The organism is Actinomycetota bacterium (assembly GCA_030019255.1).
Lineage (GTDB): Bacteria > Actinomycetota > Geothermincolia > Geothermincolales > RBG-13-55-18 > Solincola_A.
Window position 1 is genome coordinate 1 of record JASEFK010000004.1, and the last position, 56,476, is coordinate 56,476.

The window sequence follows — 56,476 nt, forward strand, 5'->3', positions numbered from 1 at the left end:
CCCCAACCTACGGATCCGTAGTCCGTCGCTCTATCCAGTTGAGCTACGGGCGCACGTCCCGCGCCGCTGCCTGAACGGCGCCACCAACTAATATATTTTAACCTTAATGTCCCCCCAAGCCAAGATCACAGGCCCAGCTCCCCATCACTCAGCTGGGAATCGGAGAAGTCCTCGAGGCTCACGGATTCCATGGCCTGGTCCAGGCTCTCGAGAAGGCCATCCACGTCCGAACGGTCGGCCACCTCCACCTGGACCTCCTCGCTCTGCGAGGGCGCCGGGCCCTTTCCTCCCTCTTCCTTGGAGCAGGAAGAGGCCACGAGTGACAAAGCCAGGAGAGCCAGGGAGGCCAGTCCCAAGCTTAGCGCCTTGCGGATCTTTTTACTCTCCATTTCCACACCCCCCACGGCAACCGGAAGCCGGTCAGGCCGACTCCGGGAGCTGACCGCGCAGCTCCTGGATGTCGGCGCGTATGGTCTGCTGGTAGAAGAGGCGGATATCCATGGCGTCCTGGCGCACCACCCGGAGGAGCTGGCGCGCCTCGTGAAGCAGGGAGTAGAAGTTGCCCTGCGCCTGCTCGGGAGAGAGGGCGGCGATCTCCTCGAGCTTCTGGATGAAAGCCTGGTAATCCTGGGCGAACTCTTCGAACATGCCCTTCCAGGTGGCCAGGTCCTGCTCCAGCTTGGAGACGTCGGAGCCCTTGGTCTTCATTTTCTCCAGGAACTCGCCCACCGTGGACTTGACCCGCTCGTACACCTCGCGGTGCCTCTGCTGGTTGTTGTTGAAGCGGGTGATGATCAGCTCTATGCGCTGCTGGATGAACTTCCACCGCTCCTGGAGCCTTTCCTGCAGGCGCCCCTCCCCGCCGGATTGACCTTCCTGGCCCAGGGCGGGCACCACCGAGCAGGCCATCACCAGGGCCACCATTCCTATCAGGACGAAAGCTCTCTTCATCCTTCATCCCTCCCTTCCTAAAACGCTCATCCTCTCCACGGGCGCTTTCCGCGCCGGAGCCGCTCCGGCCTGAGGAGCGCTCTCCCCCGCCTTTCCTCCCATCGGTGCCCCGCCGGGCTCCCGGGGCCGGCGCCCGAAGCGTCCTCCTTATCCCATTCTCAGGCGAAATTGTTAACAAGATGTTAAGCAGCATTTAACTTTTTAACTTTCTCCTTCGCGGTGAACCTTTTGTTTTCCGTTTCTAGGGGAGCGCGAAACCCGAAACCCCCCGGTTATCGAACCCCGCGGACACGCCTTCCGGCACTCCAGGCACCTTATACAATCCGCCGAGTTGGGGTCCTCGAAGATGTTGATGTCTACCGGGCATACCTCAAGGCATTTCCCGCATTCGCTGCATGAGGAAACGTCCACCTCCATGCGGTACAGGCTGATTCGATTGCTCAAGCCGAGCAAGGCCCCCAGGGGACACACGGAACGACAGAAGGGGCGCCGGGAGAACATGAACCACAGGAAGAAAGCGGCCAAGATGCCTATTTTCAACCAGAAGAACCATCCCGTGGGGGGCAGGGGATCCCTAGGAGGGACCGCCTTGAGGAAAATGCCTCCCTCCAGGGCACCCATGGGACAGAGGCGGGAAAACCAGCTCTCCGCGGTGAGCAGCGGCACTACCACCACCAGCCCCAGGAGGAAGGCGTATCTTCCCCACCTCGCCCCGCGGGGTAGGCGAAGCTTGGGCACCGGCGCCTTGTACACTAGTTCCTGGAGGAAGCCGAAGGGGCAGATCCAACCGCAGGGCATCCTGCCCACCACCGCCCCCACCAGCCCTACCGACCCCAGGACGTAGAGCAGGACGCCGAACCCCTGGGCCAGGTAGCCCTTCACCTTCCCGGAGAGAAGGGAGAAGGAGTGCTGGAGGCTGCCGATGGGGCAGGCGAAAACGGTCAGAGGACACGCGTAGCAGTTCAGGCCGGGTACGCAGACGCCTTTCAGGCCCCCCTTGTAGACGGAGCGGGAGGAGAAATAAAGGAAATAGGGGTTGAGGACTAAAAGCGCCGCCAGCTGGGAGATTCTCCTGCCGCGCATCTTGCCCACCCGGTGTCATATCAGTCCGATGCAGTCCAGGCAGATGACCACCGCGTGGACGTAAACCGCCCGCGGCCCCTCCCAGATGAGGGAAAGGCCGACGGCCAGGGCGAAGACGGCCAGGAACAACCAAGCCACCCAGGTCCTGCGTTTTTTTCTTCGTCCCTTTTTCATGTCCCCCCCTCCCCGGGCTACCTCGCCGGACGTTATCCCGGACAAGACCGATGACCGTCGACCCCAGTTTTACCCATTCCGCGAAACATGTCGAGTGCCTCGACGCCCAAGCGGCGGCTCGAGGCGTACGTTCTTCATGTCGCTTCTATCCGGAATGCGATATGGGCGGAAGGGGAGGGACTCGAACCCTCGAGGCGGCTTTCGCCACCCTACCTTGATTCCCCAGTCGGGCGATCCTCCCACGGGGTTTATCGTGAATTGCCTCTTTTTCTGGCGGAAGGGGAGGGATTCGAACCCTCGAGGCGGCTTTCGCCACCCACACGATTTCCAGTCGTGCTCCTTAGGCCAGACTCGGACACCCTTCCGTCTCGGACCTGCTTCGCGCTGCAAGCTCCTCGCAGCGGCAGAATCGCGGCAGAATCTATTATAGATAGGAGTCCCACCGCTTTCCAGCGGAGTCGGTTACCCCCTTCGTCCCTTCCTCCATCTTCCACCGCAGAGGTAGACCCGCTTCCCGGCGGCAAAGGCAACCTGCCAGGACCCGTGCGGTCCCAAAGCGGCTCGTTCGCCGACCGCTCGGCACCTTCCGGCGAATAAAGCGGGGCTCGGTTCATCCCGCGTGGAGCGATTCACGCCTAACCCGCTACCCGGTGGCTGTAGGGTGGCGGCCAGATTTGTTGTCCCGGCCGCGGGATGATATAAAGGGATTGTTTCCCCGTTATGAGGATGTCGGCGGGTATTGCACGGATGTTTGGTAAAAGATGGGAGGTGTACCTTGGCGGTTTTGGGCGTGGACCTCGGCGGGACCAAGACGGCGGGCATCCTGTACCACCAGGGCGAGATAGTGGAAAGGTACCGGAGCACCACGGACATCACCTCCTCGGAGACGGTTATCCAAGGCATCGTATCCGCCTGTTCCCGACTTCTCGAATCGGCCCGCTCCCGAGGAATCACGGTGGATTCCATCGGCCTGGGGATCGCGGGCTTCATCGATTTCGAACGCGGCGTGGTCACCGAGGCCCCCAACCACCCCCTCCATGAAACGCCGGTAAAGGATATCCTCCAGGAAGCCTTCGACCTCCCGGTGGTGGTGGACAACGACGCCAACGTCGCCGCCCTTGCTGAGGCCAGGCTGGGGGCCGGCAGGGGCTCGCGCTACCTGGTGCATCTCACCCTGGGGACGGGCATCGGCGGGGGCATCGTGATAGACGGAGAGGTCTACCGGGGGGCGCAGGGCGCTGCCGCTGAGTTGGGGCACATGATCATCGACGAGAACGGCCCCATCTGCAACTGCGGCGCCCGCGGCTGCCTGGAGGCCCTGGCCTCCGGGGTGGCCATCTACAAGCGGGTGGAGGAGCTTTCCTGGACCAAGAAGAGGTCGCCCATGCTGGACGAGTTCCGCGCCGACCCCCTTTCCTTCCGCGCCGAAGCCGTGGGGCGCCATGCCTCGGAGGGAGACGAGCTGGCCCTCTCCATCCTGAGGGACGCCGGGAAGCACCTGGGGGTGGGCATTACTTCCATCATCAACATCTTCAATCCCGATACGGTCACCCTGAGCGGCGGCCTCCTGGGTTGCTTCGGGTACATGGAGGAAGAGATGCGCCTCACCGTTGACGGGATGGCCATACCCATAAGCCGAAAGCACGCGAGAATCCTCACCAGCACCCTGGGGGATGACGGCGGAACCCTGGGCGCCGCCCTCCTGGCCCTCTCCCTCACAGGTTGAGGAGGAAGATAGGCAATATCCCTGGCGGGCTCCCCGCGGCCCCAGACAAGGAACCGCGTATTACGAAAGATACAACGCTCGCTACATCGTTGGGGGCCCTTCTCCCACCGGCCGGAGACTGCGTTAATACCGAGGAGGCCGTGTACCGGCTTAGGGCGTGGTTGATCGGCGGCAGGTTTGAGGGGAAATCGGATCCGGCCATTATGAATTTTCCCGCGGTGGGGCCCAGGCTGGAAGCTCCAGGAACCGGACGCGGCGCCGCTCAATCTTGATCCGCTTCTCCACCCTCGACCCCCTCGGCCGAGGTCGGAAGGGCTTCCGTTTTTGCCTCCCCTCCGGAGCGGTAAAGGGCCTCCGCCGCCAGCCCCATTGGGATGACCAAAGCCACGGTGAGGACCAGGCGCAGGAATGTGAACTTCCACCCCAGGAACTGGAGCTCCATGAGCTCCAGGGGTAGCTTTATGCATGCCCATGCGGAAAGAAAGACCATCACGTTGGCCACCCGGGCCCCCTTCTTGAGAAGCATGGCCGCCAGGGGGAAGGCCACGTAGAGCGGTCCCGTAGGCAGGGTGCCCAGGAAGATGGAAAGCAGGAGCCCGCCCAGCCCCGACTCCCGGCCCATGTATTTCACCACCACCTCCTGCCTGACCCAAACCGCGAAAAGACCCATCAGGATCATGACCGCCGGGAGGATAAAAACCAGTTCCTGGAAATACTCCCACGAGACCCGCAGGGCCCTGGACCCCTTGTCCCGGTAAAGCAGAGAGAGGCAGGCGAAGCCGGCGACCGACGCCGCCAGGAGGACCAGGTCCCATCTCACCCTCTTCCTCCAAGGTATCCTGTCCTCCGCCGGCCTCCCCGGACCGCCCGACCCTCCGGGCGGATTGCCCCGCTTCGCTCGCGGTCCCGCGTTTCCTTCCGGGACGACCCGGCTCACGTCCCTTCCGTCAGCCATAAACCCTTCCTTCGTGCGTCCGGCCCACACCCCCCTACGGGGCGCCCGACTGCAAATTCGTGGAGCCTACCCCGTCAAGCCTTTCCTCGTCCATCCCCACCCGTCTCCCGCCCCGAACGGGAGGGTGGGCGGATGCAAAGTCTTCCGTGTCTTCCGCGACGGCCCACCATGTCCCATCCCTTTCCGGCCTTCATTCGGCACATTACGGCTCCTTCGCCACCCGGACCTCCCATCCGCCTAGCCATCCACTTGCGTTCTTGCCCGCAGCAGTAAACCCACAACCGGAACCCGCTTGAAGCCCATCCCGACCTGCATAATGGTTCCTCCGGCGGTCATAGGATGAGTCCCATCAGGACGGCTATGGCCAGGGCCACCAGGAGGCTCAATCCGTTGCGCAGGAGGGCGAAGCGCCTGTCGAGTTCCCTTATCTCCAGGGGAAGGAAGACGAACCCGATCATGGTCAGGGTGGTGATGAAGGCGGCCATGGACATCACCCCCGCGCCCATGTCCAGGAGGGACCTGGCCAGCGGGAAAGCGATGAGGGCGGGGATGAAGAGCACCGAGCCCAGGGCGGCGGCGATGAGCAGCCCCAGGGCCCCCCTCTCGCCTCCGATGGTGGAGGCTATCCATCGGGCAGGGATGAAGCCCACGATCAGGCCTATCACGGCGATGACGGCCAGGACGCTCGGGCCCATGCGCTTGACCGCGTTCCAGGCGATGCGCAAGGCCGTCCTGGTCTTTCCCCTGTCTTTGAGCAGGGAGACCACGAGGCAGATCGCCACCAGGGAATCTATGACCATGGCCGTGACGGACATCGCTTCTTCATCTCCTCGCGGTCATTTGCCTACCCTTGCGGTCCCCCGCGGGTCGCGCCGGAGCCCGCCGATAAGCCTTTTTTGCATAATTATCTATGTCTGTTACATCTATATGTTAATAGCATATAAATTAATTGTCAAGACGATAGACTGTCCCTCCATGGTTGACAGGTATCAACCGCAACAGGGGCGGGAAGCGTTCAATATACCCGCTTCATGCGTACCAGTTATATGGATTCGGATACCATGAACAGCGAAGTCGCGATGGGCCGTCGTGGTTCGTCCATGCGTCAGTCGAGGCGGTCCAGGCGGCGTGAGGCCACCATGTCTGCGCCGGTGCCCAGGATGTCCCTATAGATCACCTGGCCATCTCGCACCGGCGCCTCCACCTCGACATCCGCAAGGGCCCTCACGGCTTCCCGGACCAGGGACTTGGGGATGGGCGCGGTGGAGACCACCGGAAGCAGTGGGAGTATCCCGTTTCGCACCCTGACCGTGGTGGTCACCATGCGGCGGGGATCCCGGAACTCCTCCTCGGCGTAGCGCCGCCCCGCCTCGCACTCCTGGCCGGTGACCTCGAGTATCTCCCCGTCCTCCTCCACCAGCTCCAGGGAACAGCTGAGCGGGCAGTTGATGCAGGTGTAGTAGTGCTTTTTCCTCATCCTTGACGCTCCGGCCCCTCGTCCTCCGGCACCACTTCCACCGTCAGGTCTCCCCTCGAGAGGGCCTCGACCAGCCTCTCCGGGTCCGCCCTCAGTCTTACCATCTCGGGTGGACGAACCATCCTGGCCCTTTTGGCTGCCAGGGGAATGCCGCCCGTTACCAGCCGGGCCCGCACCGCCCGTTCCGGCCGGCTTACCCGGAAGTAGAAGGAGACCTCCCCGCCGTACCCCCGCAGGAGCTGGGGCACCACGAACCTCACGTTCCTTCCCGGTCGCACGCGAAGGGCCTCGGGCTTTCGCGCGACGCCCCTCAGGACGTACTCCGCCGCCGCGCGCCCGGCCACCTCCGCGGTGTGGGTAACGTAGTCCACCAGGTCGAAGACGTTCATCACGTTCCCGCAGGCGAAAATGCCCTCCACTGAGGTCTCCATGCGCTCGTCCACCACCGGCCCGCCGGTGGCCGGGTCGAGCACCACCCCCGCCCTCCTGGAGAGTTCGTTCTCGGGGATGAGCCCCACGGAAAGAACTAGGGTGTCGCAGGGCACCAGCCTCTCCGTCCCCGGCATGGGCTTCAGGTTCCCGTCCACCCGGGAGACGGTCACCGCCTCCACCCTCTTCCTGCCGTGGATGAAAGTCACGGTGTGGGAAAGGTGGAGGGGTATGTCGTAATCGTGCAGGCACTGCACCAGGTTGCGGGTCAGGCCGCCGGGGTGGTCCATGATCTCGTACACGCCTTCCACCTCCGCTCCCTCCAGGGTGAAGCGCCGGGCCATGATCAGCCCGATATCCCCGGAACCTAGGATGACCACCCGGCGGCCTGGCATGAGGCCCTCGATGTTGATGTCCCTCTGGGCGGCCCCGGCGCAGATCACCCCCGCGGGACGGTAGCCGGGGATGAGTACCTGGTGGCGCGTCCTCTCCCGGCAGCCCATGGCCAGGACCACCGCCCTGGGTTTTATTTCCAGGATCCCGTCCCGGGAATTTACGGCCGTCAGGCTGCGGTCCGGGCGCAGGTCCAGGACCATGGTGTTCAGTTTGATGTCCATGTCCGCCTTCTCCACCCGGTCAATGAAACGCTGCGCGTACTGGGGGCCGGTGAGGGTCTCGCCGAAGACGATGGACCCGAAGCCGTCGTGGATGCACTGGGGGAGGATGCCCCCCAGCTCCACGTCGCGCTCGATGAGCATCACGTCCCGGAGGCCGGCTTCCCGCGCGGCCAGGGCTGCTCCCAGGCCCGCCGGCCCAGCCCCTATGACCACCAGGTCCGGCTTCCTGACCTTAGCCATGGCCCACCCTCTCCGAGCACAGGAAATCCTTGGTCTCCCCCAGGTAGAGGGGCGAAGGCCCACCGCTCTTTGTGACTTCGGTTATGGGTATGCCAAGCTCCCGGGCCAGGATGGCCGCCACCCGGTGCCCGCAGAATCCGCCCTGGCAGCGCCCCATCCCGGTCCTGGTGCGCCTTTTCACGCCGTCCATGTCCGTGGCGGGAATGAGGGAATGGATGGCCGCCAGGACTTCCGCCTCGGTCACGTACTCGCACCGGCAGACGATGTTGCCCCACCGCGGATCCTTCCTTATCAGGGCGTCCCTTTCCCGGTCGTCAAGCTCGGCGAAGCGGGGGGTGGCCGGTCGTACCGGGTCGAAGTCCGGCCGGGGCTCGCGGGGTATGCCGAGCTCGTGGAGGAAGCCCATGACCATCTCCACGATGGCCGGGGCGGAGGCCAGTCCCGGGGACTGGATGCCGGCCACGTTCACAAAGCCGCGCACCTTATCCGAGGCCTCGATGACGAAGTCCTCCTCGTAGGTGGGAGCGCGGACGCCGCTGAAGGCGGAGATCACCGCCTCCCTGGGAAAGGAGGGCAGAAGGTAGTGGAAGCGCTCGAAGATCTCCTCTATCTCCTCCGCGGAGATGGAGGTGTCGTTCTTGTCCTCCACCTCCACCGCCGTGGGGCCCAGCTGCAGGTTGCCCTCCACGGTGGGCATGGCCCCGCCCCCCTTGGAACGTTCCTTCTTCATGCCCGGCATCCGGAAGAGGGCCACGCTGGAGCGCACGTACTCGCTGGTCACCTGGCGGTCGAAGAGGAGGGTGGCTCCCTTGCGCGGGTGGATGCGGAAGCCTCCCGCCCCGGCCATCTCCGCCACCTCGTCAGCGAAGACCCCGGCGGCGTTGATCACCAGGGGAGCGGCTATTTCACCCCGGTTAGTGATCACGCCTTTCACCTCGCCGTCCTCCACCCGGATGCCGGTGACCTCGGTGTTGAGAAAGACCCGGGCCCCGTTGATCACCGCGTGCTCGGCCAGGGCGATGGTCAGCTTGTAGGGGCACACCAAGCCGTAGTTAGGATCGAAGACGCCGGAAACCGCTTCCGGGGTCACGTTGGGTTCCCGTCGCAGCACTTCCTCGCGGGACAATACCCGTAACCCCTTGATGCCCGCGGCTTCCCCGTAGGCCACGATGCCCTCCGGTATTCTCACCCGCAGGAGCTCATCCAGCTGCTCCGGGCTCATTTTCTCCGCAACTTCCGGTGGCACGGAACGGGGGGTGACCACGATGAGCAGGCCCTGCCGCTTGAAGTCCACCCCCAGGCCGGCGACGAACTCGTCGTACATGTAGTTGCCTCGGACGTTGAGTTTCTGCTTCAGGGTCCCCACTTCCTCGCCTATGCCGGAATGCACCTCCGCGTTGTTGGCCTTACTGGCCCCGCAGGCCACGTCGTTCTCCTTTTCCAGGACCACCACGTCCGGGGTGTAGCGGGTTATCTCGCGGGCGATGGCGCAGCCGATGACCCCCGCCCCGACCACCACCACGCGCGCCGAGGCCGGCAGCTCCGGGTTCAGTTTTTCCCGCAAGTGACCTTGGGCCCTGTCTTTCAATAAAAATCCTCCGTTGCCGTGTAACCGGTTTCCCTGCGCCTCCAGGCCGTTCAGGACCTGCGCCTTCATGCCCGGGGCGCGCCTCCATCCTCCCGGTGCGCCTCGATTCTGCACCTCGTACCGCTTGTCATCACGCGCCGTTCCGGCTTGAGGCCAAATTATTTTATATGCGCCGCCACAAAACCGGCAATCCCGGAGGAATCGACATCGGCATTTATTCGTCGAGGTTCATATGGAAGGCTCATAATGGACAAGCTTCTCGCCGCGGCACCATGGTGTTGGCCCGGTGGGGGCAGAACCTCACGCACAGTCCGCAGCCCTGGCAGTCGGCGACCCTCGCTCTGCCCTCCACCAGGGAGCGCTCCCGAAAGGCGCACACCTCCACGCATGTCCCGCAGCCCTGGCACCTCTCCGGGTCAACCGTCGAGCGGTACCTGGATGGAATATAATGGTAGCCATCCTGCTTGAAGACGCGGTAGCCTATGATGGGGAGGCAGGAACAGGCGCAGCAGTTGCAGATCACGAAGTAGTTGGCGCTTCCGCGGAAGTACATGTGGCGGTCGAGCATCTGCACCAGGCCCTTCTCGTTGCTTTCCCGCACGATGCGCAGGGCCTCTTCCTTGTCGATGACCCGGTAGTCCCGGGGAAAGAGCTCCAGCCAGATGGGGGCGCCGGTGAGGATGACGATGTCCGTCTCCAGGGGGTGGTCGCAGGCCCCGGTGGCCAGCCGGCAGCGGCAGGGCCCCACGGCGATGCGGCCGTCGTCGGGAAGCTCCCGGATGAATTCCTCCATCTCCCCCAGGGTCATCACCTGGCTCACGATGGCCCTCTCAGCCATGAACTTGGCCAGGGCATAATAGAAGAACTTTCTCACCCACGGATTGGACATGAAGTCCCGGCCGAGGAGCCAGTAAAAGAAGGCCAGCAGCTGCACCTCGAAGCGGGCGTAGAGCTTCAGCATGCGCTGGCGGACCCGGCTCTCCTCGGCGATGAACACGTCGCCCCAGTGCGCCGGAGCAGCCAGCCAGGCCACCCGGAACGCGCTCGCCAGCAATTTCGCCGCCAATCCGTTCTTCCTGATCCTCACGACCGATGCCTCCCTTCTCCCGGGGCTGCCCCTTGCGCTGGATCCCATCTCAGCCCACGTCCACTGTGTCCGCGCTTTCTTCCGCCGAGGCAGGCCCGTCTCTCGTTTTTCCGGGTGTACAGGAAAAGGAGTCCGACTCTCATATGCCATACCAAGGCTCACGACAACTAAGCATATCACCTGGAGCCGGGAAACGGTGGACCCGGATCTCCGCGCCGGCTGCGGCGGGCCGGTGAAGGATCTTCCCGGCTAATCCGTCGACGAAAGTCGTTCCCCGCAAACCGGGCCTGGGGAGCCCTGGCCCCTGCTTGCCGACCGCCCGTGACGGCCTTCAAGCGTCGCGGGGTACCGGGAAGGCGGTAACCGAAGCGCAAGTTCTTGCCTCGGCGTAAAGGCCCTTTCGCGACGGGACGGTTGTCTCCACACTCCCCGGGTTTTTCGCGGCCCGGGGAAGTTGACCAAAGGCCTTTCGGCGATCAAGCCACCCGGTTACCCTTAGGTGAAGGCTTTGCGAAGGCGAATCGCCCCGGCGCCCGAGGCGCACGAGTGGAGGAGGAGAACGATGGCCTGGAGAAAGCTCACGAGGGAAGAGGAGAGGATTATCGTGCACGGGGGCACGGAGCCGCCCTTCAGCGGGGAATACACCGATCATTTCGAGCCAGGCACCTATACCTGCCGCCGGTGCGGGGCGCCCCTTTACCGCTCCGAGGACAAGTTCCACTCCGGGTGCGGCTGGCCGGCCTTCGACGACGAGATCCCCGGCGCCGTGAAGCGCCGCCCTGATCCAGACGGCAGGAGGACGGAGATCACCTGTGCCTCCTGCGGTGCCCACCTGGGCCACGTGTTCGAAGGCGAGGGGTTCACACCCAAGAACGTGCGCCACTGCGTCAATTCCCTGTCCCTGCTTTTCGTTCCCGCGGTGGAAAGGATAATTCTCGGCGGAGGGTGCTTCTGGTGCACGGAGGCCGTCTTCCGCCGCCTTCCCGGCGTCGTATCCGTGACGCCAGGATACGCGGGCGGCAACGTTCCCAATCCCACCTACCGCCAGGTCTGTTCCGGCAAGACCGGCCACGCGGAGGTGGTCTTGGTGGAATACGATCCCCGGCGCATCTCCCTGCGCGAGATCCTGGAGGTCTTCTTCGCCTGCCACGACCCTACCTCCCGCGACCGGCAGGGCGCGGACGTGGGGACGCAGTACCGGTCCGTCGTGCTCTATACCACCGAGGAACAGGGGCGCGAGGTAAGAGACTTTATCCGCCAGGCGGCCACCCGCTACCCACGCCCGGTGGTCACTGAGGTCGGTAGGCTGGAAGCCTTCTACCCTGCAGAGGATGAGCATCTTCGGTACTACGAGAGAAACCAGGAGGCGCCCTACTGCCAAGCGGTGATCAGGCCTAAGCTGGAAAAATTAGCCAGGTTCATCGGTATTTCCGGAGAGGAAGAGTCGACCCCCTGAGCGGCCGCCGCCTCCCCGACGATCCCCTCCCCTTCCTCCCGGTTTCTCCCGGCCACGTGATCGTGGGGAGGCCTGGTTGTCCACGTGCGCCAGGCCCACCGGCCCGCGCCGTCTACGCCTCGAACACCCCACCGCCGCATTCCCCGACGTTTTCGGCGTGGAGCCTAGGCACCCCCTCTTCCCGGACCTCACTGCCCCCCGGGCGAGGCGATGCCCCCGTACACGGCGGGCTCCCACGCTGGGCCGGCCCCTGCTTTCCCTGGCACGTCCCACCCCCTTTTCCCGCCGCACGGGGACGGCATTGAAAGGAGGGGCGTGACGCTATAGATTAGAGGAGCGGCGAAGGGGCGCGGGCGGCAAGCTAGACCCGGATGTGCTGATGGAGGAGAGGCGACATGGAGCAGCGCTGGGTGGCCTGGCTCAAGCTGTTTTTGGCCATTTTCTTCATCGCCTTCGCGGTTTCCTTCGTTGCCCTCACGGTAAGGGGGGCGAGGCGGGCCGGGGCAGCGCCGGCCGGACAGGCATCCGGGCCGCAGCCGGGCCCTCTCTCCCCTCCCCGGAACGTCTTTACGGAACTTTTCCGTGAGCTGGCACGCCTGGAGGTTCTCCGCCTGCGGCCGTCCTGGGAGCTGGAGGTGGGAAAAGGCCAGGTAAGGCTTTTCCCAGACGGGGAGAGGCTCTACGCAGCCTCCTCAACGGACTCCGCGGGCGGAACGCTTTTCTGCGTGGATGCACGCTCAGGAAACGTGCTCTGGAGCCGCGTCCTGGATGCCTGGATATCCTGCTCCCCAAGCGCCTGGGAAGGCATCGTTTACGTGGGAACGACCTCTCACGTCCTGTACGCCCTGGACGCGGAAAGCGGTGCCATGCTTTGGTCCTTCACCGCCCAGGGCGAGATACTCACCTCCCCAATCGTGGATGGTGGTTTACTCTTCTTCTTCGCTGACAACGACGCCGTCTTCGGCCTCTCCAACCGCCTTTATGCGCTGGATTCCGGCAGCGGGACCCTGCTGTGGTCCTACGACACCGCCAGCTGGACGCCCTCGCCTCCCGCCACCGGGCATGGACTGGTCTTCACCGCCGGCTCCACGTCCACCGTTCTGGCCCTGGACATGAGCACGGGGCGGGAAGCCTGGGCGCGCCCGGTGGACAGCGTGGTCTTCGCCTCTCCCCTGCTGGACGGCGACCGCGTCTACGTGGCCACGGTCAACGGGCGCCTCTATTCCCTGGACGCCCTTAACGGCGCGCAGTTGTGGGAGGTGAGTATGTACCATTTCACCCCTTCCCTTCCATGCCTCGCGGGGAAGAATATCCTGTTGGACCGCTGCCCGGACCGCCTGCTGGCCCTGTCGATAGAGGACGGAAGGGCCCAATGGGCCCTGGGCGGAAACGCCCTGCTGGCGGTGGAGCCTTCATCTGCCGGGACGGTTTATGCCTACTACCCGGAGGGCCGGCTTCTGGAGCTGGACGTGAATACGGGAAGGTGCCTTCGCATATATGTGGCCGGGTTCGAGTTCGCCCAGCGCCCTTACGTGAGCGACGGCTGGGTCTATTGCGCCTCCCCGGACGGGAAGGTCCGCGCCTGCCTCCTGTCCGGAGGCTCCCCTGCGGATTAAGAGGCAGGCGGACCGGAGCGGGCCATGGCGGCGAGGGAGGCGGAAAAGGGCGTCGACGGGCCGAGGGGTTTCCCACCAAGGGTCCTGAGGTCCGAGCTGGCCTACCTGGGGATGCTGTGTCTCACCTTCTTCCTCTACATGGCCCTCGCACTTTCCTCGCTGGCGCCCAATGGGGCCATCGGCAAGATGTCCACCATCCACATGGCCGCACAGAGGAATGCCTTTTTGCGAAACCTCCTGGAGGTATGCGGCTTCCAGAACGCCGGTCCCTTGAGGCTGCGCCTCTTTCTATACGTCGTTCTGCTGCTCCTGGTGCTCTGCTACCTGTGGGCGATCCACATCTTCCGCCACCGCCCCAGGGGGCTTCCCTCCATCCTCTCCGTGTGGCTCTTTCTTAACCTCATCCTGCTGTTCATTCCACCTTTGCTCAGCCGGGACGTGTTCTCCTACATGTTCTATGGGAAAATCGCCACCGCTTACGGCCATAACCCGTACCTGGTCACTCCCCAGCGCTTCGCCGCCGACCCCCTCTTCCCGTTGACCAGCCTTTATTGGAAAAACACTCCCGTGGTCTACGGCCCCCTGTTCACCCTGCTCTCCATGCTCCTCACCCGCATGGCTGGAAACCAGATCACCCAGGGGATCTATCTCTTCAAATCGACCGCCGCCTTCTTCAACCTCGCCTGCATCCTCCTCATCTGGTATATCCTGGGAAAACATGCCCCGCGCCGACAGGCCTTCGGGACCGTACTTTATGCCTGGAACCCCCTGATACTCATCCACTCGACGGGCGGCGCGCACAACGACGTCATCATGGCCGCCCTGGCCCTTGCCGCGCTGGCCCTGCTCCTCAGGGGGAGGAGGTACTCTGGGTTTCTCCTCCTCTGCTTTTCCTTCATGGTCAAGTACATCACCCTGATCCTCATGGCCTCCTACATCCTCTACCTGTTCCGGAAGCGGGAAGACCTCCGGAGCTGGCTCAAGGAGACGCTTTTGCTGGGCCTCATCTTCCTGGTCGTCTTCTTTGCCTTTTACGCTCCTTTCTGGGAGGGGATCAGGACCCTCTCCCCACTCCTGGAAAACCTGAAGCTCCGTAATTACAACCTTCCCGCCGGGTGGCTTCTGGCCGCCCTAGGAGGACTGCTGCACCTGATCCTCCGACTGGAGCTGCGGACTGCCTTTTTCGTGGCTTCCGTCCTATGCTCCCTGGCCTTCAACCTGATCTTCCTGGCGGCCCTGGCACACTTCTCCCTGCGATGCCGGTCGGAGCGCGATTTCCCGGAGTGCTGGTTCCTCGTCGCCCTGGTCTTCCTCCTCACACGCTCCTACTTTCTCTCCTGGTATCTCTTCTGGGTATTTCCCTTCCTCTGCCTGCGACGATGGGACGGACTATCCCGCTTCACGCTCACCGCCGGCACCCTGACCCTCTACTTCGCCGACCTCATGCCCTACTCGGCGGGGATCTGAGACCCTGGATAGCTGCGATCCCGAAGGGTTGATGCTCATGCCTCGCCAGGGGGCATCTTGCTTCTTACGGAGGTGGCTTCAGCGAAGACGCAAACGGCGGAGCGTCTCGCGTCCTGTGTCATCGTCTATCAAGGACGGGAAGGGCTCAATTGAACCTCTGTAGGGCGATTTCGACACTCCCAGGCGGGGAACCTACTTTCAGTAATAACAAAAGAAGGCACTAAAGCCTTCCTTTCTGGTGGGCCTAACTGGATTCGAACCAGTGACCTCACCCTTATCAGGGGTGCGCTCTAACCTGCTGAGCTATAGGCCCTCGCGCCTCTAAATTATAACCACCTCACGCCCGTTGCACAAGAAAAGTCCTTTTCCACATTTTCAACAACATGTTGTGTAAATCTGGGTCAAATACAACAACATGTAGTGTTTTATTCCTCGAGGGCCAGGCCCTCCGGAACGCGGAAGTTATCCTCCGAGACCTCTCCCACCCGGCGGTATTCCCACTCCAGCCTCTTTATCGTACCTCCTGGGCTCACCGCCTCCCACAGGGAAGGGAGATGTCCCGGACCGTCCAGCCGGGCGACGATGGAGCGCCCGTCCTGCGTATGCATGTGGAACTCACCGCCGTTCCAGAAGGAAGGCAGATCGAAACAGGGCTTCATCACCTGGCTGGGCAGAAAGCCCGCCCTCTTGGTCGTTTCCTCCAGGTCCATTTCCCGGTAGGTCCTGCGCTGCAGGTTGACCATCCAGCCTCGCCCCTCCTCCCGGTTGTAGATCACCACGCGGGGCACTCCCTCCATGACGATCCGGAATGAGCCCCCGCAGTATATTCCCACTCCCAGGACCTTGTCGCCCTCCGTGGCCTTGACCTGATAGCTCCCCTCCAGGGTGTTACGCATCCCCTCCTCGTAGGGTCCTATCCCCGCGGTCTCCCCGCGACAACCCCACGTCGTGGCGGCGAGCAGAAAGGACAGCGCCAGGGCCGCCACCGTCCACGCGCTACAAGACCTCAAGACCACAGGCCCTCCTCTTAACCACAGGGTTACCGTCCTATGGGCTCCCGCCGCCAAGCGCCAGTGGGCTTGCACTTCCGGCCCTCGGACGCGGGCCACGTACGATCCCTCCCGGCGCCCGCTTGCAATGAGCCCGCTCTTCCTCTATCCCTTCATCACCGCCACCGGCCTCATGCGGGCCACGCGGCGGGAAATACCCGCTCCCTCGCATATCTCCACCACCGCGCGCACGTCCTTGTAGGCCTCGGGGGCTTCCTCCGCTAGGCCGGAGAGCTGGGCCGCACGCACCATGATGCCCATTCTCTCCAGCCTCCTTTTGAGTTCCTCGCCCCTGACCTGTTTCTTGGCTGCCTTCCTACTCATGGTCCTGCCCGCTCCGTGACAGGTGGAGCCGAAGCTCTTCTCCAGGGCCTCCCGGGTTCCCACCAGCACGTAGGAGTGGCTTCCCATGTCCCCGGGGATGATCACCGGCTGGCCGGTGTCGGCATATTTAGCGGGCACCTCCGGGCGCGAACCCGGAAAGGCGCGGGTGGCTCCCTTGCGATGGACCATGAGGGTGAGGCGCTTGCCGTCCACCACGTGTTCCTCCATCTTGGCCAGATTGTGGGATATGTCGTAAAGCACGTGCATCCCCAGGTTCCGGGCCCCCGCCCGGAAGACCTTTTCGAAGCACTCCCTTATCCAGTGGGTGATGGCCTCCCGGTTGCACATGGCGAAGTTGGCGGCGCAGGCCATGGCCGCCAGGTAGTCGCGGCCCTCGCGGGATTCCACGGGTGCGCACACCAATTGGCGGTCGGGGAGGGAATATCCGTACTTCTTGAGGGAAGCCCCCATCACCTCGATGTAATCGGTACATATCTGGTGACCCAGGCCCCTGGAGCCGGAGTGCACCATAACTACCAGCTGGCCCTCGAAGAGCCCCAGCTTGTCCGCTGGGGGCCTGGTCTCCTCCACTACCTGGATTTCCAGGAAATGGTTTCCGGACCCCAGGGTCCCCACCTGGTCCTTGCCCCTGGCAAAAGCCCGCTCGCTCACCTTGGAGGGGTCGGCTCCTGGATAGCACCCTTGCTCTTCCATGGCCTCCAGGTCCTCTTCCCATCCAATACCCCGGGCCACCAACTCGGGAGCCCCCTTGGACATCAGCCTCTCCACCTCGCCGCGCTCCAGGTGGAGCCTTCCTTTGGTGCCCAGACCCTTGGGGACGGAGGTGTTGAGCAGGTCCAGAAGCTCCGGTAGCTTCTCCTTCGCCTCCTCCCAGGTCAGGGAGGTAAGAACCAGCCTCACCCCGCAGGAGATGTCATAGCCCACACCGCCCGGCGAGACGACCCCACCCTCCACCAGGGTGGCGGCCACCCCTCCGATGGGAAAGCCGTATCCCCAGTGGATGTCCGGCATGGCCAAGGAGGCCTTGACGATCCCCGGCAGGCAGGCCACGTTGGCCACCTGCTGCAGGGCGTTGTCCCCGTCGGCTTTTTCCAGTATTTCCCTGTCAGCGAAGACGATGCCCGGGACCCTCATACCCTCCTGGGCCTCGGCAGGTATCTCCCACATGTATTCGTCCACCTGCCTGACCTTGTCGAGAAAACCCACTGACCTCACCCCCTTCCGGCGCATTGCACCTCTTCTGCGCGAAATTCAGGGTTTGCGGCGTATCTCCCCCGGGCGGTAGGACATGCCTTCCCGCCTGAGGGGCCTTGCTCGATGGCGCGGGGGCCGGAACCCCCGCCGTTCGGAACCGACCCTTAAATCATCCCCCGCCTTTTTCCTTTACGGCACCGGGGTGGCAGGGGGCGCGGGCAACATGGCCCACAGCCGTATTAGACGTCGAATATCACCTGGGCGACCCAGGTGCCGTTCTCCTCACTCAGCTGCAGCATGTGGTAGGTGGGGGCCTTTATCTCGCCGGAGACCTTGTGTCTGGCCGGGTCCAGGGGCTCCCCCAACCCCCAGCCCTCGACCCGATCCCCGGTCACCTCGCGAACCTCGAAATCACCGAACGCCCAGCCCTCCACCTCCACCAGGAAGAGGATCTCCGAGAGCCATCTCACCAGCAGCTCCTCGGGCCCGGAGGCTCGGGCCCGGATGTCCTTCCTCTCCCTGGGCTCCACGCTCCCCACGTCCAGGATAAGGGACATCATCCCCAGGGCGCAGCTGGCGAAAGCCTCCTCTCTCGACCTCCCGTAGGCCCTTATTCCCACGTCCGCAGTGTGCTCGATAACTTCGAACCTCTTCAGCTCTCCTCCCCCTCTTCCTCTTTTTCCTCCGACCACCCCTCGCGGGAGGCGAGGTGGGCGATGGAGGCCACCCGGTCCTCCTCCCGTAGGCTCATGACTCTGACCCCCTGGGTGGCTCGTCCCATGCGGGAGATGTCCTCCGCCGGCACCCTGATGACCACTCCCTCCACGGATATGGCCATCAGTTCCTGGTTGTCCCTGACCACCCTGGCGCCCACTATCTTTCCCCTGGTCCCGCCTGCGGCGATGGTGCGCACCCCCTTGCCTCCGCGGTGGTGCCTGGGGTACTTGGATATGGCCGTTCGCTTCCCGTATCCCTGCTCGGTGATCACGAAAAGGTCGGCGTCCTCGGTGGCGATGCCCATGGCGATGACCTCGTCCCCCGGGGAGAGGCTTATCCCCCGCACGCCGCGGGTGTTCCTTCCCATGGGCCGGCAGTCCGTCTCCGGGAAGCGGAGGGCCTGTCCCTCCCGGGTCACCAGCATGAGATCGCTGTGCCCGTCGGTGAGCCGGGTGTCGATGACCTCGTCCCCCTCCTGCAAGTCTATGGCTATGAGCCCGTCCCGGCGCGGAGAATCGTAATACTTGAACGGGGTCTTCTTGATCATGCCCTTCCTGGTGGCCATGACCAGGTAGCTTTCCTCCGGGTACTCCCGGGTGGCAATCACCGAGCATATCTTCTCGTCCGGTCCGAGGGGTAGCAGGTTCACCAGTGCCTGTCCCCTCGAGGTGCGTGAACCCTCGGGAAGTTCATAAACTTTCAGTCGGTAAGACTTGCCGCGATTGGAAAAGAAGTGGATGTAATGGTGGGTGGAGGCCACGAAGAGGTGTTCCACGAAATCGCCCTCCTTGAGGTTCATGCCCGTCACCCCCTTACCCCCCCTCCTCTGGGTCCGGTAGGTAGCGATGGGAAGCCTCTTCACGTAACCGGAATGGGTGATGGTCACCACCACCTCCTCCTCTGCGATCAGGTCCTCGATCTCCAGGTCCTCGTAGTCGGGAACTATCTCCGTGCGGCGGGGGTCGGCGTATCTCTTCTTTATCTCCGTGAGCTCCTCCACGATCAGGGCACGCACCTTCTTCTCGTCAGCCAGGATCTCCCGGAGGCGCGCTATCTCCTTCTTGAGCTCCTTGTGCTCCTCGCGGACCTTCTCCCTCTCCAGCCCGGTCAGGCGCTGGAGCCTCATGTCCAGTATGGCCTGGGCCTGTTCCTCGCTCAGTTTGAAGCGCATCATCAACCCGTCCCTGGCGTCCTGAACGGTGCGCGACTTCTTTATCAGATCGATCACCGCGTCCAGGTTGGCCAGGGCCACCAGCAGGCCTTCCAGGATGTGTGCCCTCCTCTCCGCCCTGTCCAGCTCGAAACGGGTCCTTCTGGTAATAACTTCCACTTGGTGCGCTACGTAGGCCGCCAGTGCCTCCTTCAGAGATAGGATGCGCGGTACCCCGTCTACCAGGGCCAGCATGATGATGCCGAAGGACTCCTGGAGCTGGGTGTGCTTGTACAGCTGGTTGAGGACCACCTGGGGGGCCGCTTCCTTGCGCAGCTCCACCACCAGCCTCATGCCGGTGCGATCACTCTCGTCCCTGAGATCGGCTATTCCCTCCAGCTTCTTGCTTCTTACCAGCTCGGCTATGCGCTCCGTGAGACGCGCCTTGTTTACCTGGAAGGGGATCTCGGTTATAACGATGCGGCTCCTTCCCGACTTGGTCTGCTCGATGTGCGCCCTCCCGCGCACCTTTATGACTCCCCTTCCCGTCTCGTATGCCTCCCTCAAGCCCTCCAGGCCCATAACCACGCCGCCGGTGGGAAAGTCGGGCCCCTTGATGTAGCGCATCAGCTCCCGCGAGTCGAGTTCCGGGTTTTCGATGAGGGCCACGGTTGCGTCTATGACCTCTCCCAGGTTGTGCGGGGGTATGTTGGTGGACATACCCACTGCTATGCCCGACGAGCCGTTCGCCAGCAGGTTGGGGAACCGCGAGGGGAGAACGGTGGGCTCCTGGAGGGAGCCATCGTAGTTGGGCGTGAAGTCCACGGTGTCCTTGTCGATGTCCCGTAAAAGCTCCATGCTGATGGGGGAAAGCCTGGCCTCCGTGTAGCGCATGGCCGCCGGGCTGTCCCCGTCCACGGAACCGAAGTTCCCGTGTCCGTCCACCAGCTCGTAGCGGCTGGAAAAGTCCTGGGCCATGCGTACCAGGGTGTCATATATGGCGGCATCCCCGTGTGGGTGATACTTCCCCATGACATCTCCCACCACCCTGGCCGACTTGCGGTAAGGGCGGTTAGGGGTCAGGTTCTGCTCGAACATGCCGTAGAGGATGCGGCGGTGAACGGGCTTCAGCCCGTCCCGCACATCAGGCAGCGCTCTCCCCACGATTACGCTCATGGCGTAATCGATATAGGAGCGGCGCATCTCCTCCTCTATCTCCACGGTCTTCACTTTTCCAGACAATGCCTGCACCATTTCCGCATCCTCCCGTTAGCGAGGCCCGTGCGGGTTCCCAGCCTCAGATGTCCAGGAAGCGCACGTTCTTGGCGTGTTTCTGGATGAACTGCCGGCGGGCTTCCACGTCGTCGCCCATGAGGGTGTTGAATATCTCGTCGGCAATGATGGCGTCCTCCAGGGTCACCTGGATGAGGACTCTCTTCTCCGGGTTCATGGTGGTCTCCCAGAGTTGTTCGGCATTCATTTCACCCAGGCCCTTGTACCTCTGGATCTCGTACTTCCGCCCGTCAAAGCGTTTAAGGAGCTCCTCCAACTCAGCGTCGTTGTAGGCGTAGTAGTCCGTTTTATCGCAGTGGATGCGGTACAGGGGAGGCTGGGCGATGTACACGTAACCGGCCTCGATCATCTCCTGCATGTAGCGGAAGAAGAAGGTCAGGATGAGGGTCCTTATGTGGGCCCCATCCACGTCGGCGTCGGTCATGATGATGGCCTTGTGGTACCTGGCCTTGGATATATCAAACTCCTCACCTATACCGGTCCCCGCGGCGGATATTATGGCTTGTATCTCACTATTGTTCAGTATTTTGTGTAGCCTGGCCTTCTCCACGTTGAGGATCTTCCCCTTCAGCGGCAAAATGGCCTGGAATCTACGGTCCCTGGCCTGCTTGGCCGACCCCCCCGCGGAGTCCCCTTCCACCAGGTATATCTCGCACAGGGAGGGATCCCTCATGGTGCAGTCGGCCAGCTTCCCGGGAAGCGAGGTGCTCTCCAGTAGGCTCTTGCGACGGGTCAGCTCTCGAGCGTGCCGTGCAGCCATCCGCGCCTTGGAGGCCCCTACAACCTTGTTCACTATGGCCCTGGCCTCGGCGGGGTTTTCCTCCATCCACTCCGAGAGCTTGGTGTTCACCGTGGATTCCACGAAACCCTTAATGTCCGTGTTCCCCAGCTTGGTCTTGGTCTGCCCCTCGAACTGCGGCTCCTTCAGCTTCACGCTGATAATGGCCGCGAGACCCTCCCTGACGTCCTCACCTATTAGGTTGGGGTCCTTTTCCTTGAGGAAGCCCTTCTTACGTGCGTAGTCGTTGATCACCCTGGTCAGCGCCGACTTGAACCCGGCAAGGTGGGTCCCTCCCTCGTGGGTGTTTATGTTATTGGCGAAGGTGTATATGTTCTCCACATACCCCTTGTTGTACTGCATGGCTATCTCTACCTGCGCCTCCTCCTGCTCGGAGCTCATGAAGATTATCTTGTCGTGGAGGGGCTCCTTACTGGAATTGACGTGCTTTATGAAGTCGATGATTCCACCCTCGTACTTGTAGACCACTTCCTCCGGCGGATCCTTCCTCTCGTCCCGAATCTCGATACGCAGTCCACGGTTGAGGAAGGCCATCTCCCGCATGCGCTGGGCGATGGTGTCGAAGTCAAACTCCACCGTCTCGAATACTTCCGGGTCGGGGGCGAACCTGATGATGGTCCCCGTTCGCTTTGACTCACCCACCACCTGAAGTTCTGTGGTAGGTACCCCCCTCTCATATCTCTGTTGGTATACCTTTCCGTCCCTCCCTACCTCGAGAATCAGCCATTTCGAGAGTGCGTTCACCACGGAAACGCCCACTCCATGCAGGCCCCCGGAAACCTTGTACACCTTTCCTCCGAACTTTCCACCGGCGTGTAGGGTGGTGAGAACGACCTCCGCCGCCGGTCTCTTCTGCTTCTCCATGATGCCCACCGGGATGCCACGGCCGTCGTCGACCACGGTGATACTGTTGTCCCGGTGTATGGTTATCCATATGTTATGGCAATAGCCGGCCAGGCATTCGTCTATACTGTTATCCACCACCTCGTACACCAGGTGGTGGAGTCCCCTCGGCCCCGTGGAGCCGATATACATACTGGGCCTTTTCCTTACTGCCTCCAGACCCTCCAGGACGGCTATCGACGTTTCGTCGTATACTTCAGCAGTGTCCTTTACTCCGGACATCTTTCCTCCATCGTCCAATATTGATTCCGATTTTTTGCTTTCCCAACAGTTAAATTATAACACTTCGGGGGTGTTTCACGTGAAAACGGGGGGTTAAATCTTTTATATAAGGTTAAACTTTAGGTTTAACCTTTATAACGATGCCCTCTATTCTTAGCCCCGTCATATCCTCCAGCCTTCCCAGGAGTTCCTCCCTACGCATACTCAGTTCTTGCGCCCAGGCGTGCGAGCTTACCCTTATCACCAGCTTTCCTCCTCTGAAGCCGCAGGGAACCCCTTCCGGAACCCCCTCCATCTCCCCCCATGCCCTCTTTACCTTCAGAAGGTCCTCCACCCTCCCCAGCCCTTCCTCGACGAGCGTCTCCCTTAAAAGATCGCCTATATCCCTCATATGCGCTCCCTGTAAAACCCTCGCACATGTCCATCTTAAACTCTCCCGGGGACACGAAGCCCGCGCCGGCCGCCGCCAAGGCTGCGTTAGAGGTTTCCTGTGCGTTTCCTCGCTGGTAAAATGCAGCCGTCCACCGTACCGTCACCGGTAGATAATACAGTTTTACTTTGGCCTGACTTCCTGGGCCATTCATGTCCCGCATTTTAGGGCATCCAGGTTGATAATCCTTTCCGCCGTCGTCTCCCTGATTTCCTCCGTCGAGGTCACCAACACCTGCTCCCTACGCTTAAGATTCACCGCGAGCCTCTCGCGGTTCCCGGAGTCAAGCTCGGAGAAGCAGTCGTCAAACAACAGGAGTACCTTTTTGGGGGTCCGTTCCTCTATTATCCTCGCCTGTACCATCCTGCAGGCCAGGCAGAACATCTTCTGTTCTCCCTGCGAACCCTCCCTTCGCAGGTTCCTTCCGCCGAGGTAAAAGACCACCTCATCCCGATGCGGTCCGGAGAGGGTCATTCCCTTTCTTATTTCCGCCTCCTCCATCCTCTCCAGCTTTTCCAGGTTGTCCTCCTCACTCTCCACCGAGAAGCTCGAATAATACTTGACTTCCACCTCCCCCATACCCCAGTCCTTCGTCTCCTCTTCCAGCATGCTGGACATGAGGTAGAGCGCCGCCCGCCTCTCACGCACTATCTCCATCCCCTGTCTCACGAGCAGAAGGTTCCAGTTCCTGATGTCGTCTGCCCTCCAGGTCTCCTTTCTCACCATCCGAAGGGCATGGTTTCTCTGCTTGAGGGTACGGTTGTATCCCTTTATAAGTTCCCCGTAGGACGCTTTCACCGCTTTTATGGTCTCGTCCACAAATCTCCTTCTCCATTCCGGGTTACCCTTCACCAGAAAAATGTCATCGGGAACGAAGGCCACCGCTCCGGCGGTTTTTAACCTCTTTTTTAATGTGTTTTCCCCTCTCCTCAGGACCACCTTCCCTCTTTCCTCCACCTCCCCTGTCAAGCAACCTTCTACCCAACCTATCTCTTCCCCACTCCTTATCATCTCCTGCATATCGGCTCCTTTTATGGACCTGCCCTCCACAAGATAAAAAACGGCCTCGAGAAGGTTTGTCTTCCCGACGCCGTTCTCTCCCACGATGAGGTTCAATCCCGGACCGAAGTATACTTCGAGGTCCTTGTGGTTTCTAAAGTTTTTTATCTTAACACCCGCCAACAATTTCAAATCCTTACGGGCATAATAATATAAATAAAATCCTCGCTCCCCTTTTCCTTTATCACCCCCGGTTTTAAGGGTTCATTTATGCCCATGACCACGGTATCACCTTCGACCGAAGTTATACCGTCCTCCAAAAACTTGCCGTTGAAGGCAATGGTGACCGGCTCACCTTCGTAATCCACGGCGAGGGTTTCCCTTCCCTCCCCTACATCCCTCGACTCGCTGTTCAAGATTATCCTTCCCGGTTCTACCTGCAACTTTATGATGCTGTTTACCAGGGATGCCCTTTTAAGGGCGCTGAGTAGATCTTCCTTCGCCACTTCTACCATCTTCTCCATACTCTCCGGTATAAACTGTTCGTAGCGCGGAAATTTGCCCTCTATGAGCCTGACGGTAAAACCCGTGTTTCCATCATAAAATTTCAGTTGTCCTGCATTATCATCCCTAAATACTTTTATCGCACCGTTCTCGTTCACGTGCCTGGAAAAATTATGAAGAGGTGCGGCAGGAATGATGTAACTTCCCCTCTCTTCTGCCCTGAATCCCTCCCTTATCTTCTTAATGGCAAGGCGATAACTATCCGTACTTACCAGCCTCATCTCCTCCCCATCGAAGTCCATATAAATCCCGGTTAAGGTTGGTCTCTTCTCATCCCTTGAGGCCGCCTTTGAGACAACCTGGACGGATCGCGAGAAGAGAGATGGTTCGAGGTTGTCTATGACCAACGTGCCGACTTCAGGTGGAGTGGGAAAATCGTCCTTCGGCATGGTGAAGATCTTGAAGACATTATTTTCACCTACCACCTGCAGCTCGTTTCCCGTCAATTCCAGCACCATCTTCTCGTCCTTAAAATCACGCGATAGCTCGAGAAGTATCTTGTGGTTGACCACACAGCTTCCTTCATCCTCCACGTTCGCTGCACAATAAGTGGTCGTTGAGGACTCAAGGTCCGTGGTATATACCTTGACCCCATCACCATGGGCATCGAGTACGACACCGGAAAGAATGGGCATTACACTCCTCGAGCTAACGGAGAGCTGCACGAGTTGGAGGGCCTTCTGAAAGTCATCCTTCAAGACCTCGAATCTCATCACCCATGCCTCCTTACTAATATCAATGGAAATTTAAAAACCATATTCATTGTATTATTCCATGCGCAAAGCGCGGAAAAGTCGGTAATCGGGCATCCGAAGAGGAAGTCTGGGTTCCAGTGGTTGTGTAAAACGCTGTGTAAAAACAATGAATGGATGTGTGTAAACAGTGTACTGCATGAGTTCCGCTTCCGGTAAGGATGTAGAAACCCCGTAACTTATAAACATCCTACCTCCTTCTGGTTACCGATTTTCAACATTTTTTCAACCGGTTGGTTATCTTCTGTACCATGTTGTATATATCCCTCTTTTCCTTCATAAGCTCCCTTATTTTTTCCACGGAGTGTATGGCCGTGGAGTGATGCCTCCCCCCGAGGGCGCTGCTGATGGCGGGGAGAGAGGCGTCGGTCAGCTCTCGGCAGAGATACATACATATCTGGCGAGCCGTAACCAGATGCCTTGAACGGTTTGCGCTCTTTAACTGGTCGACCGTAATATTGAAGCACTCCGCAGTGACACTGATTATCTGGTCGATGGTTATGTTGGTAGAGGGTTCCTCCGGAAGGATGTCGCGGAGAACCTCGGCGGCGAGATCAACGCTTATGGGCTGCTTTATGAGGTTGGAGTAGGCCACAACCCGTATAAGGGCGCCCTCGAGTTCTCGAATGTTGGACTCAAAGCGAGATGCTATGTAATAGATTACGTCGTCGGGGACCTCTTTTTTATCAAGGTCCACCTTCTTCTTGAGGATGGCTATGCGCGTTTCGAGGTCCGGGGGTTGGATGTCGGTTATCAAACCCCATTCGAACCTGGATATTAACCTGTCCTCGAGGTTAGGAATATCCTTGGGAGGACGATCGCTGCTCAGAACGATCTGCTTGTTGTTATTATGCAGGTCGTTGAAGGTGTGAAAAAACTCTTCCTGCATTCGTTCCTTATTAGCCAGGAACTGAATGTCGTCGACCAGAAGCATGTCGTTGGACCTGTACTTCTTTTGGAAGCTAGGGACCCTCTTGTCGCGGATGGCGTCTATGTAATCGTTAACAAACTTCTCCGTGGAAACGTAGGTGATTTTAAGGTTGGGATAAAGCTTTTTAGTATAATGGCCTATAGCGTTCATGAGATGGGTCTTACCGAGGCCCACGCCTCCGTAGATGTAAAGTGGATTGTAACACGTTGGATTTTCCGAGACGGACAGGGCAGCGGCGTGGGCGAAGCGGTTACTGGGTCCTATAACAAAGGTATCGAACGTAAACCTAGGGTTTAAATCCGAGGAAGCGGTGTCCTCATCAAGCAAGTTAACGTCGAGAAAAACCGGCTTCCTACTTCCCTTTTTTCTACGGTCCTTGAAGGTGAGCCTTACTTCTCTAACCCCGTCAAAGGTGTCTCTTGCTACCTCTTGTATAAGTTTAAGATAGCGCTTGTCCACCCACTCCTTGGTGAAGATATTATTAGTGTAGAGCACCAGTGTGTCCCCCTCCACTCCCTCGAAGTGAACATTCTTTAACCAGATGGAGGAGGAATCAGGAATGCGTTCCTGTATTTTTTCCACGCATTTATCCCACAAGTGGCCGGTCTTAGGGGTCATAGGATCATCCCCCGAGGTGGGTCGCCGAACGCATCACAAACGTATTCTATTATAGCGACAGAATGCTCTGCAAGTAGGACTTGCCGGCATCGGACAGGAATCTTTTTCCATCTGACGACCGCGCTATAAGGCCCAGTTGCTCAAGCCTGACGAGCTCACGATGGGCGGTGCTCAGGCTTATCCCCAGCTCCTCGGCAACTTGGGAGGGACCGACGAACTCCTCCTCGGTGAGGAGGAAGAGGATGTTGTTCTGACGATGCGAGAGACGTTCCTCCAGGCCCGAGTAAGGCGAGGCGAGAGCGTGGCCGTTGGTCAGGGAAACCGCAACGTAAGTCCCCTCACCGGGATGGCTGAAGACCTGGAGCTCCCCACCGAGGTCTCCCACCTCCTTCTCCGCGAGATAGAAACCGAGTCCCACGCCGCGAATCACGGAACGGTGTATCTCCGTGGCGGTGGAATAACCCGGCTCCAGGGCGAGGTCCAGCCGACTGATACCAGGCCCCGTGTCCGAGATGTAGAACCGCTCCAGGGAGGGGTCCACCACCACGGAGGCGGCACAGGGAACGGCGTGAACGAGGTTGTCGATCAACTCGCGGAGGGTGGTCTCCGGAGGTTGCGGAAGCGCGGGCTCCAAGGCGGTCATCACTATGTCGACCACACGTTCGCGGAATGAAGGGAAGTCATTCATTACAACGTCGTGAACCAGGAAACCGTTTCCGTCGGGAACTGCGACCCTGGTGTGAGGAGGCTTTATAAACCAGCCCGCTTCCGAATCTCCCGCTCTATCCATCGTTTTTCACCCCCTTTTCACGTTTATGAAAAACCCTTGTAAATGGGGAAAAAGTTCCCGAAGCGTGAGAAATAGAACCGGGGTTGTGTACAAACGCGCTTCCTTAAAAGCGCTGGAATGCAGCCGTCACGGCCCAGGTATGACGGAACCTGGGAGCCCCCTGAAAACAAGCGTGTAAGCGGTAAAACAGAGTTTTCCACAGCTTTTTCAACACCTGTTGATAACCAGCCTATCCCCACCGCCGCGCTCGAGAGCAAGTCAGATTATAGCAAGGGTGCGAAGGGCGATTAAGGGGCATTTTTGACAGAAATGAGTCTGCCAGGCAGAGGGAGATCGTGGGGCTGGTGCTGTATTGTTTCAGTAGGCACGTTAGGGTTGAAAAAGATGAGAGACCACCCTATCCTCCCGGCAAAACAAGGAGAAGAGAAGCAAGAAGTGATCTCTAATTGCACAATCTCCAATCCATGGTACTACATTTAGTCACCGAAGCGAATAGCCTGGAGGAGCTGGAGAAGAAGGTGGCCGAGGTGGTCTTCGAGCTGGGCCGAGCCCTGCTCAAGGCGGCCTACAAACACCTGGACGAAAAGCTTTCCAGGGAGAGGGAAAAGGGGCTCCGTAACCTCGGGATGAGAAAGAGGGACATCCTCACCCGCTTCGGGGTCATCACCGTGAGGAGGAGGTACTTCAGGGACCGGGAGAGGCGCCACCGCTTCCTTTTAGACGAAGCCCTGGGCTGGGCAAAGGGGGCCTGGCCTTGAGCCCCACCCTAGAGGGCGAGGTCTTGAGGATGGCAAGCGAGACCTCCTTCCGCAAGGCATCCCGGTACCTCTCCCTCTTCCTGGCCCAGGAGGTGGACCACAACCTCTCCTCCACCGCCGGGTTCAGGAGAGGATGTCCGAGCGGACGGAGGAAAAGAGGAAAAGGGCGGGGGACCTCTTCCTCCGGGGCGCACTTCCCCCTCGCAGAAAAGAAGGCCCGGAGGTTGTTCATGGAGGCGGAAGGCTGCCTGGTCTCCACCCAGAGGAGAGGGGGCAAAAAGCACGAGCTCAAGGTGGGCATCTCCTACGAGGGCTGGTCCCCCCGGGGCGAGGGGAAGTGGAAAACCCGGGGAAGGCGGGTCTTCCTCTCCACCTCCGAGGGGGCCACCTTCCTCTCCGAATGGAGCGCCGATCTCGCCACCGTCTACGACCCTTCCGGGGTTTCCGAGATCATCTGGTCCTCCAACAGGGCCTTCTGGCTCAAGAGGGCCCCCGACCTCTTCTCCTCCACCTTCGCCCAGCTTTCCCGCTTCCACCTGAGAGGGTCCCTCGCCCGTGCCCTGGGCTTCTCAAGCGAGGCCTCCAGGCTCTTTTGCCTGGTCTGCGAGAAAAAGGCGAGGGAGGTGATCGCAGAGCTCGAAAAACACCAGGAAGAGGCCGTCGAGGAGAAAAGAAAAAAAGGATAGCGGGGGCCATCTCCTATCTCTCCTCCTTCTCCGGCTGGCTTTCCGACTGGAGGAATGTGCTCGCGGCTTCGGAGGACGACCGCTCCCCCGGGGCCATAGAGTCAAACATGGACAAGCTCGCCTCCGACCGCTTCAAGAAGCGGGGCATGAGCTGGTCCCGCAAGGGCGCGGACTCCATGTGCCAGATCGTGGAGCCCAGGGAAAACGGGGAGCTTCCCGCCTCCGTCTTGCGGAAAAGGAGGATCAAAGAGCGGACGGAGAAGAAGATCCTGGCCTCCCTCAGAAGGGAGGTGAGAAAAGATCCGGAAGCCTGGCTCCGAAAGCACATGCCGCTGCTCGAGTCAAGAAGCGGCGATCCCTGGGTGAAGGAAGTGCTCCGAGGGCTTGCTGGTTATTCAATGATCGCTTGAGATGTTTTGTCGGGATGAGGCGCCTACTTTTTGTGGACAGTAACGTGGGGCTCGGGTTTCTTGACACCTGCATGGGGCGCCGATATAATCTTCCTGCTTTAGCGGAGGCAGAGATGAAGAGAACCTATCAGCCGAATACCAGAAAAAGGAAAAAGAACCACGGGTTTCGAAAGAGGATGAGCACCCGTGCCGGTCGCGCTATACTCAAGAGGAGGAGGCTGAAGGGCAGGAAAAGGCTAAGCGCCTGAACGCATGGAAACCCTTAAAAAGAGCCGCGACTTCAAGAGGGTGCTGCAAGGCGGGGACCGGGAGAAACTGGAAAATATTGTCATTTTCGCGCTGCCCAACCCGGAGGGACCGACAAGGATCGGGATATCGGTGACCAGGAGGGTGGGTGGCAGCGTCAGAAGGAACCGAATAAAGAGGAGGATAAGGGAGGCGGTCTGGAGGAACGCCTCCCTTTTACCGCGGGGTGTGGACATGGTGATCCTCGCCGGAGCAAAATGTTACGACACGGAGTTTAACCGCATTGAGAGAGATATAAAGGTCTTTATCGAAAGATGGAAGGAAAGAGAGGAGCGGAGGAAGGAAAGGCGCTGAGTTTTCCGGCCAGGATGGCCGTATGGATTATCAGGGCCTACAGGGTAATGATCTCGAGTTGGACTCCGCCGAGGTGCAGGTTCTACCCTACGTGTTCGCAGTACATGATACAGGCAGTGGAAAGGTACGGCTTCCTTAGGGGAGGCCTGATGGGAGCACGAAGGATCCTCCGCTGCCACCCGCTGTGTGAAGGCGGATATGACCCCGTCCCGGAGCGATAAGCCATGATGAGTGTATGGTCCGAGATATGGAACGGGATAGTAGCGTTTTTTAATGTTCTGCTGCAGGCCTTTTACGGGTTCAGCGGAAATTACGGGCTGGCCATTATTATCCTCACCGTGCTCATTAAACTCGTCCTGCTCCCGCTGACTATAAAACAGACCAGGTCCATGTTGGCCATGCAGAAGATACAGCCGGAGATAAGGAAGATACAGGAAAAATACAAGGACGACAAGGAACGTCTCTCCCAGGAGATGATGAAGTTTTACCGGGAGAACAAGATCAACCCACTGGGAGGCTGCCTTCCGCTCCTCCTGCAGCTTCCCGTGTTCTTCGCGCTTTTCACGGTATTAAGGAAATACCTTCTGACGCCGCCGGCCCTACTTATCGGAAATACCTACTCCGTTTTCGGCGGCATGGACCTGCTGGGGGGAGCCGCATACTCTATGCTGCCCGCGGTCAAGCGGGCCGGCTTCTTATGGATGGGGAACCTTGCCGACACCACTCGCATCGCGGATCCTTATTTCGTACTCATCATCCTCCTCGCCGCCTCGACTTGGTATTCCCAGAAACAGGTCATGACCGACCCCCGGCAGAAGAACATGATGATCATAATGCCCATCTTCACCGCCTTCATAGGGTACAGCCTCCCGGCTGGAGTGGCCCTTTACTGGGTCACCACCAACGTCCTACAAATATTGCAGCAGTGGGGAATGGAGTTATATGACAAGAAGTTTAAGAAAGAAAAAGACGAGAAAGCGCGCCTACCACAGAGGGTGGAGAAAGCCGGCAAGGGAGAGGCGGTGAAGAAAAAGCCTGCCGCCAAAGCGGGATCACCGAAATCGGCGGACCAGGGCAAAGAAAGAAAAACCCCCTCCAAGGGACCGGCTAAGGCGGCGGTCGGGGATAAGCGGGCGAAAACCGGCCAGGGAAAGGCATCCGCTCGCGGTCCGGCCACCGCGAAATCGGGCGCCAAGAAGGCGGATGCAGGCAAGACCGGAACCTCCGGAGGGACCGGAAAAAAGCGTCCCAAGACCCCTCCCCCGGGATCGAGGGCCAAGAAGCGGTGAGTGATGGGGAGGCCTGGAGTAAAGAAGGAGCAAGGCCATGGAGATGACGGACAAGAGAAATACCCCCAAGAGCATCGTGGTGGACATCGTCAATCTCATGAACCTCAGAACCAGGGTGACCTCGTGGGAGGACGAGGAAGAGGTGCATGTTGATATCTGGGGAGAGGACCTGGGGATCCTTATTGGCAAGGGAGGCGCTACCCTGCAGGCGCTCCAGGATCTGGTAACGGTGATAGCGAGAAAAAAAGGACACACCAACAGGAGAATAACCGTAGATGTGGAGCGGTACAAGGAAAGAAAGCGCCAAAGACTCAGGGATTACGCCGAGAGGATGGCGGAGAAGGCGACCAGCACGGGGAGGCCGGTGAAGCTGGAGCCCATGAGCCCAAGGGAGAGAAAGATAGTACACGACACCCTGAAGGAAATCCCTGGAGTGGAAAGCTTCAGCGAGGGCGAAGAGCCGCATAGAAGAGTGATAATCAGGCCGGTGAAGGCGGAATAGAGCTTCGAGCGCAAGAAGGCACGCTGGACGCGATGGCATTGTTTCACGTGAAACAGAGTTCTTGTATGGTCGGCCGAGCCGAAGGCACGCCTGTATGAGCCTACGGATCGCCGGAGATGTCCAGTACCCCCTAAAGTATTGGGGCCGCTGATGGGGCAGGCGGTTCCTCCACCACAAAGTCGTCAACGGGCAAGAGGAAAGCTCGACCAGAACTTCAAATTAATTTGCCAAAACGGCCATCACAAGCAAATTAGGCGATAGGCAGTCAAATTTGTTTCACGTGAAACTTGCGCAAAGGAAAGGCGAGAATTAAATAGAAGAAAAAAGTGTCACCACTCAATGCGAGAATCGAGGAGGGGTTAGGTAGAGCTTGCAGAAAGCGGGGCCTTGAGGCGGGGAAACAACGCGGGTGGCGCGCCTTTCACGGTAAGCATTCAGACAAAGAGGTCGAAATGCGGGTCAACTGAAATGGACGAGAGCGTACAGCAGGAAGACATAACCACCAAGGAGAGAGCGGAGCGGGTTTACCAGGCCATAAGGAAGGTTGCAGGAAGGCTGGGCATCGATATATCCCAGGAAAGGCTGGATGCATCGGTCGTCTATGTGGAGGAGTTGTTGCGCTGGAACAAGGCCTTCAACCTGGTGGGAAGGCGGCTTGACCTGGAGGGCGTGATGCTCCTGTTTCTGGATTCCCTTACTCCATTAGCCGTGAAGGATATTTTTCCGGAGGGTGTGGAGGTGTTGGACATCGGGAGCGGCGCCGGGATGCCGGGCATACCCTTGTACATCATCGGGGGCCCCTTTTCGCTGACCATGGTCGAGTCGCAGAGAAAAAGGGTTACCTTTATAAGGCACATATGCCGCAGGCTCGGACTTTCCAGGGCCAGCGTTTATCCCGGCAGGCTCGAAGAGATGCAGAAGGAGGAAGACCTCTCGAGTGCTTTCGATGTTGGGTTGGCTAGGGCGGTTATGGATCCCCTAAAACTGCTGAAAATTGCGGGTCCCGTGATAAGCGAGGGGGGGAAACTGGTGTTGTTCGTGGGAAAGGGGGACGCGGAGCGGTTGAGAAGGGGCTTACTGGATCTGGAAAGAAAGGGCTGGAAATTGGAAGGCCTAAGGTCCACCCAGCGATATGTGGGCAGGGAAAATTATCTCGCCGTCTTAAAGAAAACCTCACAGACGGGGTGACAGAGGCAAGGGGAACTTATTATGAGGTGAGGAAAAGGAAAGAGGAGGGTTAAAGCGAGCCGTTTCTGACCCAAATGCGTCAGCGAAACGTAGCGCGCGTTCCAAGGAGCGCGAAAAGACGCGGGCGTACGGGTGTGCGGAAGCAAGTGGGTTCCGGAAAACAAGAGACGTTGTATTACCGAGAATAAGGGGTGAGGGCCATGGAAGAGGAAGAGATCGGACCGGAGCGCACAGAAATCGCTAAAGTAGTGGCAATCGCCAACCAGAAAGGCGGCGTGGGAAAGAGCACCACGGCGATAAATCTGGGCGCCTACCTGGCCCTGGAGGGAAAGCGGGTGCTGGTTATCGACCTGGACCCCCAGAGTAACGCCACCAGCGGCCTGGGGGTGGGCCCCTGTCTTGAGGGGCAGCAAATATATGACGTGTTGGTGAACGAGGTGCCGCTGAAGGAGGTCATAGTTCCAACTTCCACCCCGGGCCTTGACCTGGCACCTTCCTCCCTGCGCCTTGCCGGGGCGGAGGTGGAGTTGGTTTCCGTGTTCTCCAGGGAGAGCAGGCTGAGGAAGGGCATCGAGCCCGTAAAAGGGGAATACGACATTATATTGGTTGACTGCCCCCCGTCGCTCGGACTGCTCACCGTCAACGCGCTTGCTGCGGCTGATGAGGTGCTCATCCCCATACAGTGCGAATACTACGCCCTTGAGGGGCTGGTGCTGCTGCTGCGCACCATAGAGAAGATAAAGGTATATTTAAATCCGGGGCTTCGCATAGGAGGCATACTTCTGACCATGCATGACCCGAGGACCAACATATCCAGACAGGTCATGGAGGAGGTGAGGAAACAATACCCGAGGGAGACGTTTCGTACGGTGATTCCCAGGAACGTTCGTTTGAGCGAGGCACCGAGTTACGGAAAGCCCATCTCGGAATATGATCCGTTCTCTAAGGGGGCACTGGCCTATCATGAGTTGGCGAAGGAAGTGATGTCACATGGCTAAGAGAGGCTTGGGAAAGGGGCTCGGGGCGTTAATCTCATCGAGCACTGCCGCGGAGCAGCCGCGCTACGAGATGATACCGGTGGACAGCATCTCCCCCAGCCCGCTTCAACCGAGGAAAAAATTCAAGGAGGAAAGCCTGGAGGAGCTCGCCGCATCTCTCAAGGAGCACGGTGTGGTGCAGCCGGTTATCGTGCGCCCCTCGGGGGCGGGGTATGAGCTCCTGGTGGGGGAAAGAAGGTGGAGGGCCGCCCAACTGGCGGGATTGAAATCCATCCCTGCGGTGGTGAGGGAGGCCGAGCCTTCGGAATGTCTGCAGGTGGCGCTGGTAGAGAACCTGCACCGGGATGACCTCAACGGCATCGAGGAGGCGAGTGCCTACCGCCAGCTTATGGAGGAATTCGGCCTGACACAGGAAGAGATATCCCAAAAAGTGGGGAAATCCAGGTCGGCGGTGGCCAACGCGCTCCGCTTGCTTCAACTTCCAGTAGAGATTCAGGCTTCCGTGGTGGCGGAGGAGATCACCGTGGGCCACGCCCGGGCGCTCCTGGCGCTTCAGGGAGACCCGTATCAGGAAATCCTCCTCAAGCGGATAATCGAGGAGGGGCTCTCCGTGCGGGAGACGGAGGAATTGGTGCGCAGGAGGCTGAGCGGCGCGGGGGCTGAAAAGGAGAGAACCAGGGAAAAGCCGAAACAACTCCAGCATTACGCGGAACTCATATCCGCCAGCCTGCAGGCGCGGGTTAAGGTGGTGCAGGGCAAGAGAAAGGGCAAAATAGTCATCGAGTTCAAGGGAGAGAAGGACCTGAAAAGGTTGCTCAAGGAGATCGGCGTCCAGGTCGAGGAGGCCACCCCCGATTAAGCGTATTTCTCCAGGGCCAGGTCGACCAAGCGCTCCACCAGGCGCGTGAAGGACATGCCTGCCGCCTCCGCGGCCAGGGGTAGCAGGCTGGAATCGGTCATCCCCGGACTGATGTTCAATTCCAGGACCATGGGCACGCCCTCCCGGTCCACGATGATGTCCACCCGGGAGAGGTTCTGGCATTCCAGGCTGCGATGGGCCTTGAGGGCCACCTCGACGACCCTCCGGGCGGTCTCTTCGGGAAGGCGGGCTGGACAGTAGTAGTCGGTGGCCCCCAGGGTGTAGCGGGATTCGAAATCGAAGAAGCCGGCGTGGGGAACGACCTCCACCACGGGTAGGGCCTCCAGCTCGCTGTTGCCCAGGATGCTCACGGCCACCTCTGTTCCGGAAACGAACTTCTCCAGGAGGATCCTGTCGTCGTAATGGAGGGCCGAACGGACGGCCTCAGGCAGGGCGTCCTCCTCCTCCACGATCCTTACCCCCAGCGCAGATCCCTGGGCCACCGGCTTCACCACCAGCGGATATCCCAACTTCTCCCCCGCAGTGGACAGAGCGGCCACGGCACCCATTTCCTCGAAGGTAGCCTCGCTGAGCACGAAGAAGGGAGGGGTGGGGATGTCGTTGCGGATGAAGATCTCCTTGGAAAGGGCCTTGTTGAAGCCCATCGCGCTGGCGTAGACGCCCGGTCCTGTGTACGGTATGCCCAGGATCTCCAGCAGCTCCTGCACCGTACCGTCCTCGCCGAACTTGCCGTGAAGGGCTATGTAGACCAGGTCAAGTCCAGCCTTTTTGAGGTTGGGGACCAGGCTTTCATCCACGTCGAACTCCACCACCTCGTGGCCCAGCTCCTCTAGAGCCCGGGCAACCCTCCTTCCGGAACGCAGGGATATGTCCCTTTCCAGAGACCTGCCTCCCATGAGAACGCCGATACGCATCACCCTCAACCCCCTATTCCTCCGGGCGGGGGCGGCCGTCCGTCTTTCCCTCCAGGCCCAGGGCCTTGGCCAGGGCCACCTCCCGCTTGACCACCTTTGACAGGCGCCTGATGCCTTCCCAGATCAGCTCGGGCTCGGGGTAGCTGAAGTTAAGCCGCATGCTGTTCTCCCCCCCCGCGTAAGGGAAAAAACCCCTTCCGGGGACGTAGGCCACCTTAGCGTCGACGGCCGAGGCCAGCATGTCGGACGTCTTTATGAACTCCGGAAGGGTTACCCACAGGAAGAGGCCGCCCTGGGGTCGGGTCCAGGATGCGATCCCGGAAAGGTATTCCTCCAGGGCCTCGAGCATGACGTTTCTCCGCTCCCGGTAGATCTCCACCAGCTGCCTGACCTGTCCCCTCCAGTCCTGGCGTGAGAAATAAAGGTGGGCAACCCTCTGGGTGAAGGAGGAAGTGCAGAGGTCCGCGGATTGCTTGGCCAGGAGGAGCTTCTCCAGGATGGGATGGGGAGCGGCTACCCACCCGATACGCATGCCCGCCGAGAATATCTTGGAGAGGGTTCCCAGGTAGATCACCCGGCTCTCGTCAAGGCTGCGAAGGGTGGGGGAGGGCTCGCCCTCGAAGCGCAACAACCCGTATGGGTTATCCTCCACCACCAGGCAGTCGAAGGCCTCCGCCAGCTGCAGGAGGCCGTAGCGCCGCTCGGTGCTCATGGTGACCCCCGCGGGGTTGTGGAAGTTGGGCACGGTGTAGATGAATTTAACCCTTCGTCCCTGGCCGGAGAGACCGCGGAGGGTTTCCTCGAGGCGGTCCAGGAGCATCCCTTCCTCGTCGACGGGTACGGCGTGGATGCGGGGCTGGTAGCTGAGAAAGCTGTTGAGTGCCCCCACGTAGCTCGGGGCCTCGGTGACAATGTCGTCTCCAGGGTTTATGAATATTTTGGAAATTATTTCCAAACCCTGCTGGGCGCCGTTGGTGATGATGATGTCCTCAGGGAGACAGGGGGTGCCCTCTTCGCGCATGACCTCCACAAGGCTCCTCTTGAGCGGGGCGTATCCGTCCGACGGTCCATACTGGAGGGCGGCCGCATGGTCCTCGCGAATGACCTCCTCCACCAGGCCCAGGATCATGTCGGGGTCTATGGCCTGGGTGTAGGGTAGCCCTCCGGCCAGGGAGATGATGTCGCGACGGGCGGTGACGGCCAGGAGGTCCCGGATCTCCGAGGAGAGCATGCTGGAGGTCCGGTGAGCGTACTTGTCACCGAAGGGGTCGAGCACGAACTTCTGGGGCATTGCCGCATCACCCCTCGACCGCGGACCGGCACCGTCGTATGAGTTGTAGTATACAGCACCCCCGCCGGGGAGGTCGGGTCCCCAATCGCGATCTGCTCCCACCTGGTGCGCAGGGAAAAACCCGCCGGCTCGAAAGCCAGGCCGGGAGGGAGGTAGTGGGCGGAACCGGGAAAGGTCCTGCAATGGAAGGTCGGCGGCATGGGATGGACGCTTACACGGAAAAGCGCAGGGTCTTCAAGGGGACCGCTCGCGGAGACGATAAATATTAAGCTTGGCATGCCCGCGATGGGCCGGAATGCCGCCACGCCCGCGAGAGCAAGAAGAGCGGCCGGGGCGCTGACATCCCTTCCGGGGAACGGTAGAGCGATGAACGAAGAGACGGCCAAGGCGCGCGGAGAGGCGCAAGGGGTCACGGGGGGAGAGGACATCGGCTTCGAGCTTCTCCTCCGCTACCTGGGCTCCCAGTTCGGGCTCGACTTTAAGCAATACAAGCCGAATTACCTGCGGCGGCGCATAGGCGTGCGCATGAGGGCCACCGGCTGCGTGGACTATCTCCAGTACCGCCAGTACGTGCGGCAGCACCCCGAGGAGTACGAGCGGCTCATCAACGACCTCACCATCAACGTCACGGAGTTCTTCCGCGACCCGGACGTCTACGAGGCGCTGCGCTCGAGTGTCATCCCGGAGATCATCAACTACAAGAGGAAGATCGGCTCCTACTATCTCAGGGCCTGGAGTGCCGGCTGCGCCACCGGGGAGGAGCCTTACTCCCTTTCCATTTTATTCCTGGAGGCCGTCGGGGAATGCGACCCGCGCGAACCTTGGATGATGCGTATCACGGCCACCGATCTGGACGACAAGGCCCTGAAGGCGGCCAGGGAAGGATACTACGAGAGCGTCAGGCTGTTGCCGGGCATGGACCTGCGGAGATATTTCCACCAGGACGGGAAGGGTTACCGGGTGAAGGAGGAGGTCAAGAGGCCGGTCCGTTTCATGCTCCTGGACCTGGTGCGAAAACCCCCCCTGCGCCACCTGGACCTCGTTCTGTGCCGAAACGTGCTCATCTATTTCGAGAGGGAGAAGCAAGCGAGGATACTGGACATCTTCAGGCAGTGCCTGCGGGCCGGCGGCTTCCTGGTCCTGGGAAAGAGCGAGACCATCGTGGGATCGGGGGGTTCCAGCTTCAGGCCTTACCGCAGGAAGGAGAGGATCTACGCCAGGATATGAGGGCCGCGGCAACGGAGCCCGACCTCACCGGAGCGGTTGCGGAGGGCCGGGACCGACGGTCGCAGGGAGCCCTAATCGAGGTGGGGAAAGGCGAAGGGAACGAGCAAGACCTGCGGAAAGAAGCGCGGGGCGTCGAGGCGAGCGGATCGCCGCCCGGGGAAGGAAGCAAAAGGGCATAAAGGCGGACAAATACCTGCTCCCCGGAAGGAAGGACGGCGGACAGAATATAAAACTATTATGACTGACTGCCGATTAAGCCAGTGGCAGCATGGCCGGATTGCTTTTCCAGCCCGGGCAGCAGCATGAGACCCGGGCCTCCGGCCGCGAGGCGATGGAGGAATAGGGACATGGATAAGGCGGCCGCGAACGTTGACGACACAAGGTTCAAGATGAGCACAAGACGAGTGGCTTTTACCGCCGGCATCGCCTTCGTGGTCCTGGCCCTGGTGGCGTGCCTGCTAGGCCTGATAGTTCTTTCCGCCGGAGCGTCCAGGGCCCGCCGCGCGGCCGAGGCGGGAGAACTGGAGGCTGCCAGGGAGAACGCGGATTCCGCCGAGGGCCTCCTCCGGGCAGCGCTGGGGGCCTTCATCGCCCTGCTGGTACTGGAGGCCGTTCTGGCGGCGGCGTGGATCACCCTGCTCTACCGGTGGATAACGGGAACGGTGAAGGAGATGACCTGGCAGATCCAGCAGGTCTCCGCCGGCGACGGGGACCTCACCCGCCGCGTCGTGGTGCGTGACCGGCGAGTGTTCGGCAGCCTGGCCGATAGCATCAACGCCATGATCGGGGCCCTGCAGGGCTCGGTGGCGGAGATAAGCCGCATAGCTTCCGACCTGAACAACAGCGCCGAGCAGATGTCGGCGGTCATCCAGCAGATGAACGCCTCCAGCCAGGACATATCCAACACCATCGCGCACATCGCCAAGGGCGGCGAGGAGCAGGCCCGGAGGGTCCTGGAAACCTCTCACTCCATGGAGCTCATGAACACTTCCATCCAGGAAATGGCGGAGAAGGCCGACCTCTCCAACCAGGCGGCCATGGAGGCCATCGAGATCGCCCAGAGGGGGGCCGAGGCGGCGGTGGATACGGCCGCGGCCATGGAGGTCATCCGCCGGGCCGCCGAGGCGGTGGTGGAGGCGAGCACCGGGCTCGAGGAGCGCTTCATGCAGATCGGGATCATCGTGGACGTCATTACCTCCGTGGCCGACCAGACCAACCTCCTGGCCCTCAACGCGGCCATCGAGGCGGCCCGCGCCGGAGAGCAGGGAAGGGGCTTCGCCGTGGTGGCCGAGGAGGTGCGCAACCTGGCGGAGAACTCCCGGAAGTCGGCGGAACAGATAGCCAACCTCATAAGGGAGATCGAGGCCGGGGTTAACCGCATGAGGTCCAGCATAGACTCGGCCATCGAGCAGGTGAAGGGCGGCACTGAGGTGGTGGAGAAGGCCGGCAGGGCCTTGCAGGAGATAGCGGTGACCATCCAGACCACCTCGCGCTACGCCAGCGAGATAGCAGAGATAACCAGGCGGCAGGTGAAGGAGAACGAGGAAGCCCTGAAGGCCATCACGGAGATAGCCAGCATCGCCGACGAGACGGCCGCCTCCTCCGAGGAAGCCTCCAGCACGGTGGAGGAACAGACGGCCTCCATGCAGGAGATGGCCGCGGCGGCTGCCGAGCTGGCGGCCATGGCGGAGAAGCTCAACAATCTAGTGAGCGGCTTCAAGGTCTGAGGCGCGGAAGGGGTGGGGAGAAAATGGACTCTCGCGAAAAGGAGATGAAGAAGACCGCCGAGAGCATCGCCAGGTTCGTGACCGTCACCTCGGCCATAGTCTTTCCCCTGGGGATAGCCCTGGACATAGGCATCGCTTGCGCGGCGGCTAAGCTCTCCTGGAACCCCTTCCTGGTGGGCCTCCTCTTCGGCTTCATCGCCATCGCGGTGACCATGTCCGCGGCAGCCCTTTACATTGTGCCGGTCTATCTTTTACCCGTCCGTTACCTGCGGCAGATACTGGAGCGACTGCGTGACAAGGACTTCACCGTCCATGCCGACGAGGAGAGGAGCGGGCTCCTGCGCGGCTTCGCCGTGGCCCTCAACGACCTGGCCGACTCCATGCGCGCCATGTTGAGGGAGCAGGCGGAGACGGCGGACCAGCTCACCTCGGCCAGCGAGATGATGTCCGGCGTGTCCCGGGAGACCACGGAGACGGCCCAGGAGACGGCCAACACCGTCTCCCAGCTGGCGAGGGGGGCCGAGGAGCAGGTCAACGCCATCGTGCAGGCCCAGAACACGGTGAGCGAGATAGTGAGCGAGATCTCCCGGGTGGCGGAGAGCTCCCAGGAGGCCAACCGCTTCAGCCAGCAAGCCCAGGAGACGGTGGCCAAGGGGGTGATGGCCGTGCAGCGGGCCACGGAGAAGATGCAGCAGATAAAAGCCACCGTGGACGCCTCCGCGGACGCAGTCAGGGAGTTGGGGGAGCACTCCACGCAGATCGGTCTCATCGTCGACGTTATCACCTCCATCGCTGACCAGACCAACCTCCTGGCCCTCAACGCGGCCATCGAGGCGGCCCGCGCCGGGGAGCAGGGAAGGGGCTTCGCCGTGGTGGCCGGGGAGGTGCGCAACCTAGCCGAGGGGTCGGCCAAGGCGGCCTCCCAGATCGCCAACCTGGTGAGGGAGATACAGCGGGGGATCGACCGCACCATCCAGGGAATGGAGGGCGGCACCCTGGTCGCGGATGAGGGTAACATGGTGGTGGGCGAGGCCAGGGAGATGCTCAAAGAGATCGACGAGGCCTCGAGGGCCATCGCCGAGAAGATATCCGCCATCTACGAGGCCACCCAGCAGATCTTCGAGAAGAGTGGCAAGGTGGTGGAGGCCATGAGCTCCATCGCGGGCATCTCGGAGGAATCGGCGGCTTCCACCCAGGAGGTGTCCGCGTCCATCCAGGAACAGACGGCGGCCATGGAGGAAGTGACCGCCGCCGCCCAGGAATTGGAAGAAATTGCCAACAGGCTGCGGGCCATGCACCGGCAATTTAGGCTTTAGGCGGGAGGTTTCGTTGAGGGCTGCTGCCGGTTGGGATATAGTGAATTCGAGGGCCGGCGCGGTCGGCGCGGGAGGAAATGGAAATGGCTGAGGAAGCGAGGGCAGCCGAGGAGATCCAGCTGGTGGTCTTCGGCCTGGGGAAAGAGGAATTCGCCGTGGAGGTGACCCAGGTCCGGGAGATCATCCGCATGCAGGAGATAACGCGGATGCCCAAGAGCCCCCACTTCGTGGAGGGGATCATCAACCTCCGGGGGCAGATAATCGCCGTCATCGATCTGGCCAAACGGCTGAACATCCCCTCCGGGGAACGGGGCCCCGAGACGAGGATCATCGTGGTGGAGGCCGAAGAGGTCAAGGTGGGGATGATCGTGGACTCCGTCTCCGAGGTGCTGCGGGTGAGCTCCGAGGCGGTGGAGCCCAACCCCTCCCTGGCCGCCGACGTGTCCGCCGCCTTCCTCCAAGGGGTGGTGAAGCACGACAACCGCCTCATCATCCTTCTAGACCTGACCAAGATACTGTCCATGGAGGAGATGGCCGGCCTCGGGTTTTAGGAAAGGGGAGAGAGCTTTCGATATATAGATAGGAATGCAGTATCCCGGTCGGCAGCCCAAAGCGGCCGGGGCGTCACTGGATACGTCGGTAAACATCAAGAGGACGGGAGCTGAGAGGTATGGCCGGGAAGAAAGCGAGTACCGGGGACTCCGATAAACCAAAGGGAAAGGAGGGGAGGATGGCGCCGACCGTTCTGATCGTCGACGACGCCCTGTTCATGCGCATGATGATCCGGGATATCCTGTCCAAGGACGGCTTTGAGGTGATCGGAGAGGCCGAGAACGGCGTGGAGGCGGTGGAGCGCTACAAGGAGATGCGGCCGGACCTGGTGACCATGGATATCGTCATGCCCGAGATGGACGGCATCGAGGCGGTCAGGCAAATCATGAAGATAGACCCCAACGCCAAGATACTGATGTGCAGCGCCATGGGCCAACAGCCGCTGGTGGTGGAGGCGCTCGAGGCGGGGGCAAAGGACTTCATCATCAAACCCTTCCAGCCCTCGAAGGTCATCGAGGCGGTCGAGAAAGCGCTCAAGAGCTGAGCGTTTCTCCCCTGAAGGGGAGGAGGTGGATTTTTTGCCCCGCAAGATCAGGGTGCTGATAGTCGACGATTCCGCCTTGGTGCGCAAGCTCCTGAAGGACATCATAAACGACGATCCGGACATGGAAGTGGCGGGAATAGCCGCCAACGGGGTGGAAGCCATCCGGGCCGTCGCCGAACTCCAACCCGACGTCATGACCATGGACATCCACATGCCCGAGATGGACGGCCTCACCGCCCTGGAATACATCATGCGCAAGATGCCCCTTCCCGTGGTGATGCTCAGCGCCATGGCCCAGAGGGGGGCGGCGGCCACCATTAAGGCCCTCGAGCTTGGGGCGGTGGACTTCATCACCAAGCCCTCCCACTATCCCTCGGCGGTCAAGGAAGTGCGGGAGGAAGTAATCCTCAAGATAAAAACGGCCTTCCAGGCCCGGGAACGCGTGAAAAGGGGTTACCCGAAGCCCAGGGAGAGGAGAAGGGCCCTTCCGGTTATAAAGCCCGGGAGACAGGAGAAGCTGGTGGTCATCGGGGCATCGGCGGGCGGGCCGCGCGCCCTGGCGGAGATCATGCCCATGTTTCCCCGAGACATCCCGGCGGCCATAGTCATCGTCCAGCACATGCCCAGCGTTTTCACCCGCTCCTTCGCCGCCCGGCTAAACGCCATATCGGAACTACCGATCCGGGAGGCCGAGGAGGGAGAGGAGATCAAGCCGGGAACGGTACTGGTGGCCCCCGGGGGGAAGGATCTCATCGTGAGTTTGGACCGCAGCGGGCTGGGGAGGGTGGAGCTCATGGATTCCGCCAACCGCACCGGGGCCACCCCCCGCATCGACACCACCATGATCACCGCCGCCGAGACCTTCGGCCCCCGGACCATCGGGGTAATCATGACCGGGATGGGATCGGACGGGGCCAGGGGGATGGAAAGGATAAAGAAGAACCGGGGAAGCACCATCGCCCAGGACGAGGCAAGCTGCCTGGTGTTCGGCATGCCCAAGGTGGCCATCGACAGGGGCCACGTGGACTGGGTGGTCTCCCTGGAGAAGATACCGGAGAAGGTCCTGGAGCTTTTGCAGGCGCCCGAGCAGGAGCCTTCGAGGTGACGGCCCATGGACATGGACGTTTCCCAGTACAAGGAACTGTTCATCAACGAAGCCCAGGAACACCTCGAAGCCCTGAACCAGGCCATGGTGGAACTGGAAAAGGATCCCGGGAACTCCGACGTGCTCACCGAGATCTTCCGATCCGCGCACACCCTGAAGGGTATGTCCGCCACCATGGGCTTCGACCAGCTGACGGAGCTGACCCACGAGATGGAGAATGTCCTCGACGGGCTGCGCAGCGGGGACATGGAGGCCACCACCGAAATCGTGGATCTCCTCTTCAGCTGCCTCGACCTCCTGGGGTCCATGTTGGCGGCCATAGCCGAGGAGAGCGGCCGGACCGTGGACACCCAGCCGGTCATCCAGGCCCTGCGGGAGGCTTCCGGAGGAGGGAGGCCCTCCTACGAGGTCGCGGTCCGATACGGCAAGTCGGAAGACCGCGAGGCGCCCAGCCCGAGCGGAGAAGGGGTGGGAGAGGCCGGGGCCCTTCCGGGGGAGGGGGCGGAAAGGCCCCCCGGAAGGGAGAGGGAGGTGCGCCTGCGGGTGACCCTGGACAGGGATTGCGCCCTGAAGTCGGTGCGGGTGTTCATGATCTTCAAGAAGCTCTCCCGGGTGGGAAGGATAACCGGCTCCCAACCCTCCATGGAGGAGCTGGAGGACGGGAAGTTCGAGCGCTCCTTCGAGGTCAGCCTGCTCACCGCGGAGAGCGAGGAAAGCCTGCGTCGCGACCTGATGACCATAGCCGAGGTCTCGGACGTGGAGTTCTTGGCCGCCGGGGAGTCCGCGGTCGTGGAGGCGGAGGAGGAATCGCGGGAGGCCGTCGAGAGGGTGGCTCCGGAGCCACCTCCCGGGCTCGAGCATCCGGTGGCGGCACCGGTGCGCACCCAGAGCGTCAGGGTGAACATCGCCAGGCTGGACAACCTCATGAACCTCATCGGGGAGCTGGTGATAAACCGTACCCGGCTGCAGGAGATAGCCTCCTCCTACAACATTCCCGAGCTCAAGGAAGCCCTGGCGCAGACGGCGCGCCTCACCGCCGATCTCCAGGATGAGGTGATGAAGACGCGCATGGTTCCCGTAGACCATATCTTCAACCGCTTCCCGCGCATGGTGCGCGACCTGGCCAAGAGCCGGGGGAAGGAGATCGATTTCACCATGGAGGGGAGGGACATCGAACTGGACCGAACCATCCTGGACGAGATCAGCGATCCCCTTATGCACCTCTTGCGCAACGCCGTGGACCACGGCATAGACAGCCCGGAGGAGAGGGAGGCACGAGGAAAGCCCCGGCGGGGCAGCATCCGGCTGGCCGCCAGGAGGGACCGCAACTACGTGTCCATAGAGGTCTCCGACGACGGCCAGGGGATCGACGAACGCAAGATCTACGAGGCCGCGGTTCGGGCGGGGCTGGTGTCCCCGGAGGAGAAGAAGAGTCTCAGCGACGAGGACATCCTGCGTCTCTTGACCACGCCGGGTTTCTCCACCGCCCAGGAGGTGAGCGGGGTTTCGGGACGGGGGGTGGGCCTGGACGTGGTACGCAGCAAGGTGGAGTCCCTCGGGGGGATGCTGGTCATGAAGACCAGCAGGGGGGAGGGGACGACCTTCGCCATGAAGCTGCCCCTCACCCTGGCCATCATCCAGGCGCTGCTGGTCAGGGTGCAGGGTGAGACCTACGCCATCCCCCTGGGGACGGTCTCGGAGACGGCCGTGGTATCCTCGCACGAGATAAGGTACGTCTCCAACCAGGAGGTGATATTCCTTCGCGACGAGACCCTGCCCCTGCTGAGACTGGCCCGCTGCCTGGGCCTGCCGGACGAGGACGGCCGGGGAACCTTCCCCGTGGTGGTGGTGGAGGTAACGCCTCGCACGGTGGCCATAGCCGTGGACGAGCTGCTGGGGCAGCAGGAGATCGTCATCACCAGCCTGGACAAGTTCCTGAAGGGGATAAAGGGTTTCGGCGGCGCCACCATCCTGGGCACGGGCGAGGTGGCGCTCATACTGGACATACCGAGCCTGATATCCTGATAATACAGGGGCGTCGGGCACGAGGACCGGGAAAGGAGGAGTCATGGCCGAAAGGAAAGGGCTTACCCCCCTCCAGCTGGACGCGCTGAGGGAAGTGGGGAACATTGGCTCGGGAAACGCCGCCGTAGCCCTTTCCACCATGGTGGACAAGAAGGTGATGCTGAGCGTACCCCGTGCTTCCCTGGTCCCCCTGGTCAAGGTCTCCGACCTGGTGGGCGGGGCGGAGACGCCGGTGGTGGGCATCTACCTGCACATAAGCGGAGACGCCTCGGGCAGCATGCTCCTCCTGCTGGAGGAGCACAGCGCCCGGGAGCTGGCCCACCTCATGGTCTCCGGCACGGAGGGCGGGGAGCTCACGGTGGTAGAACAGTCCGCCCTCCAGGAGACGGGAAGCATCCTGGCCGGTTCCTACCTCAACGCCCTCTCCCAGATGACCGGCATACTCCTGAAGCCCTCAGTGCCCGGCTTCGCCATGGACATGGCGGGGGCCATCATCGATTTCATCCTGGTGGAGATAAGCCAGTCCGAGGACTACGTCCTGGTCATCGAGACGGAATTCGACGTCCTGCAGCACAAGATAAGGGGACACCTGATCCTGTTCCCGGACCTGGGGTCCCTGGACATCATCCTGGGAAGGCTTGGGGTGACGGCGGATTGACGGAGGAGACCCTGACCGAGAAAGTGATCAACGTGGGCGTGGCCGAATACTACGTGACCCACAACCCCCACATCCTGGCCAGCTTCGGCCTGGGGAGCTGCGTGGGCGTGGCCCTTTACGACGAGAAGAAGAAGATCGGCGGCCTGGCCCACATCATGCTGCCCGATTCCAGGGCCATAAGCAAGCCGGGGAAGCCGGGCCGCTGCGCCGACACCGCCATAAGGGCCATGGTGGAGGAGATGGAGAAGCTGGGATCCCGGCGGAAGGACATCAAGGCCAAGATAGCTGGCGGAGCCTGCATGTTCACCATCCCCGGCGCCACCAACCCCAAGAACGTTCCCGGCCCGGCCATCGGGATGCAGATAGGGGAGAGGAACGTGGAGGCGGCCAAGAGGACGCTGCGGGAGCTTAAAATCCCCCTAGTGGCGGAGGACACCGGAGGCAATTACGGACGGACCATGCGCTTCAACGTGTCCGACGGCACGGTGGTTATAAGCTCCATAAGGCATGGGACCAAGGAGCTCTAAGGTGACCATGAAGGGCGAGGGCGTGGAGGTGTCCCGGGAGGCCATCGCCACCCTGGCGGCGCAGGCGGCCTGCCAGGTGCCGGGGGTGGTATCTTGCTACCGCAGCCCGGTGGACAGCCTGGCCTCCAGGGTGAAGCGGGAGTTCGTGCACAAGGGCATCAAGGTGGAAAACGTCGAGGGGGCATACCGCCTGGGCGTCCACCTGAGGGTGGAATACGGGGTGAACCTTCCTTCACTGGCGCGGGAGGTGAGGGAAAAGGTACGGGAGTACCTGGAGGGCCTTACCGACGTGAAGGTGGAGGATGTGGAGGTGATCATCGAGGACATCGAGCCCCCGCCTTCCTGAAGCCGGCCCTGCGCTTCCCCTACGAGTTCCCCCACGAGGTGCATCCCCACTACCATCCGTACGCGCGGAGTGCCGCTGAGGGTCAGGAGCTCTCCCCCTTATCCTCGGGAGGATTGAAGTAGGCGGCGATTGCCCCCGCCAGGGCCGGGCCCAGCCCCGCCGGTATTTCCAGGCCGGGAGGCCATTCCACGACCACGCAGGGCATGCGGGTCTCCCTCAGCAGGGGGTAACTCCGGGCCTCGGGAGAGGGCACGGGGACGCCGAGCGCATCCTTCATCCGGGAAGCCACGAGTTCCGCCAGCCGCCTGCCGCGGGGAGAGAAGTACTTTTTACTTCCGAAGAAGAAGACGCTGACCCGGTCGGAATCGCCGGGGCGGAAACCAACGACCGCGTCCGCCCCCCTCTGGTTGGCCGCCTGGGCCCGCTGGCTCTCCGACGCGGGCGCGGCGGGGCCCCCGGTCAATATGGTAAATATTCCCATATCACGCAGAACCAGGGAAGCACGGCGTAGTGCCTCCGCGAGCTCGATCTGATCCGGGTCGAGGTCCAGCACCACTAGCCGTTCCCTCAGGCCGCGGTCCTCGCCGTCCCTAAGGGCCTCATGGACCACGGCCACGCTGGTCTCCTTCATGGCGTGCCTCAGTCGCAGGAGGCAGGAGATGGTGGAGGTTCCGGCGATCCCGTCCACGGGAAGGCCCATGTCGTGCTGGAAGGCACGCAGTGCCCGGTCGGTGTCCTGGCCGAAGATGCCGTCCTCGCGGCCGGCGTTGAACCCCAGTCGGTTGAGGTAGGACTGGAGCTCCCTCACGTCGTCGCCGCGGAAGGGCGGCACGCGCAGGTAGAGGAAGCGGTCGCCGAGGCGGAAGGAGGCCTCCACCAGCTCGCGCCAGGTGACCTCGTCCACGCGGCCGTCCGGTCGCAGTCCGCGGGCGGACTGGAACTGGCGCACTGCCGCCTCTGTGGCCTCACCGAAGGAGAGCTCGCGCATCTCCGCCTCCATGCCCGGCGGCGAATAACCCAGTTCGTGGAGCCTTTTCTGGACGTCGGCCACCGGAAGTCCGCGGTCACCGCGGGAGATGGGCTGCACGTCTCATTCCCCCTCGTGGACGGGAAGGGTGAATTTGAAGGAAGACCCCTTTCCCGGCTCGCTTTCCACCCAGATGCGACCACCGTGGCTTTCCACGATGCCCTTGGATATGACCAGCCCCAGCCCCAGGCCGCCGGCGGAGCGGGTGGAGTCGGTCTCCACCTGGTAGAACATGGTAAACAACCTCCTCTGCTCGTGGAGGGGGATGCCGGGCCCGGTGTCCCGGACCTCGAATTCCACCATCCCCTCCTCCCGCGAGCGGCGGGCGGAGACCTCCACGGTCCCGCCCGGGGGAGTGAACTTGATGGCGTTGCCGATGAGGTTCTCCAGCACCTGGTGGACCCTCCACACGTCTACGCTCACCGGGGGAAGCCCCTCCTCCACGGAGGATACGAGGCCCAATCCCCTTTCCGCCGCCTGGTTCCCGTATTCCGAGACCGCGTTGGCGATCAGCTCTTCCACGGGGGCGGGCCATTTCTTCCCTACCAGGCGGCCTTCTTCCAGGCGAGTGATGTCCAGGAGGTCGTTGATGATCTTGGTCATCTGGTCTGCTCGGGCGTTGATTATCCGAATCTTGTCCATCTGGAAGGGGGTGAGCTCTCCCAGCTCGCCGAACTGGAAGGCGTCGGCGTATCCCTTGATGATGGAGAGGGGGGTGCGCAGTTCGTGGGAGGCGATGGCTATGAAGTCCGATTTCATCTTGTCCAGCACGGAGAGCTCTTCGTAGGCCCTTTCCAGGTCCTGGTGGCTCTGCTCCACCATGGCCTCCAGTCGCCGGCGCTCGCTGAGGTCGTGGGCGATGCCCACGATACCCACCAGGTTACCTCCCCGGAAGACAGGCGCCGAGCTTATCTGCACCGGAAGCGGGGATCCATCGGCGCGGCGCAGCGAGGTCTCGAAGAAGACCTTCTCTCCGCGGCGACGCCTCTCTAACATCCGCTCCACCTTGTCCACCTCTTCCGGGACCACGACGTCCCGGGGCTCCTTGCGCATGAGCTCGTCGGGATGTGCGAGGCCCAGCATGTCCAGGAAGGCCTGGTTACAGAAGGTAAAACGGCCATCGGCGTCCATGGCGTAGAAACCGTCGTTGAGGCTCTCGATGAGCAGGTTGAGGTAGTCGGTGGTCTCGGCCAGACGGCGCTCCAGGCGCACGTATTCGCTCACCTCCTCGAAGAGGAGCAGGGCCTCCCGCACGTTGCCCTGTTCGTCCAGCAGGGGATGAAGGCGGACGCGGTGAAAGTGGTCCGTCCCCCCCACCACCTGGTGCACCCGCGGCTGCTCGAAGGAGCGCCCCTCCACCAACACCCGCCGCAGGATGTGCTTCCAGTCGGCACGGAATTCCTGGGGCATGATGTCCAGGGCGGGCAGCCCCTCGAGCTCTTGCGGATCGATGCCCATGGCCTCGATCACCCACTCCTGCATGGACCGGTTGCAGCGCAGGACTCGGAAGTTGCGGTCCAGTACGGCGATCTTTACGGGCACGCTCTCGAAAATGCCCGCCTCGCGTTCCGAGACCTCCCTGAGAACCGCCTTTTCCCGGGCCTCGGCGGTGATGTCTTCCACGAGCACCAGGAAGAGGTCGCCCCGCGACCCCTCCCGGGAAGCCGTATTAGCCGGACTTATCCGCACGCGGCATACCCCGGAGCGGTCCTCGAGGAAGTACTGCTCGAAATCGCGCTCCAGGGTCCCCCCCTGGCTACGGGCCTTCTCCAGATAGAGGGACCAGCTCCCGAAGAAGGGGGGCAGGAAGGCCTGGTCGAGGCGGCCGCCGGGCTCCAGGGCGCCATGGTGCCCCGCTTGGCGGGGCAGATCGCGGGCCGCGGCGTTGGTTCCCAGGATGCGCCCGCTCCCGTCCACCAGTATGGCGGGCACGGGGAGGAGGGAGAGGAAGGCTTCCCACCGGACCATGGAAGGGTGAGCGGGACGGCTCCGCCGGGCGGAGTGCCTGAGGAGAAAGAAAGTGGAAACGGGAATCGATGCCAGTGTTAAGGCGGCGAAAGCCACCCCTGCGGCCCTCCAACCCGCCGCCGTGAAGGCCAGGCAGAGCAGGGCCGGCAGGAGGGGTGCTGAGGCGGCAAGAAGGGGTGGGCTAACGCGCCTGTTCATCCCCCTCACCTTCCTCCGGGCGGGCACCGCGAAGCTCCCCCCATATCCAGCTCCAGTACCTGGCCACGGTGGGCAGGGCCAGGGATATGGCGACGGTCATGGGGATGGAGGCCACCAGCAGCTTTATCACCAGGCCGGTGCGGGGGTCGGGTTCGGGGAGCCCCCAGGCCCCGAGCATGAGAAGAGTCCAGGAGACGGGCAGGGGGAGGAGGAAGAAGAAGACCGACAGGCCGAAGAGGCGGTAATAGGGTGGTATCTCCAGGGCCTCTCCCAGCCTCCTACTGAGGGACATGAGCAGCAGCAGCATGGCCCCCACGGAGAGGGGCCCGATGATGTACAGGGACGAGGACAGGTAGATCATCTTCCCAGCATCAGGCGGTAAGCCCGGTAGACCACCACGAAAAGGCAGACGCCCGCCAGCGCCGGCCAGATCGCCAGGTGAAGATATATGGCCACTATCGATTCTCCCACCGAGAAGATGAACGTGCTCAGCCCCATGAGGAGGAAGAAGGGGATGATGAGAAAAGGATAGGTGCGACCCCCAAACTTGTCCTCCGCCAGCCGGCATATTCCGTAGAAATAGACCAGCACCAGGGCGGTGGCGGAGGTGTTGTAGAACCACAGGAAGAGGGAAAAGGTCTTCAGCCAGTCGTAGGACGTCACCGCTCTCCCCTTCTCGGCCAGAATTCGCGCCCGGGTCCCTAGGAAGAGCCCGAGCTGCGCCTGCGCTCGTCCAGGATGCGCCTCACCTCGGTGAGCAGCTCCTGCTTGCTGAAAGGCTTGGTGATATAGCCCGCCGCCTTCATCACCGAGAGCCCGATCATCTTATCGATGTTCTGGGTGCGGGCGGTGATGAAGGCCACCGGCGTGTCCTTCGCTTCGGGATCGTTCTTGATGCGGCGAAGGACCTCCCAACCGTCCACCCTGGGCATCATGATGTCCAGGAGTATGAGGTCGGGCTTTTCCCGGAAGGTCTTCTCCAGCGCTTCCTCGCCGGAGAAAGCCGAGACGGTGGTGTACCCCGCGTTCCCCAGGAAGAGCTCGATCAGCTCCACCATCTCGCGATCGTCGTCCACGATGAGGATCTTTTCCGCCACCTACTTCACCTCCCCCTTCCCGGCTTTCCCCTTGGGGCCGAACACCTCGACGAAGGCGTCGATCTCCCTCTTGCGGGGCAGGCCGGAGAGCACCCCCTCCCGGTCGGAGAACGGCTCGCCGATCAGGATTCCCCGTTCGGTGATGCGAAACTCCCTTATGGACTTGTCGTGCGAGCTGGCCCTCTGCTTGAGCACCAGCATGGCGCGGGCGATGGAGGAATCGAGCTCCACGTAGCGCAGGATGATGACCGCGTCCACCAGGTAGGAGATGCCGTACTGCGCGGCGGCCATGTCGCCGGTGATGCCCGGGTCTTCCTGGGTTACCAGGGCGGTGAGGCCGTGCCGGAGGAGGGCGTTGGTGAAGGTGAAGGCAATCTCCCGCATCTTTACCGGGTCGCGGGTGAGCCTCTCCAGGTGGGAGATGGAGTCCACGAGTATCCTGCGCGCTCCCAGCTCCTGCACCATGGTGTCCAGGAGCCCCCCGGAGGCCTGGGCCTGCTCGAAGAAGATCTCGGGAGAGGTGAAGAGGATGCGCACCAGGCCTCTGCGCTCAAGGTCCTGGAGGTCGAAGCCCAGGGAAATGGCGTCGCGCAGGAGCTTCTTGGGAAAGTGCTCGAAGGTCACTATGAGCCCCGGTTCCCCGAATTCTTCGGCGCCCCTGGCGATAAATTCCAGTCCCAGGCAGGTTTTTCCAGTTCCCGGTGCCCCCAGAACCAGGGTCACCGAACCCCGGTACGGCCCGCCGTCCATCATCTCGTCGAGCCTGGGGATGCCGGTGGAAGCCCGTTCCCTTACCGATTCCTCGTTCATCCAGCCTCCCTCTTCAACTCTTATTATACACGCCGATTATACACGCCGGCCTCCCTCCCCTTCCCCCGGGGGCCGGGCAGCCTCCGGGCGGAGGTCGCGGGTAGCGGCTTCCCGGTGATGGGTGTGCGGAACCCGACGCCGGGGTTTCCGCTCCCGGCGTTCGCGTAAAGAATAGGTTTAGAGAGAACTCCACATAAAGGAGAAAAGCTTTCGGCCGGGCGGCGGCGGAGGTCGCGGCAGCGTGCTATACTTATAACGTGATCGTGCTAGGCGGGGAGCTAGCGGTGCCCTGTACCCGCAATCCGCTATAGCGGGGCTTAATTCCCAACTGAGGCTCTCCGGTCTTGAGTATGGCGCGCCGGCAAGCGGCGTTGAAGGTCGGGTCCTGCGCAACGGGAACTTGCGAACCCCGTCAGGTCCGGAAGGAAGCAGCGGTAAGCAAATCTTCCCGGGTGCCGCAGACCAACCTGACCGGAGCAGGCTACCGGCGTAGCGCTCGGGGTCGGGAGTCGAAGGCGGGTGCACGATCACATATATTTGCCCGCGATCATCCGATGTTAGAAGGCCGGGAGAAGATAGGAATTGGCTTACATCTCGCTTTACCGCAAGTGGCGCCCCCAGACCTTCGAGGAGGTGGTGGGCCAGGAGTACGTGACCCGGACCCTGGCCAACGCCGTCCGCTCCGGGAACATCGCCCACGCCTACCTTTTCGCCGGCCCGCGGGGAACGGGGAAGACCAGCACCGCGCGCATCCTGGCCAAGGCCCTGAACTGCGAGGAGGGCCCCACCCCCAACCCCTGCAACCATTGCTCCTCCTGCCGTTCCATAACCGACGGCACCTCGGTGGACGTGGTGGAGATAGACGCGGCCTCCAACCGCGGCATAGACGACATCCGGGACCTGCGGGAGAGGGTTATCTTCACCCCCGCCTCTTCGCGGGTCAAGGTCTACATCCTCGACGAGGCCCACATGATAACCAAGGAGGCCTTCAACGCCTTCCTCAAGACGCTGGAGGAACCGCCGGCCCACGCGGTCTTCGTCCTGGCCACCACCGAGCCCCACAAGCTCCCGCAGACCATCCTTTCCCGCTGCCAGAGGCATGATTTCCGCAGCGTCCCCGCCCCCCTGTTGGCCGAGTACCTCCGGAGGGTGGCCGGGGAGGAGGGCTACCGGGTCACCCCGGAGGCCCTGCGCCTGGTAGCCCGCCGGGCGAGGGGATCGGTGCGCGATGCCCTGGTGGCGCTGGAGCAGTTGGCCAGCTACGGGGATGGGGTGGTGGAGGAATCCGATGCCGCGGGCTTCCTGGGGCTCATAGAGGACGAGGTGCTGCTGGAGATGGGAGAGTCGCTCATCGGGGGCGACCTCCAGGCGGTGATTTCCATGGTCGAGAGGGTTCACGAGGAGGGGAGGGACCTGGCACACTTCGCGGCCCAGGTCCAGGAACATTTTCGCAAGGTCCTCCTCCTCCAGCACGCCGACCTCGGGGCGGTGGACCTGGAGGTGGACGAGGATTCCCTGCGCAGGCTGCGCGAGCAGGCCTCCCTCCTTTCGCCGGAGAGAACCCTGCACTTCATCGCCGCCATGGGGCGCGCCCGCGAGGAGATGAAGCAGTCCTCCTCCCCCCGCCTGGTCCTGGAGAGCGCCCTGATAGCCATGGCCCGGGAAGACCTGGAGGGCACCCCGGAGGCCATCCTCGCCCGCCTCAAGAGGCTGGAGGGAAAGCTGGAGGGGATGGCGCACCGGGAGGCCGCCACCGCGGCGCTCCGGGGGGAGGCCCGCACTGGGAGGGCTGCGACCCGCTCCGGGGGCGCGGCCGCGGCGGTAACGGAGGCGGAGGCGGCAGGCGCGGGGCCGGAAGAAATAAAGGCGGAGGCGGGAGCGGCGGAGGTGGCCGCGGAACCAGAAGGGCCCCGCGAGGAGCCGGAAGCGGTAGTCGAGGAACCGGCAGCGGCCGTTTCCCGCGAGGACTCCTCCGCGGCCGGGCTGGACCTGGCGGCGGTGCGGAAGTCCTGGGCTCGGGTCAAGGAGCGAGTGCGGGAGATAAAAGTCCCGACCCACGCCCTGCTGCTGGAGGGAAAGCCCCTCCGCCTGGAGGGCGACGAGCTGGTGATCTCCTTCCCTTCCGACCGCTCCTTTCACTACCGTGAGCTGAGCAAGGAAAACCACAGGCGCGTCGTGGAGCGGGCCCTGGAGGAGGTGCTGGGGGCGCCCCTGCGGGTGAGCGCCGTCCTGGAGGAGGGAGGCCGGGGGTCGGCAGAGGCTCCCGCTCCGGTGGGGAAGTCCCGCGGTTCCTCCGTCCGGTCGAGGCGGGCGGCAAGGGAGGGAGAGGCCGGGGGCATTCCTGATACGGGCGAGGATGAAGGCGCCGTCGAGCGGCAGCCGGAGACGGCGCCGCGGCGGGCGCCGGAGGACGTGGAAAAGGAGGTCGCTGCCCCGGTGGAAAAGGAAGCCGGGGCCGGAGAGGCTGGCAAGGTGAAGCTGCTTAAGGACATCTTCGGGGCAGAGATGGTGGAGGAGATAAAGCTCCAGGAGTGAGGCTCCCGCGAAGCGTGGCGCGGGCGGCCAGCCCGGCGTGCCGGGAGCGGGGGACGAGGAGGTCGAGCATGAATGGGAATCTTCAAAAGATGATGAAACAGGCCCAGAAGTTGCAGCGCCAGATGCTGGAGGCGCAGGAGGCCCTGGCCGAGGAGAGGGTGGAAGCCACTTCCGGCGGAGGGATGGTGAAGGCAGTGGCCGACGGGCAGCAGAACATCCTGGAGATAAAGATCGATCCCCAGGTGGTGGACCCCGAGGACGTGGAGATGCTAGAGGACCTGGTCCTTGCGGCGGTCACCGAGGCGCTCAGGAAATCCCGCGAGCTGGCGGAGGAAAGGCTGGGGGCCTTCACCAAGGGCTTGAAGATACCGGGACTCTTTTAGGAGGGGAAGTGCTGTACACGCCCCCCCTGGCGAGGTTGGTGGAAGAACTTTCCAAACTCCCCGGGATCGGGCCCAAGACGGCCCAGAGACTCGCCTTTCACCTCCTGAAGGTCCCTCCCGAGGAGGCCCGGTCCCTGGCCCAGGCCATCATGGAGGCGAGGGAAAAGATATCCTACTGCAGCCGCTGCTTCAACTTCGCCGAGGGGGAGCTCTGCGAGTACTGCGCGGACGCCCGGCGCGACCTAACCCTGGTATGCGTGGTGGAACGCCCCCAGGACATAGTGGCCGTGGAGAGGACGGGGGAGTTCCGGGGCCTCTACCACGTGCTGGGCGGGGCCATCTCCCCCATCGACGGCATCGGGCCGGAGGAGCTGCGCATCCGGGAACTTCTGGAGAGGGTGCGCCGGGACGGGGTCCGGGAGGTCATCATCGCCACCAACCCGCGGGTGGAGGGGGAAGCCACGGCCATGTACCTGGCCAACCTCCTCAAGCCCCTAGGGGTGCGCGCCACGCGCATCGCCAGCGGCCTGCCGGTGGGAGGGGACCTGGAGTACGCGGACGAGGTCACCCTGGGAAGGGCCCTCAAGGGCAGGCATGACCTCTAACGCCTTGACAGCCGCGGGGCCCGGGCGTAAAAAGAGAAAAAGCCTGGAGAAAGGCAGTTCGCGCGTCGATAGGTAATATCTGGAAAATGGACAGGCAGCGGATCCTGGTACAGAAGTTCGGCGGGACTTCCGTGGCCGACACGGAGAAGATAAAGAACGTGGCCAGGCGCATCGCGGACACCCGCCGGAAGGGCTACCACGTGGTGGCGGTGATCTCCGCCCTGGGGGACACCACCGATCGGCTGGTGGAGCTGGCCTACCAGATCACCTCCCGGCCCCGGGAGAGGGAGATGGACATGCTCTTAGCCACCGGGGAGCAGATCTCCGTGGCCCTGCTCTCCATGGCCATGCACGAGCTGGGACACGAGGCCATATCTTTCACCGGGGCCCAGGTGGGCATCGTCACCGACAGCGCCCACACCAAGGCCAAGATCCTGGACGTCAAGGTGGGACGCATACTCGAGGAGCTGGAAAAGGGAAGCGTGGTGATCGTGGCCGGCTTCCAGGGCGTCTCCCTGGACGACCAGATAACCACTTTAGGGCGGGGAGGCTCGGACACCACGGCGGTGGCCCTGGCCGCCGCCCTGGGGGCGGAGGTGTGCGAGATCTACACCGACGTGGACGGGGTGTACACCGCGGACCCCCGGGTGGTGCCCGAGGCGCGGAAGCTGAGCCGGGTCTCCTACGA

The 56,476-nt window shown here is 61.8% G+C and carries 56 protein-coding genes, 2 tRNA genes, 1 other RNA gene and 1 pseudogene (1 of these 60 cut by a window edge); 30 read left to right on the forward strand and 30 right to left on the reverse strand.

Annotated features, from left to right (window positions below):
* Positions 1-125: 125 nt before the first annotated feature.
* From QME84_04235 to QME84_04255, 5 genes are all read right to left on the reverse strand, one after another.
* Positions 126-389: a hypothetical protein gene (locus QME84_04235; protein ID MDI6873477.1), complete on the reverse strand. Its 264-nt coding sequence runs from the start codon at positions 387-389 to the stop codon at positions 126-128.
* 31 nt (positions 390-420) lie between these two features.
* Positions 421-951 (reverse strand): hypothetical protein, encoded by a 531-nt coding sequence (locus QME84_04240; GenBank protein ID MDI6873478.1) that lies wholly within the window; start codon positions 949-951, stop codon positions 421-423.
* A gap of 201 nt (positions 952-1,152) precedes the next feature.
* Positions 1,153-2,034: a 4Fe-4S binding protein gene (locus QME84_04245; protein ID MDI6873479.1), complete on the reverse strand. Its 882-nt coding sequence runs from the start codon at positions 2,032-2,034 to the stop codon at positions 1,153-1,155.
* A gap of 15 nt (positions 2,035-2,049) precedes the next feature.
* A complete protein-coding gene (locus QME84_04250) occupies positions 2,050-2,208 on the reverse strand; it encodes a hypothetical protein (GenBank protein ID MDI6873480.1) in 159 nt (52 codons plus the stop codon).
* 271 nt (positions 2,209-2,479) lie between these two features.
* Positions 2,480-2,573 (reverse strand) — tRNA-Ser (locus QME84_04255).
* A 410-nt stretch (positions 2,574-2,983) separates the two neighbouring features.
* On the opposite strand from QME84_04255, the gene QME84_04260 reads away from it, so the two are divergent.
* The gene (locus QME84_04260) at positions 2,984-3,934 is read left to right on the forward strand and encodes an ROK family protein (protein ID MDI6873481.1); all 951 of its coding nucleotides are present in this window, start codon (positions 2,984-2,986) and stop codon (positions 3,932-3,934) included.
* A gap of 262 nt (positions 3,935-4,196) precedes the next feature.
* Here the strand turns inward: QME84_04260 and QME84_04265 are convergent, their stop codons facing one another.
* The 6 genes from QME84_04265 to QME84_04290 all read right to left on the reverse strand — a co-directional run bounded on the left by QME84_04265 (position 4,197) and on the right by QME84_04290 (position 10,327).
* Entirely contained in the window at positions 4,197-4,889 is a 693-nt protein-coding gene (locus QME84_04265) for a permease (GenBank protein ID MDI6873482.1), read from the reverse strand.
* 332 nt (positions 4,890-5,221) lie between these two features.
* Positions 5,222-5,704: a permease gene (locus tag QME84_04270; protein MDI6873483.1), complete on the reverse strand. Its 483-nt coding sequence runs from the start codon at positions 5,702-5,704 to the stop codon at positions 5,222-5,224.
* A 290-nt stretch (positions 5,705-5,994) separates the two neighbouring features.
* Positions 5,995-6,366, reverse strand: a complete 372-nt coding sequence (locus QME84_04275; GenBank protein ID MDI6873484.1) for a DUF1667 domain-containing protein — start codon at positions 6,364-6,366, stop codon at positions 5,995-5,997.
* Positions 6,363-7,652 carry an FAD-dependent oxidoreductase gene (locus QME84_04280; GenBank protein MDI6873485.1) on the reverse strand — a complete coding sequence of 430 codons (1,290 nt, stop codon included), beginning with the start codon at positions 7,650-7,652 and terminating at the stop codon, positions 6,363-6,365. Before QME84_04280 ends, QME84_04275 begins: the two co-directional genes overlap by 4 nt.
* A complete protein-coding gene (locus tag QME84_04285) occupies positions 7,645-9,240 on the reverse strand; it encodes an NAD(P)/FAD-dependent oxidoreductase (protein MDI6873486.1) in 1,596 nt (531 codons plus the stop codon). The genes QME84_04280 and QME84_04285 overlap by 8 nt, the downstream gene beginning before the upstream one ends.
* A gap of 241 nt (positions 9,241-9,481) precedes the next feature.
* Positions 9,482-10,327, reverse strand: a complete 846-nt coding sequence (locus tag QME84_04290; protein MDI6873487.1) for a 4Fe-4S binding protein — start codon at positions 10,325-10,327, stop codon at positions 9,482-9,484.
* 562 nt (positions 10,328-10,889) lie between these two features.
* Here QME84_04290 and QME84_04295 point away from each other — a divergent pair.
* The 3 genes from QME84_04295 (at position 10,890) to mptB (ending at position 14,866) form a co-directional block, all read left to right on the forward strand.
* Positions 10,890-11,783: a bifunctional methionine sulfoxide reductase B/A protein gene (locus tag QME84_04295; protein MDI6873488.1), complete on the forward strand. Its 894-nt coding sequence runs from the start codon at positions 10,890-10,892 to the stop codon at positions 11,781-11,783.
* A 395-nt stretch (positions 11,784-12,178) separates the two neighbouring features.
* Complete coding sequence (locus QME84_04300) at positions 12,179-13,399, forward strand: PQQ-binding-like beta-propeller repeat protein (GenBank protein MDI6873489.1); 1,221 nt, start codon at positions 12,179-12,181, stop codon at positions 13,397-13,399.
* A gap of 24 nt (positions 13,400-13,423) precedes the next feature.
* A complete protein-coding gene (gene mptB, locus QME84_04305; protein MDI6873490.1) occupies positions 13,424-14,866 on the forward strand; it encodes a polyprenol phosphomannose-dependent alpha 1,6 mannosyltransferase MptB in 1,443 nt (480 codons plus the stop codon).
* 236 nt (positions 14,867-15,102) lie between these two features.
* On the opposite strand, the gene QME84_04310 is transcribed toward mptB, so the two are convergent.
* The 11 genes from QME84_04310 to QME84_04360 form a co-directional block, all read right to left on the reverse strand.
* Positions 15,103-15,179, reverse strand: a tRNA-Ile gene (locus tag QME84_04310).
* A gap of 112 nt (positions 15,180-15,291) precedes the next feature.
* Complete coding sequence (locus tag QME84_04315) at positions 15,292-15,876, reverse strand: hypothetical protein (protein ID MDI6873491.1); 585 nt, start codon at positions 15,874-15,876, stop codon at positions 15,292-15,294.
* A 144-nt stretch (positions 15,877-16,020) separates the two neighbouring features.
* Positions 16,021-17,490, reverse strand: a complete 1,470-nt coding sequence (locus QME84_04320; protein ID MDI6873492.1) for an RtcB family protein — start codon at positions 17,488-17,490, stop codon at positions 16,021-16,023.
* A gap of 203 nt (positions 17,491-17,693) precedes the next feature.
* Positions 17,694-18,146 (reverse strand): archease, encoded by a 453-nt coding sequence (locus QME84_04325; protein MDI6873493.1) that lies wholly within the window; start codon positions 18,144-18,146, stop codon positions 17,694-17,696.
* On the reverse strand, positions 18,107-20,575 hold the full coding sequence (gene gyrA / locus QME84_04330) for a DNA gyrase subunit A (GenBank protein MDI6873494.1): 2,469 nt from the start codon (positions 20,573-20,575) through the stop codon (positions 18,107-18,109). Before gyrA ends, QME84_04325 begins: the two co-directional genes overlap by 40 nt.
* Positions 20,576-20,618: 43 nt before the next feature.
* Positions 20,619-22,538 (reverse strand): DNA topoisomerase (ATP-hydrolyzing) subunit B, encoded by a 1,920-nt coding sequence (gene gyrB, locus QME84_04335; protein MDI6873495.1) that lies wholly within the window; start codon positions 22,536-22,538, stop codon positions 20,619-20,621.
* A 112-nt stretch (positions 22,539-22,650) separates the two neighbouring features.
* Positions 22,651-22,929 carry a DUF721 domain-containing protein gene (locus QME84_04340; protein ID MDI6873496.1) on the reverse strand — a complete coding sequence of 93 codons (279 nt, stop codon included), beginning with the start codon at positions 22,927-22,929 and terminating at the stop codon, positions 22,651-22,653.
* A 189-nt stretch (positions 22,930-23,118) separates the two neighbouring features.
* The gene (gene recF, locus QME84_04345; GenBank protein MDI6873497.1) at positions 23,119-24,150 is read right to left on the reverse strand and encodes a DNA replication and repair protein RecF; all 1,032 of its coding nucleotides are present in this window, start codon (positions 24,148-24,150) and stop codon (positions 23,119-23,121) included.
* A gap of 5 nt (positions 24,151-24,155) precedes the next feature.
* Complete coding sequence (gene dnaN / locus QME84_04350; GenBank protein ID MDI6873498.1) at positions 24,156-25,244, reverse strand: DNA polymerase III subunit beta; 1,089 nt, start codon at positions 25,242-25,244, stop codon at positions 24,156-24,158.
* Positions 25,245-25,497: 253 nt separating this feature from the next.
* Positions 25,498-26,832, reverse strand: coding sequence for a chromosomal replication initiator protein DnaA (dnaA, locus tag QME84_04355; GenBank protein MDI6873499.1), 1,335 nt, complete (start codon positions 26,830-26,832; stop codon positions 25,498-25,500).
* Positions 26,833-26,881: 49 nt separating this feature from the next.
* Positions 26,882-27,466 (reverse strand): ATP-binding protein, encoded by a 585-nt coding sequence (locus QME84_04360; GenBank protein MDI6873500.1) that lies wholly within the window; start codon positions 27,464-27,466, stop codon positions 26,882-26,884.
* A gap of 620 nt (positions 27,467-28,086) precedes the next feature.
* Between QME84_04360 and QME84_04365 the strand changes: the two are divergent.
* The 11 genes and pseudogenes from QME84_04365 (at position 28,087) to QME84_04415 (ending at position 34,912) form a co-directional block, all read left to right on the forward strand.
* Positions 28,087-28,365 (forward strand): annotated as a pseudogene (locus QME84_04365) (UPF0236 family protein).
* Positions 28,366-28,409: 44 nt separating this feature from the next.
* A complete protein-coding gene (locus QME84_04370) occupies positions 28,410-29,066 on the forward strand; it encodes a UPF0236 family protein (protein MDI6873501.1) in 657 nt (218 codons plus the stop codon).
* Positions 29,067-29,122: 56 nt separating this feature from the next.
* Complete coding sequence (locus tag QME84_04375) at positions 29,123-29,476, forward strand: hypothetical protein (protein MDI6873502.1); 354 nt, start codon at positions 29,123-29,125, stop codon at positions 29,474-29,476.
* A gap of 113 nt (positions 29,477-29,589) precedes the next feature.
* Complete coding sequence (rpmH, locus tag QME84_04380; protein MDI6873503.1) at positions 29,590-29,724, forward strand: 50S ribosomal protein L34; 135 nt, start codon at positions 29,590-29,592, stop codon at positions 29,722-29,724.
* A 4-nt stretch (positions 29,725-29,728) separates the two neighbouring features.
* Positions 29,729-30,076: a ribonuclease P protein component gene (gene rnpA / locus QME84_04385; GenBank protein MDI6873504.1), complete on the forward strand. Its 348-nt coding sequence runs from the start codon at positions 29,729-29,731 to the stop codon at positions 30,074-30,076.
* Positions 30,077-30,090: 14 nt separating this feature from the next.
* Positions 30,091-30,297 carry a membrane protein insertion efficiency factor YidD gene (gene yidD, locus QME84_04390; protein ID MDI6873505.1) on the forward strand — a complete coding sequence of 69 codons (207 nt, stop codon included), beginning with the start codon at positions 30,091-30,093 and terminating at the stop codon, positions 30,295-30,297.
* A gap of 3 nt (positions 30,298-30,300) precedes the next feature.
* The gene (locus tag QME84_04395; protein ID MDI6873506.1) at positions 30,301-31,365 is read left to right on the forward strand and encodes a YidC/Oxa1 family membrane protein insertase; all 1,065 of its coding nucleotides are present in this window, start codon (positions 30,301-30,303) and stop codon (positions 31,363-31,365) included.
* 37 nt (positions 31,366-31,402) lie between these two features.
* Entirely contained in the window at positions 31,403-31,867 is a 465-nt protein-coding gene (jag, locus tag QME84_04400; GenBank protein MDI6873507.1) for an RNA-binding cell elongation regulator Jag/EloR, read from the forward strand.
* Between the two features lie 468 nt (positions 31,868-32,335).
* Entirely contained in the window at positions 32,336-33,055 is a 720-nt protein-coding gene (gene rsmG, locus QME84_04405) for a 16S rRNA (guanine(527)-N(7))-methyltransferase RsmG (protein ID MDI6873508.1), read from the forward strand.
* Positions 33,056-33,291: 236 nt separating this feature from the next.
* Positions 33,292-34,053, forward strand: a complete 762-nt coding sequence (locus QME84_04410) for a ParA family protein (GenBank protein MDI6873509.1) — start codon at positions 33,292-33,294, stop codon at positions 34,051-34,053.
* Complete coding sequence (locus QME84_04415; GenBank protein ID MDI6873510.1) at positions 34,046-34,912, forward strand: ParB/RepB/Spo0J family partition protein; 867 nt, start codon at positions 34,046-34,048, stop codon at positions 34,910-34,912. Before QME84_04410 ends, QME84_04415 begins: the two co-directional genes overlap by 8 nt.
* On the opposite strand, the gene QME84_04420 is transcribed toward QME84_04415, so the two are convergent.
* Positions 34,909-35,847, reverse strand: a complete 939-nt coding sequence (locus QME84_04420) for a D-alanine--D-alanine ligase (protein MDI6873511.1) — start codon at positions 35,845-35,847, stop codon at positions 34,909-34,911. The two genes, QME84_04415 and QME84_04420, sit on opposite strands and share 4 nt — an antisense overlap.
* Before the next feature lie 13 nt (positions 35,848-35,860).
* A complete protein-coding gene (locus QME84_04425; protein MDI6873512.1) occupies positions 35,861-37,138 on the reverse strand; it encodes a PLP-dependent aminotransferase family protein in 1,278 nt (425 codons plus the stop codon).
* A gap of 366 nt (positions 37,139-37,504) precedes the next feature.
* Here QME84_04425 and QME84_04430 point away from each other — a divergent pair, with 366 nt between their 5' ends.
* The 10 genes from QME84_04430 to QME84_04475 all read left to right on the forward strand — a co-directional run bounded on the left by QME84_04430 (position 37,505) and on the right by QME84_04475 (position 47,165).
* On the forward strand, positions 37,505-38,365 hold the full coding sequence (locus QME84_04430; GenBank protein MDI6873513.1) for a protein-glutamate O-methyltransferase CheR: 861 nt from the start codon (positions 37,505-37,507) through the stop codon (positions 38,363-38,365).
* Between the two features lie 389 nt (positions 38,366-38,754).
* Positions 38,755-40,092 (forward strand): methyl-accepting chemotaxis protein, encoded by a 1,338-nt coding sequence (locus QME84_04435; protein ID MDI6873514.1) that lies wholly within the window; start codon positions 38,755-38,757, stop codon positions 40,090-40,092.
* A 44-nt stretch (positions 40,093-40,136) separates the two neighbouring features.
* A complete protein-coding gene (locus QME84_04440) occupies positions 40,137-41,408 on the forward strand; it encodes a methyl-accepting chemotaxis protein (protein ID MDI6873515.1) in 1,272 nt (423 codons plus the stop codon).
* Positions 41,409-41,491: 83 nt separating this feature from the next.
* A complete protein-coding gene (locus tag QME84_04445; protein MDI6873516.1) occupies positions 41,492-41,959 on the forward strand; it encodes a chemotaxis protein CheW in 468 nt (155 codons plus the stop codon).
* A gap of 179 nt (positions 41,960-42,138) precedes the next feature.
* Positions 42,139-42,504 (forward strand): response regulator, encoded by a 366-nt coding sequence (locus tag QME84_04450; GenBank protein MDI6873517.1) that lies wholly within the window; start codon positions 42,139-42,141, stop codon positions 42,502-42,504.
* A 25-nt stretch (positions 42,505-42,529) separates the two neighbouring features.
* On the forward strand, positions 42,530-43,609 hold the full coding sequence (locus QME84_04455; GenBank protein ID MDI6873518.1) for a chemotaxis response regulator protein-glutamate methylesterase: 1,080 nt from the start codon (positions 42,530-42,532) through the stop codon (positions 43,607-43,609).
* A 6-nt stretch (positions 43,610-43,615) separates the two neighbouring features.
* On the forward strand, positions 43,616-45,634 hold the full coding sequence (locus QME84_04460) for a chemotaxis protein CheA (protein ID MDI6873519.1): 2,019 nt from the start codon (positions 43,616-43,618) through the stop codon (positions 45,632-45,634).
* A 43-nt stretch (positions 45,635-45,677) separates the two neighbouring features.
* Positions 45,678-46,292: a chemotaxis protein CheC gene (locus tag QME84_04465; GenBank protein MDI6873520.1), complete on the forward strand. Its 615-nt coding sequence runs from the start codon at positions 45,678-45,680 to the stop codon at positions 46,290-46,292.
* Positions 46,293-46,303: 11 nt separating this feature from the next.
* A complete protein-coding gene (locus QME84_04470; GenBank protein MDI6873521.1) occupies positions 46,304-46,819 on the forward strand; it encodes a chemotaxis protein CheD in 516 nt (171 codons plus the stop codon).
* A 7-nt stretch (positions 46,820-46,826) separates the two neighbouring features.
* The gene (locus QME84_04475) at positions 46,827-47,165 is read left to right on the forward strand and encodes an Asp23/Gls24 family envelope stress response protein (protein ID MDI6873522.1); all 339 of its coding nucleotides are present in this window, start codon (positions 46,827-46,829) and stop codon (positions 47,163-47,165) included.
* A gap of 82 nt (positions 47,166-47,247) precedes the next feature.
* Here the strand turns inward: QME84_04475 and QME84_04480 are convergent, their stop codons facing one another.
* The 6 genes from QME84_04480 to QME84_04505 are packed head-to-tail and all read right to left on the reverse strand — an operon-like array spanning position 47,248 to position 52,265.
* Positions 47,248-48,252, reverse strand: coding sequence for a peptidoglycan-binding protein (locus tag QME84_04480; protein ID MDI6873523.1), 1,005 nt, complete (start codon positions 48,250-48,252; stop codon positions 47,248-47,250).
* 3 nt (positions 48,253-48,255) lie between these two features.
* Positions 48,256-50,358 (reverse strand): PAS domain-containing protein, encoded by a 2,103-nt coding sequence (locus tag QME84_04485; protein MDI6873524.1) that lies wholly within the window; start codon positions 50,356-50,358, stop codon positions 48,256-48,258.
* A complete protein-coding gene (locus QME84_04490; protein ID MDI6873525.1) occupies positions 50,342-50,719 on the reverse strand; it encodes a hypothetical protein in 378 nt (125 codons plus the stop codon). Before QME84_04490 ends, QME84_04485 begins: the two co-directional genes overlap by 17 nt.
* Complete coding sequence (locus tag QME84_04495) at positions 50,716-51,021, reverse strand: hypothetical protein (GenBank protein MDI6873526.1); 306 nt, start codon at positions 51,019-51,021, stop codon at positions 50,716-50,718. Before QME84_04495 ends, QME84_04490 begins: the two co-directional genes overlap by 4 nt.
* Positions 51,022-51,059: 38 nt before the next feature.
* Complete coding sequence (locus QME84_04500; protein ID MDI6873527.1) at positions 51,060-51,455, reverse strand: response regulator; 396 nt, start codon at positions 51,453-51,455, stop codon at positions 51,060-51,062.
* Positions 51,456-52,265 (reverse strand): ATPase domain-containing protein, encoded by an 810-nt coding sequence (locus QME84_04505; protein ID MDI6873528.1) that lies wholly within the window; start codon positions 52,263-52,265, stop codon positions 51,456-51,458.
* A 261-nt stretch (positions 52,266-52,526) separates the two neighbouring features.
* Here QME84_04505 and ffs point away from each other — a divergent pair.
* The 5 genes from ffs to QME84_04530 form a co-directional block, all read left to right on the forward strand.
* An RNA gene (ffs, locus tag QME84_04510) (signal recognition particle sRNA large type) lies at positions 52,527-52,792 on the forward strand.
* 55 nt (positions 52,793-52,847) lie between these two features.
* Positions 52,848-54,800: a DNA polymerase III subunit gamma/tau gene (dnaX, locus tag QME84_04515; GenBank protein MDI6873529.1), complete on the forward strand. Its 1,953-nt coding sequence runs from the start codon at positions 52,848-52,850 to the stop codon at positions 54,798-54,800.
* A 68-nt stretch (positions 54,801-54,868) separates the two neighbouring features.
* The gene (locus tag QME84_04520; protein MDI6873530.1) at positions 54,869-55,183 is read left to right on the forward strand and encodes a YbaB/EbfC family nucleoid-associated protein; all 315 of its coding nucleotides are present in this window, start codon (positions 54,869-54,871) and stop codon (positions 55,181-55,183) included.
* Between the two features lie 8 nt (positions 55,184-55,191).
* Positions 55,192-55,788 carry a recombination mediator RecR gene (gene recR, locus QME84_04525; protein ID MDI6873531.1) on the forward strand — a complete coding sequence of 199 codons (597 nt, stop codon included), beginning with the start codon at positions 55,192-55,194 and terminating at the stop codon, positions 55,786-55,788.
* Between the two features lie 86 nt (positions 55,789-55,874).
* On the forward strand, positions 55,875-56,476 hold the beginning of the coding sequence (locus tag QME84_04530) for an aspartate kinase (protein ID MDI6873532.1). It continues 640 nt past the right edge of the window; the window shows 602 of its 1,242 coding nt (coding positions 1-602); the start codon lies at positions 55,875-55,877; the stop codon falls past the right edge of the window.

Bases quoted from the DNA above. Each gene is read 5' to 3' on its own strand.
- QME84_04460 (MDI6873519.1), top strand. From the start codon at position 43,616: ATGGACATGGACGTTTCCCAGTACAAGGAACTGTTCATCAACGAAGCC.
- QME84_04370 (MDI6873501.1), top strand. From the start codon at position 28,410: ATGGCAAGCGAGACCTCCTTCCGCAAGGCATCCCGGTACCTCTCCCTC.
- QME84_04485 (MDI6873524.1), bottom strand. From the start codon at position 50,358: ATGAACAGGCGCGTTAGCCCACCCCTTCTTGCCGCCTCAGCACCCCTC.
- QME84_04265 (MDI6873482.1), bottom strand. From the start codon at position 4,889: ATGGCTGACGGAAGGGACGTGAGCCGGGTCGTCCCGGAAGGAAACGCG.
- QME84_04270 (MDI6873483.1), bottom strand. From the start codon at position 5,704: ATGTCCGTCACGGCCATGGTCATAGATTCCCTGGTGGCGATCTGCCTC.
- QME84_04415 (MDI6873510.1), top strand. From the start codon at position 34,046: ATGGCTAAGAGAGGCTTGGGAAAGGGGCTCGGGGCGTTAATCTCATCG.
- QME84_04445 (MDI6873516.1), top strand. From the start codon at position 41,492: ATGGCTGAGGAAGCGAGGGCAGCCGAGGAGATCCAGCTGGTGGTCTTC.
- QME84_04425 (MDI6873512.1), bottom strand. From the start codon at position 37,138: ATGCCCCAGAAGTTCGTGCTCGACCCCTTCGGTGACAAGTACGCTCAC.
- QME84_04395 (MDI6873506.1), top strand. From the start codon at position 30,301: ATGATGAGTGTATGGTCCGAGATATGGAACGGGATAGTAGCGTTTTTT.
- dnaA (MDI6873499.1), bottom strand. From the start codon at position 26,832: ATGACCCCTAAGACCGGCCACTTGTGGGATAAATGCGTGGAAAAAATA.
- dnaN (MDI6873498.1), bottom strand. From the start codon at position 25,244: ATGAGATTCGAGGTCTTGAAGGATGACTTTCAGAAGGCCCTCCAACTC.
- QME84_04465 (MDI6873520.1), top strand. From the start codon at position 45,678: ATGGCCGAAAGGAAAGGGCTTACCCCCCTCCAGCTGGACGCGCTGAGG.
- QME84_04505 (MDI6873528.1), bottom strand. From the start codon at position 52,265: ATGAACGAGGAATCGGTAAGGGAACGGGCTTCCACCGGCATCCCCAGG.
- QME84_04235 (MDI6873477.1), bottom strand. From the start codon at position 389: ATGGAGAGTAAAAAGATCCGCAAGGCGCTAAGCTTGGGACTGGCCTCC.
- QME84_04450 (MDI6873517.1), top strand. From the start codon at position 42,139: ATGGCGCCGACCGTTCTGATCGTCGACGACGCCCTGTTCATGCGCATG.
- QME84_04245 (MDI6873479.1), bottom strand. From the start codon at position 2,034: ATGCGCGGCAGGAGAATCTCCCAGCTGGCGGCGCTTTTAGTCCTCAAC.
- QME84_04295 (MDI6873488.1), top strand. From the start codon at position 10,890: ATGGCCTGGAGAAAGCTCACGAGGGAAGAGGAGAGGATTATCGTGCAC.
- QME84_04240 (MDI6873478.1), bottom strand. From the start codon at position 951: ATGAAGAGAGCTTTCGTCCTGATAGGAATGGTGGCCCTGGTGATGGCC.
- yidD (MDI6873505.1), top strand. From the start codon at position 30,091: ATGGCCGTATGGATTATCAGGGCCTACAGGGTAATGATCTCGAGTTGG.
- QME84_04280 (MDI6873485.1), bottom strand. From the start codon at position 7,652: ATGGCTAAGGTCAGGAAGCCGGACCTGGTGGTCATAGGGGCTGGGCCG.
- QME84_04435 (MDI6873514.1), top strand. From the start codon at position 38,755: ATGAGCACAAGACGAGTGGCTTTTACCGCCGGCATCGCCTTCGTGGTC.
- rnpA (MDI6873504.1), top strand. From the start codon at position 29,729: ATGGAAACCCTTAAAAAGAGCCGCGACTTCAAGAGGGTGCTGCAAGGC.
- QME84_04320 (MDI6873492.1), bottom strand. From the start codon at position 17,490: ATGCGCCGGAAGGGGGTGAGGTCAGTGGGTTTTCTCGACAAGGTCAGG.
- gyrB (MDI6873495.1), bottom strand. From the start codon at position 22,538: ATGTCCGGAGTAAAGGACACTGCTGAAGTATACGACGAAACGTCGATA.
- QME84_04430 (MDI6873513.1), top strand. From the start codon at position 37,505: ATGAACGAAGAGACGGCCAAGGCGCGCGGAGAGGCGCAAGGGGTCACG.
- jag (MDI6873507.1), top strand. From the start codon at position 31,403: ATGGAGATGACGGACAAGAGAAATACCCCCAAGAGCATCGTGGTGGAC.
- rpmH (MDI6873503.1), top strand. From the start codon at position 29,590: ATGAAGAGAACCTATCAGCCGAATACCAGAAAAAGGAAAAAGAACCAC.
- QME84_04300 (MDI6873489.1), top strand. From the start codon at position 12,179: ATGGAGCAGCGCTGGGTGGCCTGGCTCAAGCTGTTTTTGGCCATTTTC.
- QME84_04490 (MDI6873525.1), bottom strand. From the start codon at position 50,719: ATGATCTACCTGTCCTCGTCCCTGTACATCATCGGGCCCCTCTCCGTG.
- QME84_04475 (MDI6873522.1), top strand. From the start codon at position 46,827: ATGAAGGGCGAGGGCGTGGAGGTGTCCCGGGAGGCCATCGCCACCCTG.
- gyrA (MDI6873494.1), bottom strand. From the start codon at position 20,575: ATGGTGCAGGCATTGTCTGGAAAAGTGAAGACCGTGGAGATAGAGGAG.
- QME84_04520 (MDI6873530.1), top strand. From the start codon at position 54,869: ATGAATGGGAATCTTCAAAAGATGATGAAACAGGCCCAGAAGTTGCAG.
- rsmG (MDI6873508.1), top strand. From the start codon at position 32,336: ATGGACGAGAGCGTACAGCAGGAAGACATAACCACCAAGGAGAGAGCG.
- QME84_04340 (MDI6873496.1), bottom strand. From the start codon at position 22,929: ATGAGGGATATAGGCGATCTTTTAAGGGAGACGCTCGTCGAGGAAGGG.
- QME84_04420 (MDI6873511.1), bottom strand. From the start codon at position 35,847: ATGCGTATCGGCGTTCTCATGGGAGGCAGGTCTCTGGAAAGGGACATA.
- QME84_04275 (MDI6873484.1), bottom strand. From the start codon at position 6,366: ATGAGGAAAAAGCACTACTACACCTGCATCAACTGCCCGCTCAGCTGT.
- QME84_04440 (MDI6873515.1), top strand. From the start codon at position 40,137: ATGAAGAAGACCGCCGAGAGCATCGCCAGGTTCGTGACCGTCACCTCG.
- mptB (MDI6873490.1), top strand. From the start codon at position 13,424: ATGGCGGCGAGGGAGGCGGAAAAGGGCGTCGACGGGCCGAGGGGTTTC.
- QME84_04250 (MDI6873480.1), bottom strand. From the start codon at position 2,208: ATGAAAAAGGGACGAAGAAAAAAACGCAGGACCTGGGTGGCTTGGTTG.